We start from the raw sequence: 42,500 nt of genomic DNA, 5'->3' as shown, positions 1-42,500 counted from the left end.
GCCAATGGCGAAATCGCCACAGGATGACCGTAAACAAAGGTTGGCTGAATCAACGTATGCTCCAGCTTTTGCTCAAAGAATTCATTCACTACATGTCCGAACGTATGGTGAGGCTCAACGGATACGCTATGCTCTTTTGCCAAAGCACGAGCTTCATCGTCGCTCATTTCCTTCCAGAAATCGACGCCGAGATTTTCCTTAATCAAATCTACCATGTGTACACGACGCCATTTTGGTGTCAGGTCAATCTCGTTGCCTTGGTACTGAATTTTCATGGTGCCCAATACTTCGTGCGCGATATGAGCAACCATTTCTTCAGTCAGGCTCATGATATCCTGGTAGTCGGCATATGCTTCGTACAGCTCAATCATCGTGAACTCAGGGTTGTGGCGAGTAGAGATCCCTTCGTTGCGGTATACGCGACCGATCTCATACACCTTTTCCAAGCCACCGACAATCAGGCGTTTCAAGTGCAGCTCAATTGCAATACGCATATACAACTGCATATCCAATGCATTGTGGTGCGTGATAAATGGACGAGCAGATGCACCACCGGCAATCGCATGGAGTGTAGGTGTTTCTACTTCCAGATAGCCAAGGTTGTCCAAATAACGGCGCATCGAAGTCAGAATGCGGCTACGAGTAATGAACGTATCGCGAACTTCTGGATTCACAATCAAATCCACGTAACGCTTACGGTAGCGAGTCTCGATATCTTTGAGACCATGGTATTTCTCAGGCAGTGGACGCAGTGATTTGGTCAGGTAGGATAGTTCCTTTGCTTTTACACTGAGCTCGCCAGTTTTTGTTTTGAAAACAACACCAGTTACACCGATCATGTCACCGATATCAGCCAAATCAAATACTTTGCTCAGCTCTTCGCCAACGGTATCCTGACGAACGTAGATTTGAATCTGACCGGAACGATCCAGCAGTTGAGCAAAGCTCGCCTTACCCATTCCACGTTTCGCCATCAAGCGGCCTGCAATCGTAACCACGTTCTCTTCCGCTTCCAGCTCTTCCTTGCTCTTTTCGCTAAAAGCTGTTGTTATATCTGCAGCGTGATGCGTTTGCTCGAATTTTTTACCGAACGGATCAAAGCCCCACTCACGCAATTGATTCATTTTGTCGTGACGCACTTGAAGAAGCTCGTGGAGCCCTTCCTGTTGCTGTTCTTCTTGTTGAAGGTCCTCTTGCTGGAGGTCTTGCTCGTTTGCCATTTCACTCACTCCTCTAGAAAATGCCTGCATTAACAATTTTGTACAGACTTTTATAATAGCGATACGGCGTACCTCGCAAAAGGTACGCCATAGATCGACTGCTTACAGGTTAATATCAAGAATCTCGTACTGAATGACTCCTGCCGGTACGTTTACATCAACAATCGAGCCTTTTGCTTTGCCGAGGAGCGCTTGCCCTACCGGGGACTCGTTGGAAATCTTGTTGTTCATCGGATCGGATTCAGCAGAACCTACAATCGTGTAATCCATAACATCACCGAACTCGAGATCTTTCAGCTTCACGCGGGAACCAACGCTTACAACACCTGTATCTACATCTTCATTTGTGATGATGCGGGCATTGCGCAGCATTTTTTCCAGGGTCAGAATGCGACCTTCAATGAACGCTTGCTCATTCTTTGCTTCTTCGTATTCAGAGTTCTCACTGATATCTCCAAAGCTAATCGCTTCTTTAATACGAGCAGCTACTTCCTTACGTTTAACCGTTTTCAAATCTTCAAGTTCTTGTTCCAGTTTCGTTAAACCTTCTGGTGTAAGGATGACTTCTTTTTCAGACATGGTTCAATTCCCCCGTTTTAAAAAATGATTCCATTTATACTGGGTAAAGTACAAAGGATTATATGTAGATGTTCTATACAATATACAGCAGAATGCAATCGTCTGTGAGGTTCAAAGGTAAAGCTGCCAGTGTGGACTGGCAGCTCGACTCCCAATATTACGGAGTATTATAGGATATGAAGGAACCCTTGTCAATGTCTGGAATGAACCACCAATTTTAGTAGCTGACAGCCTCATCACTTGCTGTTTCCAGCGGTTCTTCACTGTCATCTGCATAGTTTTCGATCCAATCGACAAAGTTCATGAGGACGCTGCGAAGCTCCTCTTCTGTCTCAACCGCATTCACGAGATTTTTCGTATGCGTCGAGCCCTTCAAGCCTTTCAAATAATACGCCGCGTGCTTACGCATTTCAAGAACGCCCACTCGCGGACCCTTCAGCGCGATTAAACGCTCTGCGTGCAATAAACAAATATTCATCTTTTCACGTGCGGATGGCTCCGGTCCGAGCTCTCCCGTCGTCAAGTATTGAATGGTGCGATACAGCATCCATGGATTCCCGAGTGCAGCGCGTCCAATCATGACACCATCGCAACCCGTTATATCCAGCATGCGTCTCGCATCCTCAGGAGTAGCGACATCCCCGTTACCAATCACCGGAATCGAAACGGTTTCCTTCACCTGACGGATCCAGTCCCAATCAGCTTTTCCTTTGTACATTTGTACGCGGGTGCGTCCATGAACAGCAATCGCTTTGCCGCCTGCACGTTCTACTGCCTTGGCGTTATCCAGTACGTACAGATGATCTTCGTCCCAACCCAATCTCATCTTCACGGTAACCGGCTTGTCGACCGCGTCGACCACAGCAGATACGACTTCGTAGATTTTATCTGGATCGAGCAACAGACGCGCACCTGCATCACAGCTCGTAATTTTCGGCACAGGACAGCCCATGTTGATATCAATGATATCCGCATTCGTATGCTGGTCTACATATTTCGCCGCACTCACCAAAGTTTCCTTGTCTCCACCAAAAATCTGCAAACTTAGTGGCTTTTCGCGTTCGTCGACAAACAGCATATCCATCGTTTTTTTGTTTCCGTGCACAATACCCTTGTCGCTTACCATCTCGGCGCAAACCAATCCAGTACCGAACTCCTTGGCAATCAGACGAAAAGCAGGATTACAGACACCTGCCATTGGAGCGAGAACTACGTTGTTTTTTAACTCGATATTGCCGATTTTCATCTATTTTCGCCTCCTTATTCCCGCTTAGTCGGGGTCTTGGAGAGGACAATCCTATCCAAACTTCATTACATCACCTATTTATAGCACATAATTCATCGTAGTCTACCTGTAAAGTGCTGGCGATCTTCCGTAATACAGGCTCTGTTGGCATACGAGTTCCTCTCTCTAGTGATCCAACAAACGACAGTGACACTCCCATCTTGTCCGAAAGGGACTGTTGCGTATACCCTTTTAGCTTTCGGAAGGACCGGATTCGATTTCCCAGTTGATTGCTCCCCACTCACGTACCCCCTTGTGATCTTCTACCAATAAGGAAAGATAATGATCAATGGTCTGGTTATGCTCAGGTAAAACGCCGCCTTCCCAAACGTCTCGAAGCGGCACGAGTACAAAAGCACGCTCACTCAGCCCAGGATGAGGAATCATGAGATTGTCTTGCGAAACACGAGATGTCCCGTACAACAGTAAGTCAATATCAATCGTTCGCGGTCCCCACCGAACCGTTCGCACACGACCTAGCTCTCGCTCTACTGACAACGCCGTCTCTAGCAGCTGATCCGGGCTCTGTTCTGTTTCCACAGCGATCGCCATATTCAGAAATGCGTCTTGTTCGACGTTACCAAATGGATCGGTCTCATAAACAGAGGAGACACGAAGCACGCGAATTCCAGGTTGCTCGTTCAATCTCTGTATCGCAAGGCGCAAGTTCTGTGCCCGATCCCCAAGATTGGAGCCTAACGCCAAATACGCACAAACTGTCATGAAGCAAAATCCTCTCTTCTACGGATCATCTCAATCGCAACCGACTCATAATGCCCATTGATCGGCGGATTCGGCTTGGTCACTTTTGCTTTAACTTCATGCAAAGGGAATTGCTCCAATAAGCGTTCTGCTATCACAGCAGTCAGTTTTTCTACCAGATGAAATCGTTCACCCTCGACAATTTTTTGCACACAAGTAAAGATATCGGCGTAATTGACTGTATCGTGAAGATCGTCACTTGCTCCGGCCTTGGATAAATCGAGCGATAGCTCCAGATCGACATAGAACCGTTGGCCCAGCTCAGCCTCTGCTCCAAACACACCGTGGTATCCGTAAAAAGACATGCCATTGAAGTAGATTTTATCCAAGGTTAAATGCCCCCTTTTAGCATCGCATCCATCATCTTCGTCACGCGCTTCATTTCTTTGACATCATGCACCCGTACCATATGGCAGCCTTTTGCCGCCCCAAGGGCAACTGTCGCTGCGGTACCTTCGACTCGTTCATCTACAGGCACGTCGAGAACATGACCGATCACCCGCTTGCGTGAAGTGGCAAGCAGAACGGGATAGCCCAGCCCTACCAGATCATCCAACCTGCGCATCGTTTCGAGATTTTGCTCAACAGTCCTTACAAACCCGATCCCCGGATCGAGAATGATACGCTCCTGTTTTACCCCTGCCTGCAAGGCGATCTGTACTGACTCACGCAAGTCTTTGATATAGTTTGGGAAAAAGTCGTGATAGTCCGTGTCTTCCCGATTGTGCATCAGGATAATGGGCACATTGAGACGAGCAGCTACCTCTGCCATCCGCGGGTCACGCTTCGCTCCCCATACATCATTAATGATATGTGCCCCTTCTAAAATAGCCCGTTCTGCAACTGCCGCTTTGTATGTGTCAATGGACAGCGGAACAGACAATTCCTGCGAAAGTATCCGAATGACTGGTAGCACTCTGTCCAGCTCCGTCGCCTCATCGACTGCTTCCGACCCCGGACGTGTCGATTCACCGCCGATATCAATCAGGTCAGCTCCGGCCTCAACCATCGCACGCGCTTGTGCCAGTGCTGCCTCCACATCGACATAGCGACCGCCATCTGAGAATGAATCAGGTGTCACATTCAAAATGCCCATGACTAGCGTACGCTCCCCCAGTGGCAGAACATACTTACCACAGTTCAGCTCGCGCCGCGCACGAAGCTTGGCAGGCATAGCTAAAACTTCCCGTACCTCTGCCGCCAACGCTCGTAGTTCTTCTGTTTGGGTTTTCATATGATCCAACGCCAAATCCATCTTCGTGTGTGAAGCCAACAGCAGCACGTATTTTTTGTCGGAAGTACCTGGTTGGTCTGAAAGAATGGCTTCCGCATCAAAAGAGTGCATAATCTCTCTCACACTCTGTGCTGTTGCCACACTCATGTTTTCCGTGTGAATCTTCAGGCTCGTCCCTGCTTCCGCCATGCGTTCGGCTTCCGCAACAGGAACACCCCTTTTAACAAGCTCCGATACCATCTCAGCGAAGGTCGCAGCATGGATTCGAAATGAATTGTATTTCATGATCAAACTCCCTTTATCCGTCTTCGCACATTGAATAGTAGCATACCATAATTTACTCGCTAGCCGCTACAGACTGACGGTAGGCGCGGTGCAGTTCGCACGAATATGTACCATATGTCGAAGGGACGGATTGCCCGTCAATTTCGGTAATCGGAACGATCTCTTGCACGGAATTTGTCGTAAAGACTTCATCAGCGTTGAGCAGATCTTCCAAACGATATCGACCTTCTTCGGCAGGCATCGATAATTGCTGTGCCAAAGTCAAAACATGTCGCCGCGTTACACCATCAAGAATGCCCGTATCAATAGAAGGGGTAAACAACTTGCCGTTCTTGACCCAGAACACATTGCTCACAATTCCTTCCGCCACGAAGCCATCATGCGTCAAAAACAGACCTTCCACATCGGGACGGGCGCCGAGTTCTTGACGTGCAAGGGCATTGTTTAAGTAATTGTGCGATTTAAAGCGCTGCTGGCCTTCCGCTGTCTGTCTAGCCAACGCCAATGTCTGCAATCGCTTAGGAGGAGGAGGTACTGCCAGAGGTGCTACAGGTTTGGCAAATACGAATAAGGACGGACGCTCGTACCCCCCTGCTACCAAGCCCACTCCTTCTGCGCCAGCCGTAATACTCAAGCGGACGTAAGCATCACGCAACTCGTTGGCATCTATGGTCATCAAGATGGCGCAAGCGAGCTCTTCCTTTGTCCAAGCAGGTTGAATCTGCAACGCAAAAAGCCCGGAACAAAGCCGGGCGTAATGAGCATCCCATAAAAATAGCTTGCGGTCGTATACACGTAACGTTTCAAACAAACCAATACCGTACAAAAACCCGTGGTCCAATACCGATACTGTAGCCTCGTGAGCCGGACAAATCGTCCCGTTAACATAAACGTGCATCTGCGCTCTCTCCCGATAATATAGTCGAGAGCATCATATCACATCTTTTTCTCCTCTTCATCCGGCGTCAAATCTTTCATCGACAGCTTAAATTCATTCAAAGTCTGTCCGACTGCACGACCAATCTCCGGCAGCTTCTTCGGTCCGAAAAGCAACAAGGAAATGATCAAGAGCAAAATCAATCCGGGAATACCGATGCTCGACAGCATTGCTGGCAACACTCCTTTTCCTGTCAATTACCCAGTCTCTTCAAAGGATGTGCATAAAGCACCCAATCTACTCCCAGCCCCAAGCGAAAAAGACTACCACTGTAGCATGGTAGCCCATCACTCACGAAAATTTTACTTTCGCTTATTTCTTTCCACCCAGGATTTCGAAAATGACATCCGCGTTTTTCGTGTTGTCGATCAATCCAGATACTTTCTCTTTACCAGGACCATACGCATAGACGTTTACATCTTCCCCTGTGTGTCCACCTGTTGTCCAGCCAGTAAAGGAGCGTGTATCGATAATCGCTTCGATGGCATTATCAATTTTCACTTGGTCTTTTGTTTCAGCAGCTTTCTTCACAGACGCGATTTCTTGCGGAGTCAGCTCCAGGTCAATGTACTTCTTGAGTGTTTCCTCTACATTTGCACCTTTTGCAATTTCAGTCGAAATGAAATCAGGCGTACGTTTCACTGCTTTAATTGGCTCTACCAAGAAGTTGTATTCATCTTTAGCCGCTACAGACAATCCACCCGTGGAGTGGTCAGCCGTTGCGATAACCAGTGTATGGCCATCTTTCTTCGCGAAATCAATCGCTGCTTGGAAAGCTCGCTCGAAATCTTCCATCTCGCTCATTGCGCCAACGATATCGTTGTCATGACCAGCCCAGTCAATTTGGCTTCCTTCTACCATCAGGAAGAACCCATCCTTGTCCTTGCTCAGACGATCGATTGCAGCATTTGTCATTTCTTCCAGGGAAGGTGTTTCCTTGGAACGGTCGATCATTTTGTCCATTCCGCCATCTGCAAACAATCCGAGAATTTTGCCGTTTTTGTCGTCCAATAGTTCGCTCTTCGAAGTAACGTAGCTGTAGCCATCTTTCTTAAACTCTTTCGTCAGGTCACGATCTTTACGAACGAAGTTTTTCAAGCCACCGCCAAGCATCACATCGATGGAATGCTCGCCGTTAATTTTCAAATCATAGTAATCATTCGCAATCGCATCCATGTTCTTGCGGCTTTCGTCATGAGCACCATAAGAAGCAGGGGTAGCATGAGTAATTTCGGAGGTAGCTACCAAGCCAGTAGATTTACCTACTTTTTTCGCACGCTCGAGTACGGTTTCTACTTCTGATTTGTCGTTGTCTACCGCAATCGCATTATTGTATGTTTTTTTACCAGAAGACATCGCCGTAGCAGCAGAAGCGGAGTCTGTAATGTTTTGCTTATGGTCTTCTGCGTAAGTCATTTGTGCACCGACCAAATATTTATCGAATTCTGTTGGCTCCATCAGTGGAGTCGAAGGGTCGTCCTTCATGTAACGATGTGCAGTTGTGTAAGCAGTACCCATACCGTCACCGATCAAGAAGATTACATTTTTCACTTTTGCGTTGTTATTATTTTCTGCTGCTTTTACAAGACCTGTAGTAGGACCGAAGAACGCTGTAAAAGCCAGCGAGGAGATTACTGCAACAGGAACGAGCTTTTTGGGGAATGTACGGAACATCATGTACCTCCTAAGAAATGAATTATTATTTATTTTCAACTAGATTGTAATCTTCCAATATTGAGAAATGACGTGGGGAATGTAAAGAAGTTTAAGGAAACAGTAAAGATAGATTTACATTTGTCGAAGAACACAAAAAAACCGCCCTCGTAAAAAGGCGGTTTTCTTGTCGTATCTATGTGTTAACCTGTCGTATGGCGCGCGTATGCAGTAAGGAAGTTCTTCAGCAATTGCTTACCGTGCTCCGTAATAATCGATTCAGGGTGGAACTGGACGCCTTCAATTGGGTACTCTCGATGGCGCACAGCCATAATTTCGCCTTCGGCTGTCCGGGCGGTTACTTCCAGCTCACTCGGAATGGACACTTCCTCAATAATCAAGGAATGGTAGCGTGCCGCCGTAAAGGGAGAAGGAATGTCCTGAAAGATAGTTTTGCCATCATGGAAAACTTCAGACGTTTTTCCGTGCATCAAGCGCTCGGCCCGAACGACTTTTCCGCCAAACACTTGCCCAATGGACTGATGACCCAAACAAACACCCAAAATCGGAATATTTCCGGCAAAATGGCGGATAACATCCATGCTGATCCCCGCTTCATTTGGTGTGCACGGTCCTGGAGACACCATCAAATAATCAGGTGCCAATCGTTCGATTTCTTCCAGTGAAATTTTGTCATTGCGATACACTTGTAGCTCTTCCCCAAGCTCTCCCACATACTGCACCAAATTGTAGGTAAAGGAATCGTAGTTATCAATCATCAAAATCATCGTACACTCATCTCCTCTCAACTCATCGTTCTCTGCTCGCTCAACTCAAGCGCTTTCCACAACGCTTCTGCCTTTTTCAATGACTCGGCATACTCGGCCTCTGGAACCGAGTCAATCACGATACCCGCTCCAGCCTGGACATGAGCTACGCCATCCTTGATCACCATAGTGCGGATGGCAATGTTGACCTCGATATCACCATTGAAGCCAAACCAGCCGATTGATCCCGTATAGACGCCTCGCTTGACTGGCTCCAGCTCTTCGATGATTTCCATCGTGCGAACTTTTGGCGCTCCGGTGATCGTCCCTCCTGGAAAAGTCGCTTCGATCGCATCAAGCGCATCCTTGCCTGCTGCCAACTCTCCTTTGACATGAGAGACGATATGCATGACGTGGGAATATTTCTCCACGACCATGAATTCGCTGACCTCCACACTGCCAAAGCGACAGACACGGCCCATGTCATTGCGCTCCAAATCAACCAGCATGACATGCTCTGCGCGTTCCTTTTCATTATCAATCAGCTCACGTGCCAATGCATCGTCTTGCTCATCCGTTAATCCACGCGGACGTGTACCGGCGATCGGACGCGTATGCACTTCCTTGCCTTTTACCTTTACAAGTAGCTCTGGCGAGGCACTAACTAATTGAAATTCAGGGAAGCTCAGATAGCCCATATAGGGAGAAGGATTCAGCTTGCGAAGCACATCGTACACTTCCGGGGCAGTCACCTGCACTGGCTTACTTTGCCGTACCGACAGATTGACCTGAAAAACATCCCCTTGGGCGATGTACTCCTGCACCCGACGAACGGCATCCTCGAATTGGTCTTTGGCAAAGGATACTGACGCTGGCACTAGCTTGGCAAGCGGTTTTTTGCGCAAAGCTTCCCAATCTGTCTCATCGCGATCCATTGCCAATGAAGCAATCGAGTCCATGCGTTTTTCCAGGTGGAATGCTGCTTGTCGATAGCTCGCTTCGGTCAAATTGTCCGCGCTCAAATGCGTCAGGCAAATGATCTCTCGGGTCTCATGATCAAAGACAAGAAGGTCTTGCATTATCATAACATACAGGTCTGGTAACTGTAAGTCGTCAGTCGCTATCTGTGGCAAGCTCGGCTCAAAAAAGCGGTTCATCTCATAGCTGATATAGCCTACGGCGCCCCCAGCAAAATCTGGCATACTTGGAAGCACAGGCGTACGGTAACGAGAGAGCAGCTCTCGTAAAGCATTCAATGGGTTGTGAGTCTCTATGCTCTCGATTTTTCCTTCTGGGTACGAAACGATGGTTTCTCCTCGCTGACTGCGCAGCGTAGCAATAGGCTCATATGCCAAAAAGGTATACCGCCCAGCTCGTCCACTTTCCAACAGGACAGCATGTTGCAGAGAAGGCTGTAGTTTTGTGAGCACCTGCCACGGATCCATCGTCGAAGACCACGGTTTACGCAGGGCAAGGGGGACCAACGGATAAGATAAGGCATACGTCTGGCAATCAGCAAAGGTAGGGAACATTCTTCCTCTTCACGCTCCGGTTTTCACTATTTATCCGTTCATTATATAGTTGCCTGACACAAAAAGAAAAGACCACGTCGCCAACGTGGCGCTCCGTGGTCTTGCGGTATTTTTTTACAATTAATCTTCGAACTGATACAGAGGCGTGGACAAATAACGCTCACCATTCGAAGGAATGACAACGATCACTTTTTTGCCTTTGCCGAGCTTCGCTGCTACTTGCAGAGCCGCATGGATCGCTGCTCCAGAAGAAATCCCGCCGAGAATACCTTCCTGACGCGCAACACGACGCGCGGTTTCAAAAGCGTCCTCGTTTTCTACCTTAATGATTTCGTCGTAAATTTGTGTATCGAGAATATCTGGAACAAAGCCAGCCCCGATACCTTGGATCTTATGTGGACCTGGTTTGCCGCCAGACAAAACTGGCGAAGCCGCAGGCTCAACAGCCACGATTTGTACATTCGGATAGTGTTCACGAAGAACCTGCCCTACACCCGTAATCGTTCCGCCTGTACCAATACCGGAAATAAACGCATCTACGCCGCCGATTTCCTTCGCTTGGTCCAACAGCTCACGAGCAGTTGTCTCACGGTGAATGGCCGGGTTTGCCAGGTTTTTAAATTGTTGCGGAATGAAATACGAGCTATCTTCTTTCGCCAGCTCTTCCGCTTTGCGAATCGCTCCGCCCATCCCTTCGCTGCCTGGTGTGAGAACCAGCTCCGCACCATAGGCACGCAACAGGTTGCGTCGCTCAATACTCATCGTCTCTGGCATGACCAGAATAGCACGATATCCTTTTGCAGCAGCAACCATCGCGAGTCCAATACCGGTATTTCCGCTCGTAGGTTCAATGATGGTATCACCCGGTTTCAGACTTCCATCTGCCTCTGCTGCCTCAATCATCGACAACGCAATTCGGTCTTTTACACTGCTGCCCGGATTGAAGAACTCCAGCTTCAAGTAAATGTCTGCAATATCTTCGGTGACAATACGATTCAGCTTTACAAGCGGAGTAAATCCAATCAAATCGGTAATGGAATTAGCCACGCGCATATGTTCTGCCCCTCCTATTTTCAATAACCGAGTAAAACGCTAGGATTTATTGACATAATTATATCAACGGTAGCCTATTTGGTCAATGAGGCATTTGCCCAGAAATCTGGACCCCTACCGATTTTCGCAATCGCTCCAGCACGACATCTAGCGACTCGACCTGGGCAAATGCGATTTCTCGGCGCAGCTCATCTTTTACCTCTTCAAACGTCCGTTGACTGGCTTCCCTGCGCTCTGTCAGTTGGTAAATGACGTAATGATCTTCTATTTTGATCGCTTCGCTATATTTGTCTTTCTCCAGCTTTTCTACAATGGGCTTCGCCTCGTCGGGCAATCGATTATCCTTGATGGAAACCCAGCCCACGTCGCCGCCGTTCACCGCTGTATCCGCATCAATCGAGCGCTCTTTGGCAATCGTCTGAAAGTCTGCCCCGTTTTTTACATCAGCCAAAACTTGTTCCGCTTCTTTTTGGGAAGCCACGACGATTTGTCCTAAACGCATCTGCATCGGTCGGGTATAACGGTCAGATCGGCTGTTGTAGACGTTTAGTACTTCTTCATCCTTGATGGTCATGTCCTTCGTTGCCAGGGTTTGCAGTAGGATTTGGTAAGAAATCTCCTGCTTCAGGGCTTCCACGGTCGTCCCCGCTTGTTTTAACAGCGCAGCCTCAAACTCGCTATCTGTCCGACTGCCGTAGCTGTCGCGAATCTGGGAAAGCTCTTGGTCCAGCTGCTTCGGATCAACCGTGATGCCGGATCGCTTCGCCTCTTGAAAAACGACTTCCCGATTAATCATGTCGTTTAGCACTTGCTTACCGAACTTTTGTTTCAGCGCCGTTACATACACATCGTTGCTAATCGTCTTATCCCCTACGATGGCGGCAGGCTGCAGCTTGCCTGATGCCTGGTACCATGCCCAGGTAACGGCAAGCAGCAACAATACAAGCGCCCCAATGAATGCCCACAACCCTTTTACGTTGGTCATGCCAACACTCCCCTACTTGACGCCGCGCTTACATGTCTTTCAGGATGTCTTCCAACGCGGATCTGTCATAATGGTAACGTTCATTACAGAAATGACAGTGTACTTCTGCTTCGCCCTGTTCTTCAATCATACCTTCCATTTCTTCGCGTCCCATGCTGATCAGTGCCTGAACAACCTTATCCGCTGTACATTTGCAGCTAAATTGAATCTCCGTGCGGCTCAGGATTTTTGGCTCATCCAATACGCGGGCCAAAATCTCTTCAGGAGTCAAACCTTCGCCAATCATGCGAGAAACCTGTGGAAGCTGTCCGAGGCGTTCTTCAATTGCTGCTACAACCTCTTCTGGCGTATTCGGCAACAGCTGAAGAATAAATCCACCCGCAGCCAAAACAGAACGGTCCTCAGGGTTAACCAGTACACCCACGCCTACTGCTGAGGGCGTTTGCTCGGACATCACAAAATAATAAGTGAAGTCTTCCCCAATCTCACCAGAGACGATCGGCGAACTGCCTTGATACGGCTCCTTGAGACCGAGATCTTTCGTTACGTACACAAACCCGTCTGTTCCCACTGCACGCGCTACATCGAGCTTACCTTTATCGTTTAGCTCAAAGTGGACATGCGGGTTGGTTACATAAGCGATTCCTTCACCATGTGCGTTGGCTTCCGCCATGATCTGCCCGATTGGTCCTCCTCCTTTTACTTTGACATGGAGGCTCTCGTTTCCTTTTAACATAGCCCCCATCATCAAGGTAATAGTCAGCGTACGTCCCGCTGCTGCTGTCGCTGTATTCCACATGTCGTGACGACGACGCATTTCTTCGACAGATTCTGTCGTGCGTGCGGCAAATGCACGAACATGCCCATTAAAACCGGTTGCTCTTATCATATAATCGCCCATGTAGCGATCCTCCTTTTCAAACTACCTCTTTACATAGTGAAAAAAACATGAAGCTATCTTACCAGTTTACCACAAGGAGAAAAAGACTACGCTTCTCCCACTGTGAGTCTGACACTTTGTGAATTCGACCATTTCTGACAGAAAAGACCCCTCTGTAAGAAGAGGGGTCGAATTAACTAAATCCTATGTTAGGTTAAATAATCTTTTAATACGTGTGAAGCTTTTTGCGTACGCAATCGGTCAATCGTCGTCGCTTCAATTTGGCGAATACGCTCGCGGGTAAGACCGAACATTTTCCCCACTTCCTCCAGCGTATACACTTGATCATCATAGAGACCATAACGCATGGAGATAATTTCTTGGGCGCGGGGACTAAGCCGCTCCAACGCTGCGCGCATTTGCGAGCGAAGATCTACCTTTTCAATCCAGTCATCCAGAGAGGACAACCCATCATCCATGATTTCTGCGTAGCTCAAGCTCTCGTCTTCATGCCAAGCCTGCCATTTCTCACTATCCAGCTCAGCGTCGATGGACTCCATCTTCATCATTAAAGCCAGTTCGATGGCTTCCACCTTTTCTAGTGGAATATCCAAGAGTACGGCAATCTCCTGCCGATCAGGCGTACGGTTCAATGCGTGGACGAGATGTAGTACTTGCTTCTGATACTGGCGAATCTGCTCATGCATGTGGACAGGAATGCGAATCAAAGTTGCTTTGTCGTTGATGGCACGGGTGATCGCTTGAGAGATCCACCAGTGTGAGTAATGATAGAGACGCACGCCACGTCCCACATCAAATTTGTCAATCGCGGTAAACAAACCTATCGTGCCCTCCTGAATCAAATCCAGGAACGGCATCCCTCTTTTCAAATGGCGCAAAGCGGTACTAACTACGTATCGTAAATAGGCGCGCACTATCGTTTCACGTGCTTCAAGATCGTCATCCCTTTGATAGCGAATCAGGCAAGCAAGCTCTTCTTCTTTGTCCAACATGGGTGTTGCAGCGACGCTTTCCAAAAACAGTAGAGCAGAAGTGTCCGATCGAAGTGATCTAGGAACAACAATTCCCAACTGTGTCTCCACTTCCCGCCAGCGACGGGGAGTTGAATGGAACGAGGAGGTACTCAGAGTCATATGCAACCCTCACTTCTCTGGAATGGAAGTTCACGATGAAGTAGGTGAGTCACGGAATGTTTTACTGTATCCGTATTTCGACAAAACCTGTTTGATTCCTGCCAGTTAACAGAATATTAACAGTTCTCCTCTCCGAATAGTTGATGTAAGCCCTTTCATAGTTTAGAGTTAAAAGTTTATGAAGAAAAAGCCATCCCATTATCGAGGGATGGCAAAAAGACAATGTCGAATCTTCTGATAAAACAGAAGGCTACTGATACAAGTGACAGGCGACGAAGTGGTTGTTGTCTACTTCCTGCCAGATAGGCTTCTTTTCGGCGCATACGGCTTTGGCTACCGGACAGCGTGTACGGAATACACAGCCGCTAGGTGGATTGATCGGGCTGGGAACGTCACCTTCGATAATGGTGCGCTCACGGCTTTTCTCCAAGTCGGGATCGGGGACAGGAATGGCCGACAACAACGCTTGCGTGTAAGGATGCTTCGGTGATTCGTAAAGTATTTCACTGGCAGTCATCTCGACCATATTGCCCAAATACATGACGCCAATACGGTCACTGATGTGCTTGACCATCGCCAAATCATGCGCGATAAACAAATACGTCAGCTTTTGTTCCTGCTGCAATTTCTTCATTAAATTAACGACCTGTGCCTGAACCGAAACATCGAGTGCGGAAATCGGCTCATCGGCAATGATGAAGGTAGGATTGACGGCAAGCGCCCGAGCAATCCCTATCCGTTGTCGCTGACCACCGCTGAACTCGTGCGGGAAACGGTTGGCATGCTCTTTTTGCAAACCAACCATCTCTAACAGCTCAATCACACGATTCATTCGTTCTTTCCCTTTATATAGCCCGTTCAGATACAGGCCCTCCGAAATGATTTCCGCAATGTTCATTCGGGGATTCAGAGAAGCATATGGGTCCTGAAAAATCATTTGCATATGGCGTGTCAGCTTACTCCGCTCAGCAGATGATGCCTGATGGACATTTTGCCCGTCAAAAATAACCTCACCTGTCGTCGGTTGATACAATCCGATGATTGTACGGCCTGTGGTCGATTTTCCGCAGCCAGATTCCCCTACCAGTCCAAACGTTTCCCCCTCGTATATATCGAAGGAAACATTGTCCGCTGCCGTAAGTGAGAGCCCTTTACCCAACGTAAAGGTTTTTGTCAGGTTCTTTACCTGGACCAGCTTCTTTCGTTGCATCTGGCCACTCCTCCCCGTTATCCGTTTACCAGTATCGTCTGGAGACGCAATGTTCCTTTTCGAGCTTGTAGCCATCCAGCTTGACGATCTCGATGGCGCTTCGTGAATCCGGAGAATGAATCATTTCGCCATTCCCCATGTAAATGCCCACGTGATGGACTCTGCCTTTCCCCTCTTCATGGGCAAAAAACAGCAGATCGCCCGGAAGCAAAGCATCTTTTTCCACGAGCTGTCCGGCTTTTGCCTGATCAGAAGCATCACGTGGAATCTGGAGACCGACAGATCGGTGCATGTTGTATGCAAATCCCGAGCAGTCATACCCGTAAGAGGACATGCCGCCCCATAAATAATGCAGGTTGAGGAATCGCTTACCCGCTTCTACGATTGCCTCTCCACGATTACCGGAAAGCTCAATGGGCTCGTTTGCTTTCACGATTTGGACGTCTGCTTTTGGCAAAAGTCCTGTGCCGTTCGCTGTCGCTACCGTTACCCAGTCCGCGGTTTCCTCGATCAGCGGCAGTTTGGTCAAAAACGCAAGCTCCATGTCTGGTTTTTGGTCAGGTGTATGTAGACGGGTAAACGCCGCCGTGACCATCGCCAGATTTTGGCCTTGCTGTACCTCAAAAGCATCTGACCACGGTGCTAGCTGACGAGACGGAACCCAGCCCGGATAGCCTGTTGCGTTTTTGTTCGTAGTCTGATCAGGAATCAGAATTTGTGACCATTCCCCTTGCTCCTCGACTACCTCTACACGCGTACCGTACAGCGCTTGTGTTTGAATCGCGTTATTGTCGTAAAAACCAAGCTTCTCCTCAACAGTAAGGGAAGCGAGCCAGCTTCGTGCATCTACCGGCGATTGGAGTGCCACTTGGTCCATATCACGCGGCGACTCCGGCTTGGTCCACACAGTGGCGACAGAAACAGAAACAATGGCAGATTTCATCTTAGTTCTCCCCCTCCCACAGGCTGACGGAACGAATACCGAGCCCAGACTCTTCTGGCATGCGCATCAAGCGTCCCTCGTACGTTACGCCACCTTCTATGCCATCGTGCAAAAGCATCAACGGAGCATCGAAATCAAAGCGGGTGATATTCTTCTTACTAGCTGCAAAATGAGCTGCCGCTGATACAGCCAGACGCGATTCGATCATGCTGCCAACCATGCATGGAATACCGTACTCTTCAGCCAATTGGTTGATCAATTGTGCTTTGTAAATGCCGCCAGCCTTCATCAGCTTGATATTAATCATGTCAGCCGCACGGTTTTGCAAAACCTGCAGGGCCTGTGCTGGTGAAAACACACTCTCGTCAGCCATGATTGGCGTATCGACCGAGTCTGTTACCCGCTTCAAGCCTTCCAGATCATGCGCTTTTACAGGCTGCTCAATGAGTTCGATGCCAAGACCCATGTCCTCCATTTTGCGAATGGATTGCACCGCTTCTTTTACATTCCATCCCTGGTTGGCATCAAGACGAATCTTCACCTGATTGCCCACGGATTTGCGAATTTCCTGGATGCGCAAAATGTCATCCTCGATATTGTCCTTGCCGACCTTGATTTTCAGTACGTTAAAGCCTTGCTTGAGATAGGCAGCCGCATCCTCACCCATTTCTTTCGGGGAGTTCACGCTGACGGTATAGTCAGTTTCCAATTGGTCACGGTAACCACCCAGGAATTGATACAACGGCATTCCTGCGCGCTGAGAAATGAGGTCGTACAACGCAATGTCAACTGCTGCCTTCGCACTCGTATTTCCTACCATGGATTGATGCAAGGTTTGGAAAACTCGTTCATAGGCAAGCAAATTCAAGCCGATGAGCTGAGGTCTCATCGTATTCATAATCGCCGACTCGATGCTCTCGATGCTGTCTCCTGTAATGACGACGGTTGCCGAAGCTTCGCCCCACCCGACCATACCGTTGTCGCAGGTGATTTTCACTAAAATGGACTCCAGACTGTGCACCGTACGCAAAGCGGTTTTAAAAGGCTTTTTCAATGGAACAGATATTCGTTTTACTTCGATGGCTTGAATAATCATGTTTTCCTCCATCTTCTCCAGTACTCGTGCTTTCTTTAGTTGTGTTTTTTCTAATAGACATACTAAATTATAGCACTATTAAAAATTCTAGCAAAAAAGGGGGGAGAGTCATTCCATCCGCCTGAAATGACTTCTCCCAACTCACTCTTTCTTACTTCACGACAGCTTTTCTCAGGTCTGTGTAGCTCAGTGAAGAGCTTTGAATACCACTCACCTTGTCGCTTGAGAGCAAGGAAGTGTTGTAGAAATAAAGAGGTGCGATTGGTGCTTCATCCAACAAGAGTTTTTCTGCATCATGGAGCAGCTTCAGACGTTTTGCATCGTCTGGCTCCTTGTATGCGTCTTGGATCAGCTTGTCGAATTGCGCATTGCTCCAGCCCGTACGATTGCTTGCTGCCTTCGATTGGAAAATGTCGAGGAAGTTGATCGCATCACCGAAGTCAGGCAACCAGGAAGAACGAGCAATTTGATACTGCAATTGCTTTTGCATATCCGTCAAAACTTTTCCTTCAACTTTTTGCAGCTTCACATCTACGCCCAGCGTCTGCTTCCACATTTCTTGCGCGGCTTGTGCCGTTTTTTCGTTAGCCGTTCCGCTGCGGTACGTGAGTGTAACCTCTGGCAGCTTTGTGTAGCCTTTTTCTTTCATTCCTTGTTCCAGGAGCTTCTTCGCTTCATCTCGGTTGAAGTTCACCAATTCTCCGCCTACCTCACGGAATTGTCCTTCACCGTTAGCATCAGGCAAACCAAAAGATACGAAGCCTGTTCCCGGTTTTTGTTGACGCATCAGCACCAGGTCGACCAGCGTTTGACGGTCAATCGCCAAGCTAAAGGCTTTACGAATATTGGCGTTATCAAATGGCTCCTTCGTTACGTTGAAACGATAGAACTCTGTACCTGCTCCATCACGCACGAATACTTTGCCGTCTTTGAACAATTGGTCTGCCATGTCTGCAGGAACGGTTGTCGTTCTATGCAGCTCTTCGTTCGTAAACATTTGATACTCGGTATTCTCGTCATCAATCATTTTCCAAACGGCACCAGGCAGGGTTACATTAGCCTCGTCCCAGTACGTATCGCTCTTCATTATTTTCAGTTCACTGTCATGTGCCCACTCTGTCAGCTTGAATGGTCCGTTTCCAACAAAGCTTGCTGCTTCTGCCGCCCATTTCGGGTCTTTTTCTACAGTTGCTTTGTGTACAGGGAAGAAAGCTGGGTTGGATGCCAACAGGAGCGTCCAGGAAGCTGGTTGAGCGAGAACGACCTCTAGTGTCTTGTCGTCCACGGCTTTTACTTTTACGCCATCCGCCGGTCCTTTCCCGCTGTTATATGCCTCCGCGCCCTCAATAATGTACGCAAGGGATGCTGCCGGAGATGCTAGTGCAGGATCAAGCATGCGTTTCCACGCGAATTCGAAGTCCTGAGCCTTTACCGGTTCACCATTGGACCATTTGTTGTCACGCAGGGTAAAAGTGTAGGTTTTTCCATCCACGGAGATTTTCCATTCGGAAGCGGCCGCTGGTTGAGGCTTTTGATTTTCGTCCAGGCGAGTCAAGCCTTCCATCAAGTTGTTCAAAATGTTATAGGACGGCTCATCGAAGCCAATCGGCGGGTCCAATGACGTCGGTTCCTTGATATTATTCAGCAAGAGGAGCTTTGCCGCTTGATCACCCGGCGTCGGAGCGTTTGGCTGAGCTGTGTTGCCTGGTGCAGGCTCACTCGGTGCAGCTGGTTGACCCGATGTACATCCAGCCATGAGCATGGACACACCCAGCGTAGCCGTCAGCAACAATGTTGATAGTTTTTTCACTGTTTCTTCCCCCTTATTTTTTTGTTTTTGTATGACGTAAAAGGCTAGCGCCGTTAGACGACACCCTCTTTTACACGAATGAAGCCGGGCTTGACCACTGCCCTCGACAGCCATGAATCAGGTCCCCGTTGGTGGCTGCATCGACGCCAGCAACTTCTTCGCCCGTGGGTCCTGCAACCAACAGGAAACTGCGTGTTTGCTATGGACATGGGTCTCCGCAGGCTGGTAATTCCGACATACTTCCAACGCGTAGTCACAGCGCGCAGCGAATGCACAGCCAATTGGCGGGCTGAACAAATCCGGGGGTGTTCCAGGTATGGGGCTGAGCGGAATAGAGCGATCCGCATCCAAACGTGGCATCGACGCCAGCAAGCCTTTGGTGTAGGGATGCTGCGGATTGTAAAAAATGTCGCGAACAGGTCCGGACTCTACCACCTTTCCGGCATACATGACATTGACCCGATCCGCAATCTTGGCGACGACTCCCAAATCATGCGTGATAATAATGATCGAGACTCCCGTCTTTCGTTGAATGCTTTTGAACAGCTCGATGATTTGCGCCTGAATCGTTACATCCAACGCAGTCGTAGGCTCATCCGCAATCAGAATGGACGGCTTACAGACTAGCGCAATCGCAATCATGATCCGTTGGCGCATCCCGCCACTGAACTGATGGAGGTACTGCTTGAGACGACTTTCTGGATTAGCGATCCCGACCAAGGTGAGAATTTCAATCGCTTGCCGCTTGGCTTCGCTTCTGGTTACCTTTTGATGGCGAACGATTCCTTCCATGATCTGTTCGCCAATCGTAATTGTCGGGTTGAGCGACGTCATCGCATCCTGAAAGATCATGGAGATTTCTTTCCCACGCAGCTCGCGCATTTGCTTTTCTGGCAGCTTTGCCAGGTCCTGCCCTTTAAAATGAATGCTTCCACCCGCGATTTTTCCGATATGCTCCGGGATCAGACGCATGATGCTCCTTGCAGTCACGCTCTTCCCACATCCGGATTCACCAACAATCGCCAGTGTCTCCCCTTTGTTCAAAGTAAAGTTCACGTCCCGAACAGCGTTCACTTCACCGCCATGCGTCTTGAATGTGACCCGAAGCCCACTGACTTCCAGCAGCTTTTCCGTTTTATCCATGTTGCCTACCTCCTTGACTTCGGATCGAACGCATCGCGCAAGCCATCACCGAGCACGTTGAACGCAAGCATCGTCAGCGAGATGAGGAAAGCAGGGAAAATGAGCCGCCACCAATGACCGGACAAAATGGTGGGGAGTCCATCGTTAGCCATCACTCCCCAGCTAGCCATTGGCGCCTGAATACCGAGTCCGAGGAAGCTCAGAAACGCCTCTGCAAAAATCGCAGATGGAACAGATAACGTGACATAGACAATGATGATGCCAATTGTGTTGGGCAGCAGATGCTTGCGAATGATGTAGAAAGGCTTTGCCCCCATTGTCTTTGCCGCCAGTACGTACTCCGAGTTTTTCATTTGCAGGACCTGACCGCGTACAGTCCGCGCCATCCCGATCCAGCCTGTCGCACTTAACGCGATAATAATGGTTAAAAGTCCGGGTCCCATGACGACCATCAGCAAAATCACAACCAACAAATAAGGAAGTCCGTACAAAATGTCGACGAAACGCATCATGATATTATCGATTCGCCCGCCCAAATATCCGGCAATTCCTCCATACAAGACACCAATGAAAAAATCGATAAGTGCTGCTGTCAAACCGACAAACAGGGAAATCCGCGCACCATACCAAACACGAGTGAACACATCGCGACCAAAATCATCGGTTCCAAACCAGTTCGCTTCCGATGGCGGCTTGTTTTTCATAATAATCGACTGTTTGGCGTATTCATGACCAGAGATCATCGGTCCAATCGTAGCCATAACCCCAAGCAAGATAATAACCACCAACCCCATCAGGGCCAGCTTGTTTCCTCGGAGGCGAAGCCAAGCTTCTTGCCAAAACGTCAGTTGAGGTCGCACAATCGCTTCCGCATTGAGGTTGTCTTTTCGCATGGGGATAAATAAATCATCAGAAACGATCATCCTTCGCTCTCCTTTCGATGCAGCTTAATTCGTGGATCAATGATGCCGTACAGTACATCGACGACAAACATCAGGAAAATCAAAAGTGCGCTATAGAAGACTGTCGTTCCCATAATGACGGAGTAGTCACGATTATTAATGCCAGCGACGAAATATTTCCCCATCCCAGGAATCGCAAATATTTTTTCGATCACAAAGCTGCCCGTTAAAACGTTGGCAATCAGTGCGCCTAAAAGCGTGACAACAGGCAAAATCGCATTACGCAGTGCGTGCTTCAACACGATCGTCGCCGGAGACAGCCCTTTTGCGCGAGCGGTTTCAATGTATTCCTGGGTCAACACTTCCAGCATGTTGGTACGAGTCAAACGAGCGATAATCGCAATCGGACCAAACGCCAATGCAAGCGCTGGCATAATCACATGCTGCCAAGACCCCCACGTTGCAGTCGGCAACAGCTTCCACTCGACCGCCAAATATTTGATTAATAAGGAAGCGACAACAAAGCTGGGAACAGATATCCCGATAACAGCAATAATCATGGCAAGGTAATCAATGAGACGGTTATGTCGTAACGCGGCGATCACACCAAGAGCGATACCGGTGACAATCGCAAAGACGACAGAAATCAGACCGAGTTGAAAAGAAACGGGGAATCCACGGGCGATCATTTTGTTGACCGTATCCGAGCTGTTGGCAATAGATGGCCCAAGGTCAAACTGCACCAGCTTTTGCAAGTACAGCCCGTATTGGACGAGTAGTGGCTTATCCAGGTTGTAGTAGGCATTGAGGTTGGCAGCAACCGCTTCGTTTAATGCCTTTCCTTCTTTTTCAAAAGGAGATCCTGGAACGGCATGCATCAGGAAAAAGGTGAGGGTAATGATGAGCCATAAAGTCACGATCATGGAGATAAATCTGCGGAAGACAAAAGATAGCAAGGACTCTCCTCCTTTTCATCAAAAATCCGTAAAACCATGTTGGTGGCAGGGACTGAACTCTCGTAATAAGCAAAAAACCCAGCAAATGCACGCGATCATGGCATTTGCTGGGTTTTACTTACGTGTATGCCGTGCATACGAATAAATAAAGCAGCGGGTGTATTCATTTGGTGACTGTAGCTTTATTTCTCGTGGAAACTGCTTGTTTGTACTTCTTTTGCGCGTCCTTGAACGCTGCGATCAATGTTTTTTGGGAAGATCCAAAATACCGAAAGCGAATCTCTTCGCCAATTTCCTCCGACGCCATAATTGAATGACCGATAAAGATCGACCGAGCAAAGTCAGACGTCAGTTGGACCGTGGAGGAACAGGCCGCATCTACGATCTTGTCGTTGGAAGTATCGACAACCAATCCGATAAAAAAAGCACTGAATTGCTGTGTAATCGGATTGTTCGAAGAGGACTGTGCATCGCCTACGATATAAATGGTATCTTTATCAAACAAATCAATAACCCCACTTTTACTATGCTTAACGAACCGGCAAACGGGATGTTCGGAGAGCGACTTCCTCACAATCGCAAGCTGGGTAAGCACTTTCCTACATAGTACCAGAAGAATTTGCAATTTGTAAATAAGTCTGACTAATCTTTCAGTTCTTCTACAGATACGACTGGAAACGAATGTGACGGCAGCATCGGCAGAAACGGTCGCTCGTCGATGTAGGCAACTACGACATGGGATGGACCGACCATTGCTTTCGGTGCTAGCTGTAGTTCCTCCCCACTCTCAGTTACGACGGTAATCTGCAGCATTCCGCCTCCCGGACGCGCTGGCCCCTTCGTTGCCCGCTCTGTCACGAGTGTTGTCCCATTGTACTGTAGGTGTAATTGGAGGTCATTACGCCACGAACGGAAATCCACATAATAACGCGAGAAAGGTATGGGATCAGTGGTCACACTGTCTGCTTGAGGGACGAACAAGGTTTGCTCACGACGGTATCCACCATTTTCGTACATTCTGTCATCAAAACGTTCAAGAGCCTCGTCTTCTAGCAGATCAATCACACCCTCTGTTTTCAATACAGGATCAACAGCAAAGGTGGCGTGATGATTAGACAACTCCAGGAGTATCTTCACTTCTGTTTTTTTCTGCATGGCGATGTCTGCATCTACAATAAACATACCTACCAGCAAAAAGAACAGCATCGTAGAAATGGATAAGATGTTTATACCCGTAACGATAGCCTCCTAACGGGAGCTTTTACAGATCGTAGTCCATGATGTTAACTGTTCCTAGTCTTTGGACTTGCAAGGAATCAGCCGGCATTGGAATCCATGAGGTAAAGCGGGGGTATGGAATTGCCAGCTCCACAACAAACTCATCTTCGTGGCTCCATAGGACGGGATCAAGTGAACGAGTGCGAGTGACACTGACAGACAAGTCCTGATCCGAAACAGAAAACTTTTTCTCCCTCAGCTCACTAGCAATCAATGCCCGAACCTCTTGTTGCAAGTTGGCTTCACTCGTTCCCCCGTGGTTGCTGACGTATTTTGTAGCGGCCGAGCTCACTTCCAATAATTCGTTTCTGGCCTGAACAACCGTATGTACCTGTAAAAGCCCTAATGGAACGAGTAGCATAACCATAATGTTCAGAATCACAGCGATTAATTGACCCATTAGCCTGTACCAAAACGCGTTACTTCAGCGAGCAAATCACCGAAAAACTGCGTGCATGCCGATAGGAGATTTTGCGGACCGGTGAGAAGCAAACCTACCGTCAAAGGCAAAACAATAGCCATTACAGCCAAAATGCTAATCATTTTATTCATACACTACCACCCTGGATCAAAGTATTCGGACGGACGGCTTCCCGTAAAGGAAAAGGATGTATCCCCCTCCACAAATTTGTGCAGCCATTGGGTCACTTTTGAAGGCTGGATGGTAACCGACAAGGTAATCGCCTCCTGCCGCTCTTTGCGAGCTCGCTCGCTCTCGGTTCGAGGCCAGCTCCCGGCAAACACATCCCCTGTCACTTCCCAACCTAGTTCTTTCATTTTAAGGAGATAGTAATCTGCTAACGTAGGCTCCAAATACCCGATGTCCTGCATATCATCCAGTAAGTCAGCATAGATTCCACGGGCAATCGCCCTTTCCATTGCGTACAAGTGGTAAGCTCCCAGTGCAGAAGTGATCAATAGAAGGACCAGTAGACAAATAAGAAAGACTTTTGCTTTCACCATCGTTTTAGAAACGCCAGCTCCTCTTTAATGGAAGATGACCGTCGCTGCTCGATACACCCTTTCCCGTTGCGTCTGTTTAAGCTGCTCCTCTGGCTGGAGATTCCAAAGCACCGCGCACAAGCTCCCTACCATAATCGAAATGATGAGAAGAACGTGGATGTGCAGCATCAGTTTGACGACGTATAGGATGTGCCGTTTTGCATCCTATAGTTGATGTTTTCATTTCGAGTATCGTAGTTCAGCGATGTGATGGATTGGTTAATGCTCTCGGCAGAATCGTTTGCCGCGGGGCTTAACTCATTGCCATAGCTGCTGACACCGATCCCTAACACCATGACGCATGCTAAAAATATAAAAAACATTTTCGACATCTCGAATTTCCCCTTTTCTCATACGTGATTTAAGGTATGGCTTTATCGATCCACCCAACTGCTCGATCTCTCAGCCCGTCTTCTCTCACTACCGATGTGTTTATTTCGGACAAGCTAGAAACGATTATTCCTAAAGAGAAAACGATGCACATGATGATAGATAATAGCTTGGTCATGAGTTGCTCCTCCTCAGGTCAAATATTTATCAAGAATTTCTGTGAGCAGCTTATACCAAGGAAACATAGCTACCAATAACCCCATGTAAAATGCCGGGTAGACAATGACCGTGTAGCCAATCCCCAAAGATTTTATCTTTTTTCGATGACGGAACATTCTTCGGTGATCGACAGCCCACTCCATTCGTTGCATAGTTGCACTTACTTGTCCTTCGCTCAGCGTCTCAATTGTACGCATGCTCGATACGAGGATAATTCCGTCGTCGACGCCAATTTTGCGTTTAAAGCTCTCAAGCGCCTCATTAGGGTCTCTGTTCCAATCAGATAAAGTAGGAATATACTCTTTTAGCTTTCTAGTAGGTCTTGCTGCCTTGACCATGGCATTGTAAATGGGCACCTGATTTTCTAGAAGGGTCACATAGCGATTGATAAATCTGGCGATATCTGTGCTCAGCATATCTTCTCTGTGATTTGCCCACATCTTCAAGCCCATGTACGGCAGCATGTAACTCCCAGCAGATGCCAGGCACATCGACAGAAGTGGAAATGATTCCATTCGGCTTACGACGACCCACATAAGAATCAGGATGCAAACGATACTTCCAGTCAACAATTGCAGAAACACCCACTCTGGTTTTCCCCATCCAAAAGGCCTTCCTGCTCGTGATAGTAACTGTTCCCATTTGTCGTCTTCGTCAGGCTTGAGTGCCTGCTCCCACTTTCCCCACCACACCCCGGAAACAAACAGCTTCGGCTTTTGCTTGTGAAACAAATACTTCCCGATCATAAACGTTGCACTAAAAACAAATAGAGCGCCTAATCCAAGGTAGGTATACATGATTAGCATTGGCATTAGCGATATCTCCTTCCCCAAATAAACGCCAACAGGATCGAAAAGGTCCACACAGTCGTCGCAATCGCTAATATGGCTTGTCCATCTGGCGTGTAGAAATAGAGACGATAGGAATCTTGAAGTAACCCTTGATTGTAGGGGATCAAACAAATACAAATGGCTATAACGATAAGCAGACTGATCCAAATGGAGTATATTTCACTATCACGCTCATGCTTTTCATCTTGTTGTACAAACATTTCATTCGTTAACCGATTTAGAGGTGATTGAATATCTTCTGTTTCTCCTTCCAAACCGCTGGAAATATACGTTGCAAAATCAAAAGCCCACGGATGGTCCAGTCTCTGCGCAAATTGTTCTACTGCCGCAACCGAGTTCCCCCCATCCGAAAGGCTATTGTTCAGCAGAAGGAGGTCAGGCAATAACTCTTTGGGGCACTCCTCTATCATTTCACGAAAGGTAAGGACGATGTTTTTGCGACTGTTATAATAACGGGCAAACAATTCTACGAAACGACAGAATGAGCTGATTTTTTTATTCATTTGGACGGTATAGCGGGCGTATAGAATCAGTGTTGGCAGCAAGAGGAATAAGAGAAAAAGTGACAAGGATACAATCATATTTCCTAGCAAAATACCTGAGATGAATCCCGCTATCCCGCCAATCATGGATAGTATTAAGTACCCTTCTGGTGTACCTCCCACGATTTGACACCAACTCTCAAAGCGTTCATACATCTTGCGCCGGGTAGAATGCCTTAAAAATTTCTCTCTCCATACCTCAACTGTACGCGGGAAGAACACGCGTGGACTTCTCCATCCCTTATACAAGTGTAAGCCGAGAAACAGAAAGCCAGAGAAGAGACATAGAAACACCGGGAAAAGAAATGTATAAATCATAGCTGCCTGCCTATATCGGTAAGACGTAGCTCTTTCAACACTTCAATGTCTGCTTTGCCGACGTAACACATGTATTCAACTAAATGTGGGCTCAGTTGATTTCCCGTCCATTCATAAGCTCCCGTCTGCATGTTGCGACCTACGAGAGGAATAGATTCGACTCGGTTAAAAGATGAATTCCACTCCGTTGTATGAATGGCATCAATAAAACGGTGACCACTGTTGCGGTATGTAAGCGAATTGACAAAATTGACTGCCCTGCTAATCCGCTCCTGGGTCAGCTCGACACTCCGCCCTCCGTATTGATACACAAGATCGGTCAAATCATGTAACGCTCTATGAGCAAATCTTTCGTGCATCGCTCCGATTGTTGCGTCCGTCCCTCTGATTCCGGCATTTATAAAATGGTACGCTTCTATTGGCTCGCGAATTTCTCCAATCAAAATTGTATTCGCGGTTGATCGGTACATGTCTTTGAAGCAATGCCCCAATTCAATGCCGATTTCCTCCACGTTTTGGAGTTCAATCACTTCAGCCCCAATTCAATGCCGATTTCCTCCACGTTTTGGAGTTCAATCACTTCACCTGGCCAAATATCACCAAATCGCATCTCATGTTCACTTTCAAAGATCGTGATATATTCTGTCCGAGGATCCTTCAGTTTCATCATACACATCATCAACGTTGTTTTCCCTGCAGCCATCGGTCCAATAACCAGTACATTGCTGCGTCCGTACACTTGCTGTTCCATTAGCCATTGAATTCTTTCGTCGAAGGCTGGCTGTTGCTGTGTACGAAGTTGGTCGAGTGAAAAAGTAGGCGTTGTAAATCGTCTAACCAGAATGGTCGGTACTCTGGAATAAGGGAAAGTGAACATAGTCAGTCTCGCTTTTAGAGAATGTAAGTATCCACTCAATCTAGGCTTTTTCTCGTTAAAAGATAGACCCGCTGTATTGGTCAACTTTTGTTGAAGGGTTTCAACCTCTTTCCAGCTTGGTGTGTAAGAAAGAAATTTTTTGACCCCTTGCTCCAAGTAGGCAATGTTGCGGTTTGCAGAAATTCGCACTTCCTCTACCCACGGAGACAAATGGAGGACGGCATCTAGTATGCCCCACCCGTATGTAGAAAAGGTGAGACCTTCGTAACCATTGACATGCGGCAAAATTTGTTCGGTTACTGGTCGTTGGAGGACTTCCTCAAAATAATGCTGCAAGCGAAGAATAATATGGTTGTGACTATCACGATCTCCCTGTTCTGCCAAAGCGAGAATTCGTTGCATCTCTAGCTTCTCTTCTCGAGTTTTGCCAAAATGATTTAAATACTCTCTTGCTGCTTGTTTAATGTCCTCGATGGTTTGGATGTCCGATCCAACTGGTTGTTCTCGTTCTATCCCTCTCATCAGCAAAACACCGCACTTTTATCCATATATTGTGCCTTAGCAATTTCCTTCAAACTGCTGATGTACGATTTGGGAGCGAAAAACTCTTCTATTAATACACTGCAGCTCTGATGAGATTGATTGAGCCTGCTCTCTGAAATGCGTGGTACTACACCGTAGACCGAAACATCCTCCCCGATTCGAAAGGGTTGCCCAGGATCTAAATGACTGAGCAGAACCTCGCATTTCACTCCTCTTTCTCTCCATTTATGCAGCCACTCTCTGGCACTATCGATACTAAAGGGATCAGCTCTCACGAATAAAAGATTGCGGTCAACGGTATGAAGCAACCGCTGTAGAGTTTCAGACTCAGGAAAGCAGTAACCCCAATCGACGTATACATAGTCAAATTGCATGCGAAACACACGAATTAGATTGCTTAATTCTGAGCTTTTCCATTTGCTAGCAGCATGTGCGTAATACAAATTTGGCAAGTGCGCGCTCTGTTTGCAGACATTGCTCCAATTACGCTTGGCAGTTGTTTGTATATCGATAAAGTCAGGACGAAATAAAGATAATTGATGTTGTTGGAGCTTGAAGAAACGTGTTAGATCCGGCTTGGCGTCATTCATATCAAGTACGACAATGCGCTTTTCAGGATGCTGTCTCGCTAGGATGACGGGATAATTAATACAAAAGGTAGTAATGCCAGAAGCTCCGTAGCTCAATAAAGCGTAAACGAGCCCATTTTCTTTTGACGATCCGATATCTGCACACTCTTGCACGAAGCCTAGAATCAGACTGATTTGATGGCGTATTTCTTCTTGTGATAAATGGGCCGATAACAGGTATACATGCTCTAGCCTGGACTCCTCCGCTACCTTCTCAATCATCTTCTCATCCCGATAGAGAGGAACAATAATTAACGGTGAGTTTGGTGGGAGTTGTGCTTTCAAGGCCGGAAGCCATTCCCAAACGGGAGAGTTGAACATTTCGGAAAAGATCACGGTAGCTTCTGGCATATAAAGCTGTACAAGCCGTGAAAACTCCTCCGCCGACTCAGCTACCAGCACATCACTGTACACAGGCATATACGTCTTGGCGAGTGACTTCATCGGATAACAAACTAAAATTTTCATGATGCTTGCTCCTTTGAACCCATGATATGACCTACCTGAAGCATCCCATATGACATTGCCTCACTTACGATCACATACTCCTCGTCTGTCAAATTAAAGCCGATAAAAGCAGGTAGTGCTGTTGGCTGAACCCGGTAGTCACGATATCGTTTTTCGCCATTCTGCAACGGCTTTTCTCGTGATCCATGAAAGATGGAATCCATCTGATCAGGAGATGGCAACAAGCTCGGCTTTAATGTATAGATCTCAATACCATTATTGTCCCTCACGCTTGCAAGCTGACTTTCAAATAACAAATCTGCCGTATCATTGGTTTTTCTAAAATGCAGTGGTGCAGGATAGTCTTGCAGCTCCGAGAGATTCTTGTATTTGACCCAAATTTTCACATGATCACCTTTGCGTAATTCCGTTAAAGGATGGATGGATAGTAGAGGGAACTCGTAGCGCGCCTCCCTTTTTTCCGGTAAAAGCTGCGAATCTGTCAGCTTTTCCACTAATAATTGCTCGCCTTCGTATATAGTCTGCGTGCTCCTTTTCCCCAAAACGGTATCCAAATCACGCGCTGAACCTGGAAGAATTTCATCCACTTCTTCCTGTACAAGTATCACATCATCTTGTGTAATCGGCTCAAAGGCTGCTATTTCTTTCCCTCCAGCTACCTTTACAACTGGGGCAAACAGCTTTTCTGCAGCCATCGCGTCAATATATTGAGTCGCCGCATAAAAGGACGACCCTGCTAGCAGAAACGAAATTAAGCAAATGACAAGCAATGTTTGCTTCTTCATAACATCCTTCCTTTATAAGCATGAATCAATGACTGAAACTCAATCTCTTCCTCCGGGAAAAGCTCCAATAGTAGATTAGCTTTGGCGCTTGCCATTGCTGTTTTCTCTCCATCCATCAACGGAATCATGTCAGTTACCTGTGTAGATCCAGGCTGCTGATCCCATAGGGAGAGCGTTCCTTCTACTTTTTTCATGATGCTTGCCCGAGACAATTGGCTATTCCACTTGTTTGCTATCATTTTTATTTTTCTTCTTTCTGTGTTCCACCAAGTAGGGGCTGGATCTACCAGGAACAAACGGGTAAGTCTAGCCAAATCTGCATCAAATACTACCCATATTTCGTCGGCATGCTCAAAAATTTGTTTGGAGTGGATATCATTCCAGTAGGAAGAAACATCAATGACAACAATGGGACTATCCTTACAAATCCGTAGTAACCAATTAGCTGTATCTGTTTGAGAAGATTCGTGCTGAAGTTGTGCTGGGGATTCTATCTGGATGCGAAGATGGTTATTCTGCATGAGGAGCGATGGTGTAGGAGAATCTCTTTCTTGTTGTCGAACTCTACGTTCAAAATCAAGTGCAAAATAATAATAGGAAGTCACTTTTGGTAACTCGCAAAGGGTGACAGGAATGCCTTTTCCTGACCATGCATACGCTAGGTTACTTGCAAGAAAACTAGCTCCAGCCTGTGCGTACAAACTCATAACAGCAATACATTTACGCTGATACAACTCCTGTTGCTCAACTATTGGTGGCGAAGCAAGCTTTTCTTTAAGCACTCTCCATTGCCGCTCTTCCTCAATAGACTGTGAAAACTCCTGCTGCTCCAAATCACGGAACCTGGAGACAAAGCGGCTCATTTGGTGAAACATGATTATCCCACCTGGGAATCATTTGATTTATTTTTACTGGCAATGTATTTCTCAAATTTCTCAACCATCTCTCGAACAGTGAGGGACTTGCGATGATAATAGTATATTTTACGCAGTCGCTCTCGTTCCTGAGCTGTCATTTCTGGTCTCACTTTCATAGCTAGCTCGATTAACAGAGCAAGTTCGACGTTGTTAGGTCTTCCTCTTCTCGGTGGATTGGCAAATAGCTCCTGCTGCTTTTTATTAAATGCGTTTGGGTACTCTACCAGCCACATGTCTACCAACGTTTCAATATCTTCATGTGTACGTACACCGAGCTTCATCAAGTATTTAAAATATGTGGGGATGGGACGCTCACGTATCTGCCCATTTTGCCAACGGGCAAGAAATCCATTTGGCATAGTTAGATGCTTGGTTACGTCTCGGATGAGTGCTATCCGATTTGGCGATTGGTATTGAACGACTGCTTCCTTTACTAGCGTAAACAAAATGTCATGATAATTGACGCCTTTATACCCGCTTCCATACTCTGTGATGTACCATTCCTCAACTGCTCGATCAAAATCTCTCCGGCAATTCGATAACTGAAGCTGATTCAGATGCTCATAAAACTCTTCCAGATCATACTGAACCATAAACTCTTCCTGGTAATCTCCAAAAACAAAAGCAATAAAGGATTCCTTAAACTCTTCCAATGACAACAATGTCAGCTTGTTTGTCTCCTCATAGCAGCGGTTGACTAATTCGATTGCACTCTTTGCCAACACGTCAAGATACCCCCATTTTCCTTTTTATAGAGCGTTAGATATTCTCCAAAAGCATTCTCGACTCGTCGAATCTTATTTAGCCTGATAAACCAGGCATTTCGCTTTATGGGTCGCCTCACACGCACCCGTGCAAGGCGATTAAGAGAACCTACTTCGTTACAAAGTAAAGTTCTTCTCCGGTCGCGAAAAGAAGAGCGATCCTTCCCCCGCGCTCCATGACGGTTGGAGCATTCTCCATTACAATCAGTCCGTCATTGAGTACTACTCTCTCTCCAAATCGATGTACGGATTCGATCTGGAACGCTCCCTGCGGAACTCTTTCCACTGAAAGATATCTGCCGGGTTTGTGCTTCTGGTAGCGTACTTGTCGCCCTAGAAGCTGCTCCACGGATGCAGAGCATTTCTGGTGAGCCTCTACTGTTGCCATACGCAACGCCTCCTTCTCTCACCTGTAGAGTACGGCCGTTTCATCTGCTTATAAGCCTATGAAACTATCTCTACCGTAAAAAAAGACAGCAGGGTTGTGCAAATATTTTTATAACTCTTCCCAATAAGAGGGATCACTAAGTTCGGGATACATTTCAGTGACCATATCAAATGGTGAAAAGTAGAGTGTATCGACGAGAATTTTTAGTTTATATGTTTTCAGGAGCGTATACGCTCTCTCTGTTTTGCTGAAGATACTTGGCAGTTGACGCAAATCTGCCAGCTTTAGTAGATGCTTGCACATATAGTCGACGCATATTTTTGCCCGTTCCTCACCCTTTATGCTCTGAAAATAAGCTGGGGGAAAATGACGTCTTATGCCTGAAAGCACTTCTTGGTAAACCCATAGCACTCGTTGCTCTTCTGGAAGCCGAGGTAAATACGGATAAGCAAATTCTACGAAATAATACACATCCTCAGCCTTCGCCTCGATAGGCGGCTCAATAAATTCTCTTACTAAATGCAGCTTCAATTCTTTTACATCTTGCAAGCTCAATTCACGTCGCGCTTGCTCTGGTGTCCATCTTTTTACATTCTCAATCGCATATCTGACAACCAATTGGACTTTTTGCTTACGGTACTGCACCTCTTCGAACTCATACGGGGAAAAACGCTTTTGCTCTCCGTTAAGAATTCGTTTGTACCGATCGACTATTTTTGAGGGCACTGTCATCTCACTCCTATCCCCATTTCTGGAATATACTACTAAATTACCATGCGGGATTAGGACAAAAATAACAGTGCCTTTGTTCAAAATTGTGACTTTATTCATAGACTCCAGACTGGGAGACTCTGTTCATTTTTACAAAAAGCTCATCCCAAAATACAGGTATATTCTTTTCAACCTTTACTTCTAAATGATAGATTCCTTGCAAGTACAAATAAGGCCGTTCACCTTTTTGGTGAATGATAGAGACCTCTTCACTTGTCCCCTCCAGATTCGGCCTGTTTAATCTCCAAAGAATCCCCGCTTCTTCACGTGCCCCGCGAATGATATCCGCATCACGCCGTTCAGCTTCTTCTGTTGTCGCAAACAATCTGATTTGCTTATCACCGTTTGAATCCACGTACTCCCATTTTCCAGCCACACGCGCTCCCTTGGTAATCAGATCGGCTGTATGTTGCATCCTCATTTTTAGATAATCTGTCTGCTCCAAAAATAACAGGATAGAGAGCAGGCTGCCCAAGCAGAAGAGAAAGAAGAGCACAGTAATCATTGTTGCCCCGCGCTCTTCCTTCACTCGAAACAAAAAATGGTGCAACAGATCATTCATTGCTTCTCCTCCGCATTTTCAACCATCATGTGATAGCTTTCGGTTATCTCGTATAATTCCCCCGTAGCGAGAAGCCGAAATGAAACTGTTGCTTCAGCTTTTACATGACTACCTTTTCTCCAGCCGTTCCCATCAAGCTCCAACTGCACATCTTTATGAAGGACTCCGATACCTTGTGCTAATTCCGATGTACCTCGCTGTTTCGCATGGAATTTGGCCAAACCGAAATTGGGCTGCACTGCAGCAATTCTTCCTGCCTCATAAGCAGCCGCCAATGCCTTTTGCTTGTTGTACATCATGCTGAATTGGTCAAAGGAGAATACGATCAAGATCCAAACTAAAGGAAACACCAAAATAAACTCAATCATTTGGCTGCCTCGCTCATCTTTCACCCTCGTACGTATCACTCGTCCCATGTGTGTGATCATCCGCTTGCTCCGATAACATCTCGTACGGATTGGAACACAAAAGCACCCAGCAAATATACCGCGTAGGGGAATGAAAAGGCTGTTCTTTCCCTGCCTGGAAGCCATACTTGTCGATGAGCCGACCATCCGGCTGCCATGATTTGAAGATTGTTGCGTAAGCGAGCCCAATTTTGCGGATAGAACACCATAACAATCAGGCACAAAATGATGGAATGTAAAAACAAAGAATACACCACACTCCAGCTCGTCCAAGCACCAACAGCCATCAACAACTTTTGATCCCCCATCCCCATCCCTTTTAAGAATACGGGACCAACTGTCAACAAAAAGGCTCCTGCCACACCTAACAATGCTCCAGCTAATAATTCACCTTCCCACTGATACCAGAAGCCGATAGCAATCGCTGGAAAAACAAGAGTATTCGGTATTTTCCTTCGTCTCCAATCCATCCATGCTGCCGCTCCTAATACGCCCAGCAAGACTACGTTTGTCATTTGCTTATTTTTTCTTGCAGTTCCTTCAGCTTCTCGTCTTCGGCAGTGCCTAGTTGTGTCAGTGTCGGAATAAGCACAATCAAGATGACGGCAATGATAATGACCATTTCCACGATCGTAACACCGTCCTCCTCATACCAAAAACGCTTGACGTAATCTGCGATGGCTCCCATTCCATTCACTCCTCATTGAGATTTTGGTTCTATTTTCACTCTGCCAAAAGACAGTGCCTCTCGCAAAAATATTTACACGCGCTTATTTTTCTACAAGCTTTCTCCGATGCCAATGAATGCAGGACCCATCACCAAGAACAACAACGGTAGGCCCATTAACAAAATGACAAAAGGCAATAACCTGATATTTAACCGATTCATATGGGTAGCAGCCTCGTCTTCTTGTTGTCTCACTTGCTCCTCTACTTGGACAGACAACATTTGTGATATGCTAACCCCTTTTTTCATCGCCTCGTTCATCTCCAACGCGATGGTAGTCAACGAATCTACCTCCCATCGAAAAGCCAGCTCTTCAAGCGCCTTTCTCCAGTTCCCATGCCTTTTTTCTCCCATTTCTAGGCTCGCAAGCTCTCTGCCAAGTCTTGCATCAAATCGTCTCGCTGTCTGCTTAACAGCCTGCTGCAATGGCATGCCTGCTTCCACCAGTGATTGCACAATGCTGAAAAAAATAGGAACCTGCTCACGAATTTCAGCTTTTGCCCGCTTGTCCGCCCAATCTAGCAGCATGTTTGGCAACAAGTACAAAAATAAACTAAACGTTAAGGGAAGCCCATTCATCGTACCAATTTTTTCACCGTTAGCCATGCTCATTGCCAATGAAGCTAGAGATGAAGCAATGAAACACATACTGATGAGCCGGAATAAGACAATCTCTGTCAGACTTATATCGATCCCCAGACGGGCCAATGTTTCCTCTATTTTTTTCTTATCGACACCCGTCCATTTGTAGAAATGCTGTAGCAGTACCTGGTTTTTCTCCAAGCCTCGAATCAGTGTCCACCTTTTTCGTCCTTGTTGAAACGATTTCTCAAGCTTTGCCTGTTTCTCAGAATCAATCCTGCCCAAAAGTGTGGCGGAGAATGGTTCTCCCTTACTCACACAAGACGGCAAGCCGTACAGAAATATAGTAACACTCACCACTATACTTATAACGAGAATGAACATTGCACCCTCTCCTATGCTCCCCTGCTTATGCTTTTATGCGCAACATAACGAATTGCTTCTCCCCCAACCAAAATAGAAGCCAAGCTTCCTAAAATCAGAAACCGTCCCCCCATTGTGGCCGTTAGTGGATCGAAATGATTGGGATTGTTCACATACAAAGCAATGACAAAAACAAACGGCATGACACTTAGTAAATTCACTTGTGCAACGATCTGAGCCATAGCTGCTTTTTGTCTACGGAGCGACTGTCGGCGCCGCAATATCGAAGAGGCAGCCAAATCGAGCGTTTTGGCCATATCTCCGCCCATCTCACGTTGAATGTAGACAATGGTCGCTAAATATTTGACATCTGCTGATCCTGTACGTTCAAAGAATCGATTCATTACGTGCTCTAACGGGACTTGTGCCCGCAATAGCTCTACAATACGCTTGTATTCCTCTAATACGATTTCTGATAAAAATGGACTAGCCGCTACCTGTTCAAACGCATGTAAATACGATGGAGAAGTACGTAAAGAACTGGCCATGAGACGAATCGCTTTTACATTGCCTGCTTCGAAATCGTCCTTTCGACGAACTCCCCAAACACTCACCAACCGTTCGGTAAACATAATCCCTGCCAGCAAAGCAGGCAATGCCATCCACCAAGACTGCAAGATCTGACTACTCACACCAAAGGACGCGATCCCCAATAAAAAAGAGAAGGTCACATACTGGTTTACCCCCCACCCTGAGCGCGATTTCGCCAACCTCTCCTCAAACTGCTTCCAAGTTGTTTTTCTTTCCTGTTGGAGCACTTCTACGATTTCGTGCTTCCCCATCGGTTCTCGCATATAAAATTTGTTTGGCATGATCAATAAGAGGATGGCCATCCCCATCCCTACCGCAACAGGTAAGCTAATATCCATACCTTCTCCTCCTATAGAGGTATTGGAGTGGTGAAAAAGACTTGCTCAATCTCCTCTCGCGACAGCCCTTTCTCTAGCCATCGTTTAATAAGTCGCTCTGGGCGATAGCCTGTCCATTTGAAATGACCCTTTACTCTCCCATTCTCCATCCCAGTTGCTTCGTACACGTAAATATCCTGCAAATACACCCGATCAGGGAGAACCTGTTTAATGTTGCAAGCTCGTTTTATCCATTCTTCATGCGATTGACCCGTCCCCACTACCTCCGTTATCGCAACAACCTTGCGACTGCCATCTTCTTCAAAACGTTTTACTTGAACAATCAGATCCAGTGCTGAACCGATCATTAAATTGCGCTCTTCAGCACTATACCCTTCATCTGCTTTTCCAAATAAAATGGGCAATGTTGAATCGACCAAAGCTCGCGGTGAGTTTGCATGCGCTGTGCTCCAGCTACCAGGGTGATCCGTATTCATCGCCCAAAGCATATCTACGATTTCACCACCTCGTGTCTCACCGACCATAATGACATCCGGCCTTTTTCTCAAGGACAAACGAACACAATCCTTGATCGAAAACCCACCCTTGCCCTCATAATTCGCAGGTTTCGCTAAAAATCTGCGCACAAAAGGATGCTGAAGCTTCATCTCCAAAACGTCCTCGATCGTAATAATACTTAAATGATCAGGAACATACTGAGAGATGAGATTGAGCATGTGTGTCTTGCCTGAGCCTGTTCCTCCACTGACAATGCCAGATGCACGAGATAAACGGACGGCTCTGTTTAAAAAGAGAAGCATCGGCTCGCAAATGGAGCCATACCGCAAGTAGTCAAACTCGCTGAGTAGCTCACGGTGTTTTCTGATCGTGAGCATATGACCATCGGGAGAAATAGAGCGATGCGTAGCGGCAACCCGGGAACCGTCTGGAAGCTGTGTATGCAACTCTGCTTTTGTTTCATTAAACTCACGCCCCATTGTCGCTGCAATTTGTTCCAATAAGCGCAGCAGCTCCTCTTCATCGCGAAAAACAGCAATGTCCGGCGATTCAAGACGACCAGTACTTTTTCTTTCAATAACGAGATAGTTATAGCGGTGAAAAAGAATCTCCGTGATGTCGTTATCCTCTAATAAAGCGTCTAATGGTCCCCAACCGGTCAAAGAATGCAGTAATCGTTTTACTTCTGCTTCCATTTGTATGGATGTCAGGGTGGTTTGCGACTCCAGCAGCATTCGAATATCTGCCGTCAGCTCATCTAACAAGAGTGGGGACTGCTTTTCCTCCCATAATCGTTTTCCGTATTTCTCGACAATCTCGGTACGTATCGATGTTTCTCTATCTGACCCGACCCATTTTTCATTCGTCCGCTCGTGATCGGGGACTTGCATTTTTTCGTGAAGCGTCGAAGGAACTCCCGCCATTCCCCTCCCCGCTGATCGTAATTCATGCGCTGTACGGAATTGATTAGAAATGCCTAGTAACTGTTTTTTATCGAACATGACACCCTCCCTTATCCCCATAACCACTTAAAGAGAGATGTTTTCTCTTTTTGTTTCTCTTTTCCAGCAGCCTTCATTTGCTCCCCATCTACGGGGAACAGTGCTTTTCCTAATGTCTCAATGGCTTCCTTGGCCGGAATTCTCCCTGTCTGGAGCATGACTGGCGTTCCGGTGTTAATCGATTTTTTTACTTCCACATCGTCAGGTATTGAGAAGACTTTTTTGCTAGGGTGAAGTTGGAAGTAAGCACGAATTTCATCTAAGGTAAACATTTCTTTCCGCTGCAAACGATTCATGCAAATTTGAATGCGTTCTTCAGGGTACTCTGCTTCTCGCAATAGTTTTAGCAATCGTTGAATATTTTCAATGGAGTCTACCACCGGATTTCCCACCATCACGACATGCTCTGCAAAAAATAGAGCTTGAATCGTTGCATCTGTCGTATCAGGAGCCGTATCGATAAGAATGACGTCGTAGTTGCTTTGTTTTAACGTTTCGAGAATCAGATATAAATGGTAGTCACGGATTTCAAAGCTTTGCCGAATATCACGGGGAGAGGTAAGTACATGCAATCCCGTATCAGGATGAGCAACCACATATTTCTCGATTTGTTGAGGAGATAACGGCAAGGCTTGTGCGTATTCCTGCCATTCCTCACTGCTAATGGAATACGGGTCTTTTCCTTGACTCTGAATAAACGAATGCAACTGAGCATCAAGATCCTTTACCCACGTAAAAAGATTAGGGGTACGAGGCAGATTCAAAGTAGTCGCAAATGTACCGAGATCAAGATTGAAGTCTACAGCGATTACCCGCAATGGGAGACCTTCGTTTTTTTGCATGGAAAAGAAAATCGCTAACTCACGAGAAATAAATGTTTTTCCTACGCCACCCTTTGGGCCGTAAACAGTAATAAGCTGTTTGGGACGAGTCATTTCAGGAACTAGTCTATCTATGATCAGCTCGGAGAATGAAGGCGGCTGGCTCGGATAGCCCTTGGATTGTTCCTGGACTACATACTGGTGTTGTTGTGGCGCAGCTTCTGCTACCATGCCTGGAGGCTGTATCATCATGGCCAACGCTTCGATTTGCCCTGGTTCAATGGGCTTGGCAATAACCCATAAGCCTAAGTTCCGGAAGAACGGTTCCCACACCAGTTCATTGCTTGAGCAAGCAGCAATAAATGAAAGATGAGGAAAGGCTAGCCGAAACTGCTGACATAACACCCCTCTTTCCGTTCCCTTAATACCACCTAGCAACACCAAATGGGGTTGGTTTGCCTGTAATTTTGCCCATGCTTCTTCCACCCCAATTGCTTCCCCGCACACTTCTATCCATCTACTGTTTATAAGTTGAGCCGTTAACAAGCGAACTGAATCTCGATCATCATCTACTATGAGCAAACGCCTCTTCACTCATGCTCCTCCTTTTGAATACCCCAGCGTGTTTTCGTCTTCATTAACTCTGCAGCGAATTTTGCGTCTCCTATTCCCGGATTTCCCCCATCCTTCACTGCCGCCAAGCCCAATCTGATTTTTCCATAATGAAGTGCGTGTGTTAGCAAGACAGCCTCATCACGTGTCAGGGAGAGAGTAACAGCTACCAAATTAGGATGATCACCTTCCATTTCGCGTTGAACGCCAATGATCGGCATGTTTTGCAATAGGAGTCCAGAATGTGCTCCTGTCTCATCTTCAAAGGAAGCATAGACGTGTACACTTTCTCCGCTGGATACATGTGGTGAAACTCCTGCTACATTGTCTACGGGAATGCTCATACCTGTCATTTTTTCTGATATCCCTCCGCTGCCTTGCGCCTTGCTTTTTTGTTCCAAATCACTTTGCAATAATGGTCGGCCTCCCTTCACTTGTCGTGTGAATGCTAAACCGACAAGGCTCTGTCCTTCTTCCCATGGAATCAAGCCTGGAATTGGAGCAATGGGTTGTTGAAAGATCCCTCCCAGTCTCAGTGTCAATGGCTCCATATCCCTCGCTTCAAGTAATTGGCCACTTTCTTTTTCCACTGTTGATTGCAATTGTATATAGGTCACTTGATGCGGCTTCAAAATGATGTAGGTCGCTACACCTATACATGTAGTGAAAAGCAATATAGCCAATAATCGTAGCGGATGTATAGACATTCTCTCCCTCCTCTCCATTGTTTCTAGCATAGGGGAGAATAGCGGGACAAAAAAAGAAAACAAAAAAACCGTGCATTTGTTCTGCACGGTTACACCTATTACACAAAAAAAGCTGCATTCTCCATTACTTTTTACAAGTAATCGGGAATACAGCTTTTCGTCTCATTCCTTCAAAACTGAATACGCATGATTGCTAAGTGTGTGGATAAGTCCTCGACCGATTAGTATTCGTCAGCTCCACGCGTTACCGCGCTTCCACACCGAACCTATCAACCTCATCGTCTATGAGGGGTCTTACCAGCTTGCGCTGTGGGAAGTCTCATCTTGGAGGGGGCTTCACGCTTAGATGCTTTCAGCGCTTATCCCGTCCGCACATAGCTACCCAGCTGTGCCACTGGCGTGACAACTGGTGCACCAGCGGTGCGTCCATCCCGGTCCTCTCGTACTAAGGACAGCTCTCCTCAAACTTCCTACGCCCGCGACAGATAGGGACCGAACTGTCTCACGACGTTCTGAACCCAGCTCGCGTACCGCTTTAATGGGCGAACAGCCCAACCCTTGGGACCTACTTCAGCCCCAGGATGCGATGAGCCGACATCGAGGTGCCAAACCTCCCCGTCGATGTGGACTCTTGGGGGAGATAAGCCTGTTATCCCCAGGGTAGCTTTTATCCGTTGAGCGATGGCCCTTCCATGCGGAACCACCGGATCACTAAGCCCGACTTTCGTCCCTGCTCGACTTGTAGGTCTCGCAGTCAAGCTCCCTTCTGCCTTTACACTCTACGAATGATTTCCGACCATTCTGAGGGAACCTTTGGGCGCCTCCGTTACCTTTTAGGAGGCGACCGCCCCAGTCAAACTGCCCACCTGGCATGGTCCTCTCGCCCGATAAGGGCGACGAGTTAGAAACTCCGTACATCAAGGGTGGTATCCCACCGACAGCTCCACAGAGGCTGGCGCCCCTGCTTCTCAGCTTCCCACCTATCCTGTACATGATGCACAAAGTTCCAATACCAGGCTACAGTAAAGCTCCATGGGGTCTTTCCGTCTTGTCGCGGGTAACCTGCATCTTCACAGGTATTATGATTTCACCGGGTCTCTTGCCGAGACAGCGCCCAAGTCGTTACGCCTTTCGTGCGGGTCGGAACTTACCCGACAAGGAATTTCGCTACCTTAGGACCGTTATAGTTACGGCCGCCGTTTACTGGGGCTTCGGTTCAAAGCTTCGCTTGCGCTAACTCATCCCCTTAACCTTCCAGCACCGGGCAGGCGTCAGCCCCTATACTTCGCCTTGCGGCTTCGCAGAGACCTGTGTTTTTGCTAAACAGTCGCTTGGGCCTTTTCACTGCGGCCCCCTCGGGCTATTAACCCTACCGAGGCGCCCCTTCTCCCGAAGTTACGGGGCCATTTTGCCGAGTTCCTTAGCAAGAGTTATCCCGCGCACCTTAGGATTCTCTCCTCGCCTACCTGTGTCGGTTTGCGGTACGGGCACCTTGTTCCTCGCTAGACGCTTTTCTTGGCAGTGTGAAATCAGGGACTTCGGTACTTAAATTTCCCTCGCCATCACAGCTCATGCTTATCGGTGTGCGGATTTGCCTACACACCACACTCACTGCTTGGACGGCCATCCAGTAGGCCGCTCACCCTATCCTCCTGCGTCACGCCATTGCTCAAGCGGAACAGAGGTGGTACAGGAATATCAACCTGTTGTCCATCGCCTACGCCTTTCGGCCTCAGCTTAGGTCCCGACTAACCCTGGGAGGACGAGCCTTCCCCAGGAAACCTTAGGCTTTCGGTGGACAAGATTCTCACTTGTCTTTTCGCTACTTACACCGGCATTCTCACTTCCAAGCGCTCCACCGCTCTTTCCAGTACGGCTTCACTGCTGCTTGGAACGCTCCCCTACCCAGTCCGTAAGGACTGCCATAGCTTCGGTGATACGTTTAGCCCCGTTACATTTTCCGCGCAGAGTCACTCGACCAGTGAGCTATTACGCACTCTTTAAATGGTGGCTGCTTCTAAGCCAACATCCTGGTTGTCTGGGCAACTCCACATCGTTTCCCACTTAACGTATACTTGGGGACCTTAGCTGATGGTCTGGGCTGTTTCCCTTTTGACGATGGATCTTAGCACTCACCGTCTGACTCCCGGACATAAGTCATTGGCATTCGGAGTTTGACTGAATTCGGTAACCCGATGAGGGCCCCTAGTCCAATCAGTGCTC

Annotated in this window: 47 protein-coding genes, 1 rRNA gene and 1 pseudogene (2 of these 49 only partly in view); all 49 read right to left on the bottom strand. The window is 47.2% G+C overall.

Annotated elements, in window-relative coordinates:
• A protein-coding gene (gene lysS, locus HP399_RS01170) for a lysine--tRNA ligase (protein WP_173621248.1) crosses the window boundary here: on the bottom strand, positions 1 to 1,220 show its 5' portion. Its footprint begins 316 nt before the window's first position; the window shows 1,220 of its 1,536 coding nt (coding positions 1-1,220); it begins with the start codon at positions 1,218 to 1,220; its stop codon lies beyond the left edge, outside the window.
• Positions 1,221 to 1,322: 102 nt separating this feature from the next.
• Complete coding sequence (gene greA / locus HP399_RS01165) at positions 1,323 to 1,799, bottom strand: transcription elongation factor GreA (protein WP_064203223.1); 477 nt, start codon at positions 1,797 to 1,799, stop codon at positions 1,323 to 1,325.
• Positions 1,800 to 2,016: 217 nt separating this feature from the next.
• Positions 2,017 to 3,045, bottom strand: a complete 1,029-nt coding sequence (gene dusB / locus HP399_RS01160) for a tRNA dihydrouridine synthase DusB (protein ID WP_173621247.1) — start codon at positions 3,043 to 3,045, stop codon at positions 2,017 to 2,019.
• Between the two features lie 70 nt (positions 3,046 to 3,115).
• Positions 3,116 to 3,325: a helix-turn-helix domain-containing protein gene (locus tag HP399_RS01155; protein WP_173621246.1), complete on the bottom strand. Its 210-nt coding sequence runs from the start codon at positions 3,323 to 3,325 to the stop codon at positions 3,116 to 3,118.
• A complete protein-coding gene (gene folK, locus HP399_RS01150) occupies positions 3,277 to 3,807 on the bottom strand; it encodes a 2-amino-4-hydroxy-6-hydroxymethyldihydropteridine diphosphokinase (RefSeq protein WP_173621245.1) in 531 nt (176 codons plus the stop codon). Before folK ends, HP399_RS01155 begins: the two co-directional genes overlap by 49 nt.
• Positions 3,804 to 4,175: a dihydroneopterin aldolase gene (gene folB, locus HP399_RS01145; protein WP_064203224.1), complete on the bottom strand. Its 372-nt coding sequence runs from the start codon at positions 4,173 to 4,175 to the stop codon at positions 3,804 to 3,806. The genes folK and folB overlap by 4 nt, the downstream gene beginning before the upstream one ends.
• A gap of 2 nt (positions 4,176 to 4,177) precedes the next feature.
• Entirely contained in the window at positions 4,178 to 5,365 is a 1,188-nt protein-coding gene (folP, locus tag HP399_RS01140; RefSeq protein ID WP_173621244.1) for a dihydropteroate synthase, read from the bottom strand.
• Between the two features lie 52 nt (positions 5,366 to 5,417).
• Complete coding sequence (gene pabC / locus HP399_RS01135; RefSeq protein WP_173621243.1) at positions 5,418 to 6,263, bottom strand: aminodeoxychorismate lyase; 846 nt, start codon at positions 6,261 to 6,263, stop codon at positions 5,418 to 5,420.
• Positions 6,264 to 6,301: 38 nt separating this feature from the next.
• Positions 6,302 to 6,472 carry a twin-arginine translocase TatA/TatE family subunit gene (gene tatA / locus HP399_RS01130; protein WP_012683944.1) on the bottom strand — a complete coding sequence of 57 codons (171 nt, stop codon included), beginning with the start codon at positions 6,470 to 6,472 and terminating at the stop codon, positions 6,302 to 6,304.
• A gap of 142 nt (positions 6,473 to 6,614) precedes the next feature.
• Positions 6,615 to 7,976, bottom strand: coding sequence for an alkaline phosphatase (locus tag HP399_RS01125; RefSeq protein ID WP_173621249.1), 1,362 nt, complete (start codon positions 7,974 to 7,976; stop codon positions 6,615 to 6,617).
• Positions 7,977 to 8,158: 182 nt separating this feature from the next.
• Complete coding sequence (gene pabA, locus HP399_RS01120) at positions 8,159 to 8,743, bottom strand: aminodeoxychorismate/anthranilate synthase component II (protein WP_173621242.1); 585 nt, start codon at positions 8,741 to 8,743, stop codon at positions 8,159 to 8,161.
• Between the two features lie 17 nt (positions 8,744 to 8,760).
• Positions 8,761 to 10,254 (bottom strand): anthranilate synthase component I family protein, encoded by a 1,494-nt coding sequence (locus HP399_RS01115; protein ID WP_173621241.1) that lies wholly within the window; start codon positions 10,252 to 10,254, stop codon positions 8,761 to 8,763.
• 120 nt (positions 10,255 to 10,374) lie between these two features.
• Entirely contained in the window at positions 10,375 to 11,307 is a 933-nt protein-coding gene (gene cysK, locus HP399_RS01110) for a cysteine synthase A (RefSeq protein WP_173621240.1), read from the bottom strand.
• An 82-nt stretch (positions 11,308 to 11,389) separates the two neighbouring features.
• On the bottom strand, positions 11,390 to 12,292 hold the full coding sequence (locus tag HP399_RS01105; RefSeq protein WP_173621239.1) for a peptidyl-prolyl cis-trans isomerase: 903 nt from the start codon (positions 12,290 to 12,292) through the stop codon (positions 11,390 to 11,392).
• 28 nt (positions 12,293 to 12,320) lie between these two features.
• Complete coding sequence (hslO, locus tag HP399_RS01100) at positions 12,321 to 13,193, bottom strand: Hsp33 family molecular chaperone HslO (RefSeq protein ID WP_173621238.1); 873 nt, start codon at positions 13,191 to 13,193, stop codon at positions 12,321 to 12,323.
• 188 nt (positions 13,194 to 13,381) lie between these two features.
• The gene (locus HP399_RS01095) at positions 13,382 to 14,326 is read right to left on the bottom strand and encodes a sigma-70 family RNA polymerase sigma factor (RefSeq protein ID WP_007725227.1); all 945 of its coding nucleotides are present in this window, start codon (positions 14,324 to 14,326) and stop codon (positions 13,382 to 13,384) included.
• Between the two features lie 250 nt (positions 14,327 to 14,576).
• Positions 14,577 to 15,536, bottom strand: coding sequence for an ABC transporter ATP-binding protein (locus HP399_RS01090; RefSeq protein ID WP_173621237.1), 960 nt, complete (start codon positions 15,534 to 15,536; stop codon positions 14,577 to 14,579).
• Positions 15,537 to 15,561: 25 nt separating this feature from the next.
• On the bottom strand, positions 15,562 to 16,479 hold the full coding sequence (locus HP399_RS01085) for a C40 family peptidase (protein WP_173621236.1): 918 nt from the start codon (positions 16,477 to 16,479) through the stop codon (positions 15,562 to 15,564).
• Between the two features lies 1 nt (position 16,480).
• Positions 16,481 to 17,575, bottom strand: coding sequence for a dipeptide epimerase (locus HP399_RS01080; protein ID WP_048035619.1), 1,095 nt, complete (start codon positions 17,573 to 17,575; stop codon positions 16,481 to 16,483).
• 151 nt (positions 17,576 to 17,726) lie between these two features.
• Complete coding sequence (locus HP399_RS01075; protein ID WP_173621235.1) at positions 17,727 to 19,385, bottom strand: peptide ABC transporter substrate-binding protein; 1,659 nt, start codon at positions 19,383 to 19,385, stop codon at positions 17,727 to 17,729.
• Positions 19,386 to 19,502: 117 nt separating this feature from the next.
• A complete protein-coding gene (locus HP399_RS01070; RefSeq protein WP_173621234.1) occupies positions 19,503 to 20,528 on the bottom strand; it encodes an ABC transporter ATP-binding protein in 1,026 nt (341 codons plus the stop codon).
• Positions 20,529 to 20,533: 5 nt separating this feature from the next.
• Positions 20,534 to 21,421, bottom strand: coding sequence for an ABC transporter permease (locus HP399_RS01065; RefSeq protein WP_370642732.1), 888 nt, complete (start codon positions 21,419 to 21,421; stop codon positions 20,534 to 20,536).
• A gap of 26 nt (positions 21,422 to 21,447) precedes the next feature.
• A complete protein-coding gene (locus HP399_RS01060; protein WP_172143247.1) occupies positions 21,448 to 22,386 on the bottom strand; it encodes an ABC transporter permease in 939 nt (312 codons plus the stop codon).
• Between the two features lie 163 nt (positions 22,387 to 22,549).
• The gene (locus HP399_RS01055) at positions 22,550 to 22,891 is read right to left on the bottom strand and encodes a DUF3870 domain-containing protein (RefSeq protein WP_012683929.1); all 342 of its coding nucleotides are present in this window, start codon (positions 22,889 to 22,891) and stop codon (positions 22,550 to 22,552) included.
• Positions 22,892 to 23,028: 137 nt separating this feature from the next.
• Entirely contained in the window at positions 23,029 to 23,592 is a 564-nt protein-coding gene (locus tag HP399_RS01050) for a hypothetical protein (protein ID WP_173621232.1), read from the bottom strand.
• A gap of 55 nt (positions 23,593 to 23,647) precedes the next feature.
• Positions 23,648 to 24,064, bottom strand: a complete 417-nt coding sequence (locus HP399_RS01045) for a hypothetical protein (protein WP_173621231.1) — start codon at positions 24,062 to 24,064, stop codon at positions 23,648 to 23,650.
• Positions 24,064 to 24,216 (bottom strand): hypothetical protein, encoded by a 153-nt coding sequence (locus HP399_RS01040; protein WP_007725191.1) that lies wholly within the window; start codon positions 24,214 to 24,216, stop codon positions 24,064 to 24,066. Before HP399_RS01040 ends, HP399_RS01045 begins: the two co-directional genes overlap by 1 nt.
• A 3-nt stretch (positions 24,217 to 24,219) precedes the next feature.
• On the bottom strand, positions 24,220 to 24,543 hold the full coding sequence (locus tag HP399_RS01035; protein ID WP_228088535.1) for a hypothetical protein: 324 nt from the start codon (positions 24,541 to 24,543) through the stop codon (positions 24,220 to 24,222).
• Positions 24,544 to 24,794: 251 nt separating this feature from the next.
• A complete protein-coding gene (locus HP399_RS01030; RefSeq protein ID WP_173621229.1) occupies positions 24,795 to 24,998 on the bottom strand; it encodes a hypothetical protein in 204 nt (67 codons plus the stop codon).
• A 29-nt stretch (positions 24,999 to 25,027) separates the two neighbouring features.
• The gene (locus HP399_RS01025) at positions 25,028 to 25,174 is read right to left on the bottom strand and encodes a hypothetical protein (protein ID WP_007725181.1); all 147 of its coding nucleotides are present in this window, start codon (positions 25,172 to 25,174) and stop codon (positions 25,028 to 25,030) included.
• 13 nt (positions 25,175 to 25,187) lie between these two features.
• Positions 25,188 to 26,027 (bottom strand): hypothetical protein, encoded by an 840-nt coding sequence (locus tag HP399_RS01020; RefSeq protein ID WP_173621228.1) that lies wholly within the window; start codon positions 26,025 to 26,027, stop codon positions 25,188 to 25,190.
• Positions 26,027 to 26,731, bottom strand: coding sequence for a hypothetical protein (locus tag HP399_RS01015; RefSeq protein WP_228088432.1), 705 nt, complete (start codon positions 26,729 to 26,731; stop codon positions 26,027 to 26,029). The genes HP399_RS01020 and HP399_RS01015 overlap by 1 nt, the downstream gene beginning before the upstream one ends.
• Before the next feature lie 191 nt (positions 26,732 to 26,922).
• A pseudogene (locus HP399_RS31105) lies at positions 26,923 to 28,325 on the bottom strand (ATPase, T2SS/T4P/T4SS family).
• Entirely contained in the window at positions 28,325 to 29,443 is a 1,119-nt protein-coding gene (locus HP399_RS01000; protein WP_173621226.1) for a hypothetical protein, read from the bottom strand. Before HP399_RS01000 ends, HP399_RS31105 begins: the two are co-directional and overlap by 1 nt.
• Positions 29,440 to 30,228, bottom strand: coding sequence for an SAF domain-containing protein (locus HP399_RS00995; protein ID WP_173621225.1), 789 nt, complete (start codon positions 30,226 to 30,228; stop codon positions 29,440 to 29,442). Before HP399_RS00995 ends, HP399_RS01000 begins: the two co-directional genes overlap by 4 nt.
• Positions 30,225 to 31,103 (bottom strand): CpaE/TadZ family protein, encoded by an 879-nt coding sequence (locus tag HP399_RS00990; protein ID WP_173621224.1) that lies wholly within the window; start codon positions 31,101 to 31,103, stop codon positions 30,225 to 30,227. The genes HP399_RS00995 and HP399_RS00990 overlap by 4 nt, the downstream gene beginning before the upstream one ends.
• A 2-nt stretch (positions 31,104 to 31,105) precedes the next feature.
• Positions 31,106 to 31,870, bottom strand: coding sequence for a hypothetical protein (locus HP399_RS00985; protein ID WP_007725159.1), 765 nt, complete (start codon positions 31,868 to 31,870; stop codon positions 31,106 to 31,108).
• 148 nt (positions 31,871 to 32,018) lie between these two features.
• Entirely contained in the window at positions 32,019 to 32,297 is a 279-nt protein-coding gene (locus tag HP399_RS00980; protein WP_173621223.1) for a hypothetical protein, read from the bottom strand.
• Positions 32,298 to 32,405: 108 nt separating this feature from the next.
• A complete protein-coding gene (locus tag HP399_RS00975) occupies positions 32,406 to 33,023 on the bottom strand; it encodes a DUF4046 domain-containing protein (RefSeq protein WP_173621222.1) in 618 nt (205 codons plus the stop codon).
• A gap of 97 nt (positions 33,024 to 33,120) precedes the next feature.
• Positions 33,121 to 33,630, bottom strand: coding sequence for a hypothetical protein (locus HP399_RS00970; RefSeq protein WP_173621221.1), 510 nt, complete (start codon positions 33,628 to 33,630; stop codon positions 33,121 to 33,123).
• The gene (locus tag HP399_RS00965) at positions 33,627 to 34,058 is read right to left on the bottom strand and encodes a TadE/TadG family type IV pilus assembly protein (RefSeq protein WP_173621220.1); all 432 of its coding nucleotides are present in this window, start codon (positions 34,056 to 34,058) and stop codon (positions 33,627 to 33,629) included. Before HP399_RS00965 ends, HP399_RS00970 begins: the two co-directional genes overlap by 4 nt.
• Complete coding sequence (locus HP399_RS00960; protein WP_173621219.1) at positions 34,055 to 34,552, bottom strand: A24 family peptidase; 498 nt, start codon at positions 34,550 to 34,552, stop codon at positions 34,055 to 34,057. Before HP399_RS00960 ends, HP399_RS00965 begins: the two co-directional genes overlap by 4 nt.
• Complete coding sequence (locus HP399_RS00955) at positions 34,549 to 34,725, bottom strand: hypothetical protein (RefSeq protein WP_017246982.1); 177 nt, start codon at positions 34,723 to 34,725, stop codon at positions 34,549 to 34,551. Before HP399_RS00955 ends, HP399_RS00960 begins: the two co-directional genes overlap by 4 nt.
• A gap of 90 nt (positions 34,726 to 34,815) precedes the next feature.
• The gene (locus HP399_RS00950; RefSeq protein ID WP_173621218.1) at positions 34,816 to 35,730 is read right to left on the bottom strand and encodes a type II secretion system F family protein; all 915 of its coding nucleotides are present in this window, start codon (positions 35,728 to 35,730) and stop codon (positions 34,816 to 34,818) included.
• Between the two features lie 11 nt (positions 35,731 to 35,741).
• A complete protein-coding gene (locus HP399_RS00945) occupies positions 35,742 to 36,638 on the bottom strand; it encodes a type II secretion system F family protein (protein ID WP_173621217.1) in 897 nt (298 codons plus the stop codon).
• Between the two features lie 11 nt (positions 36,639 to 36,649).
• Positions 36,650 to 38,137: a TadA family conjugal transfer-associated ATPase gene (locus tag HP399_RS00940; protein WP_173621216.1), complete on the bottom strand. Its 1,488-nt coding sequence runs from the start codon at positions 38,135 to 38,137 to the stop codon at positions 36,650 to 36,652.
• An 11-nt stretch (positions 38,138 to 38,148) separates the two neighbouring features.
• Positions 38,149 to 39,552, bottom strand: a complete 1,404-nt coding sequence (locus HP399_RS00935; RefSeq protein WP_173621215.1) for a CpaE/TadZ family protein — start codon at positions 39,550 to 39,552, stop codon at positions 38,149 to 38,151.
• Positions 39,549 to 40,277 (bottom strand): Flp pilus assembly protein CpaB, encoded by a 729-nt coding sequence (locus tag HP399_RS00930; protein WP_173621214.1) that lies wholly within the window; start codon positions 40,275 to 40,277, stop codon positions 39,549 to 39,551. Before HP399_RS00930 ends, HP399_RS00935 begins: the two co-directional genes overlap by 4 nt.
• Before the next feature lie 201 nt (positions 40,278 to 40,478).
• Positions 40,479 to 42,500: ribosomal RNA gene (locus HP399_RS00925) — 23S ribosomal RNA — on the bottom strand; it runs 907 nt beyond the window's last position.

The organism is Brevibacillus sp. DP1.3A, assembly GCF_013284245.2.
GTDB lineage: Bacteria > Bacillota > Bacilli > Brevibacillales > Brevibacillaceae > Brevibacillus.
This window is presented reverse-complemented; position numbering and strand designations above follow the sequence as displayed.

Excerpts from the sequence above, each read along its gene's own strand:
- HP399_RS01125 (WP_173621249.1), bottom strand. The coding sequence starts at position 7,976 with ATGTTCCGTACATTCCCCAAAAAGCTCGTTCCTGTTGCAGTAATCTCC.
- HP399_RS01050 (WP_173621232.1), bottom strand. The coding sequence starts at position 23,592 with ATGCTGTTCTTTTTGCTGGTAGGTATGTTTATTGTAGATGCAGACATC.
- folP (WP_173621244.1), bottom strand. The coding sequence starts at position 5,365 with ATGAAATACAATTCATTTCGAATCCATGCTGCGACCTTCGCTGAGATG.
- folK (WP_173621245.1), bottom strand. The coding sequence starts at position 3,807 with ATGACAGTTTGTGCGTATTTGGCGTTAGGCTCCAATCTTGGGGATCGG.
- HP399_RS00980 (WP_173621223.1), bottom strand. The coding sequence starts at position 32,297 with ATGGCAACAGTAGAGGCTCACCAGAAATGCTCTGCATCCGTGGAGCAG.
- HP399_RS00960 (WP_173621219.1), bottom strand. The coding sequence starts at position 34,552 with ATGACAAACGTAGTCTTGCTGGGCGTATTAGGAGCGGCAGCATGGATG.
- HP399_RS00950 (WP_173621218.1), bottom strand. The coding sequence starts at position 35,730 with ATGTTCATTCTCGTTATAAGTATAGTGGTGAGTGTTACTATATTTCTG.
- HP399_RS00940 (WP_173621216.1), bottom strand. The coding sequence starts at position 38,137 with ATGTTCGATAAAAAACAGTTACTAGGCATTTCTAATCAATTCCGTACA.
- HP399_RS01085 (WP_173621236.1), bottom strand. The coding sequence starts at position 16,479 with ATGAAATCTGCCATTGTTTCTGTTTCTGTCGCCACTGTGTGGACCAAG.
- pabC (WP_173621243.1), bottom strand. The coding sequence starts at position 6,263 with ATGCACGTTTATGTTAACGGGACGATTTGTCCGGCTCACGAGGCTACA.
- greA (WP_064203223.1), bottom strand. The coding sequence starts at position 1,799 with ATGTCTGAAAAAGAAGTCATCCTTACACCAGAAGGTTTAACGAAACTG.
- HP399_RS01000 (WP_173621226.1), bottom strand. The coding sequence starts at position 29,443 with ATGAAAATTTTAGTTTGTTATCCGATGAAGTCACTCGCCAAGACGTAT.
- HP399_RS00955 (WP_017246982.1), bottom strand. The coding sequence starts at position 34,725 with ATGGGAGCCATCGCAGATTACGTCAAGCGTTTTTGGTATGAGGAGGAC.
- HP399_RS01045 (WP_173621231.1), bottom strand. The coding sequence starts at position 24,064 with ATGGGTCAATTAATCGCTGTGATTCTGAACATTATGGTTATGCTACTC.
- HP399_RS01090 (WP_173621237.1), bottom strand. The coding sequence starts at position 15,536 with ATGCAACGAAAGAAGCTGGTCCAGGTAAAGAACCTGACAAAAACCTTT.
- HP399_RS01115 (WP_173621241.1), bottom strand. The coding sequence starts at position 10,254 with ATGTTCCCTACCTTTGCTGATTGCCAGACGTATGCCTTATCTTATCCG.
- pabA (WP_173621242.1), bottom strand. The coding sequence starts at position 8,743 with ATGATTTTGATGATTGATAACTACGATTCCTTTACCTACAATTTGGTG.
- HP399_RS01065 (WP_370642732.1), bottom strand. The coding sequence starts at position 21,421 with ATGCGAAAAGACAACCTCAATGCGGAAGCGATTGTGCGACCTCAACTG.
- HP399_RS01040 (WP_007725191.1), bottom strand. The coding sequence starts at position 24,216 with ATGAATAAAATGATTAGCATTTTGGCTGTAATGGCTATTGTTTTGCCT.
- HP399_RS00930 (WP_173621214.1), bottom strand. The coding sequence starts at position 40,277 with ATGTCTATACATCCGCTACGATTATTGGCTATATTGCTTTTCACTACA.
- HP399_RS00995 (WP_173621225.1), bottom strand. The coding sequence starts at position 30,228 with ATGAAGAAGCAAACATTGCTTGTCATTTGCTTAATTTCGTTTCTGCTA.
- HP399_RS01070 (WP_173621234.1), bottom strand. The coding sequence starts at position 20,528 with ATGGATAAAACGGAAAAGCTGCTGGAAGTCAGTGGGCTTCGGGTCACA.
- HP399_RS00945 (WP_173621217.1), bottom strand. The coding sequence starts at position 36,638 with ATGGATATTAGCTTACCTGTTGCGGTAGGGATGGGGATGGCCATCCTC.
- hslO (WP_173621238.1), bottom strand. The coding sequence starts at position 13,193 with ATGGGCGATTATATGATAAGAGCAACCGGTTTTAATGGGCATGTTCGT.
- HP399_RS00965 (WP_173621220.1), bottom strand. The coding sequence starts at position 34,058 with ATGATCACACACATGGGACGAGTGATACGTACGAGGGTGAAAGATGAG.
- HP399_RS01080 (WP_048035619.1), bottom strand. The coding sequence starts at position 17,575 with ATGATTATTCAAGCCATCGAAGTAAAACGAATATCTGTTCCATTGAAA.
- HP399_RS01020 (WP_173621228.1), bottom strand. The coding sequence starts at position 26,027 with ATGCCAATGCTAATCATGTATACCTACCTTGGATTAGGCGCTCTATTT.
- dusB (WP_173621247.1), bottom strand. The coding sequence starts at position 3,045 with ATGAAAATCGGCAATATCGAGTTAAAAAACAACGTAGTTCTCGCTCCA.
- HP399_RS00990 (WP_173621224.1), bottom strand. The coding sequence starts at position 31,103 with ATGTTTCACCAAATGAGCCGCTTTGTCTCCAGGTTCCGTGATTTGGAG.
- HP399_RS01030 (WP_173621229.1), bottom strand. The coding sequence starts at position 24,998 with ATGTCGAAAATGTTTTTTATATTTTTAGCATGCGTCATGGTGTTAGGG.
- HP399_RS00970 (WP_173621221.1), bottom strand. The coding sequence starts at position 33,630 with ATGAATGATCTGTTGCACCATTTTTTGTTTCGAGTGAAGGAAGAGCGC.
- HP399_RS01105 (WP_173621239.1), bottom strand. The coding sequence starts at position 12,292 with ATGACCAACGTAAAAGGGTTGTGGGCATTCATTGGGGCGCTTGTATTG.
- cysK (WP_173621240.1), bottom strand. The coding sequence starts at position 11,307 with ATGCGCGTGGCTAATTCCATTACCGATTTGATTGGATTTACTCCGCTT.
- HP399_RS01025 (WP_007725181.1), bottom strand. The coding sequence starts at position 25,174 with ATGACCAAGCTATTATCTATCATCATGTGCATCGTTTTCTCTTTAGGA.
- HP399_RS01035 (WP_228088535.1), bottom strand. The coding sequence starts at position 24,543 with ATGGAAAGGGCGATTGCCCGTGGAATCTATGCTGACTTACTGGATGAT.
- HP399_RS01095 (WP_007725227.1), bottom strand. The coding sequence starts at position 14,326 with ATGACTCTGAGTACCTCCTCGTTCCATTCAACTCCCCGTCGCTGGCGG.
- tatA (WP_012683944.1), bottom strand. The coding sequence starts at position 6,472 with ATGCTGTCGAGCATCGGTATTCCCGGATTGATTTTGCTCTTGATCATT.